Genomic DNA, 57,422 nt, shown 5'->3' with positions numbered 1-57,422 from the left:
GCACGCTGCTCGTCTCGCCAATTTGTGAACTCCGGCGGAATGAACGCGGCGGTGAGCCCGGTACGCGCCCGGTAATGGGGCGCAAGTGTGTCGTTGTAAAAATACTCGACGAGATTGGTTTTCTCGTCGACCAAATCTTGTAGTGATCGCGCGCCGTTTGCCTTTACCATTGCTCGAACATCCTCCTCTTATGTTCCGCTCTGCTGAGCGATTTGACTGTACGTCGACCAGTGGCCTATTGAATCGACTGTTCTTGGTGGTGGCGAGAACCGCGCGCGGGATGGTGCAGCGCCGTTGGTCCCCAATTCGGCCGCAAAATCCTCTCGTCCATAAAGCCTCCTCCAAGACACCTTATTTAGTACGGTAGCCTGACCATATTTTGTGAGGGCGGCACATGTCAACCAATTTAAGTCGAGGGGCTGGAAAAATACTTGCCGCAGGCGTACTCGTGTAAATTGATAGCTTCCGAGGTGGTACAAAATGATTTTGAAAAATGCATGGCGCAGGAGCAACATTGGCCGCCGGATGAACGAGGCGGTCAGGATATTCGAGAACAGGATCATCGAAAATCTGAAAGCCAAAGGGCATTCCGAACTTACCGCCGCACATATTAATCTAACCCGAAACCTCGACGAAGACGGGACAAGACTCACGGAACTGGCGAGACGCGCCTCTCTCACAAAGCAATCGATGAGTGAACTGGTCGATCAGGTAGAACGGACCGGCCTCATTGAAAAACGCCAAGATCCCGCCGACGGCAGGGCAAAGCTCGTATGCTTCACAGACCGCGGCTTCATTTGGCTGGAGGCCTTTCATCAAAGTCTGGAGGTGGCAGAAAATGAAATGCGTGACCAGCTCGGGCCGGCAATGGTTGATCTAATGGTAGAAGCTCTCGGGAAATATGTAGAGTGTCAAATCAACAAAGAGGGTGATCAAGCGGATTGACATTGGTCCGGTTTCCTTACTATTTTTGCGCCAGCAGATTTGGGAGGTTTTACCGTGACTCACGAAGTTTACGATGTCGCCATCGCGGGTGGTGGCCCGTTCGGACTGATGCTGGCCAACGAACTTGGCCGCCGGGGCGTTTCAACCATTCTCTTTGACGAGAAATCTTCGACGGCTTTCAATCCCCAGGCCAATGCCACTCAGGCAAGAACCATGGAGCATTTTCGGCGCCTGGGATTTGCTGATGAGATCCGTGCACTCGGCATGCCTGAAGAATTTCCAACCGATATCGCTTATTTCACGCGATATGCTCGCCATGAATTGGCTCGCTTTCGCCTTCCCTCAGCCAAAGAGGCGCGCGAGAAGATCCTGACAATGACAGGATCCTGGAGCGCTGCCGAATTGCCCCACCGTGTCTCCCAGAAGTTTGTCGAGCGCGTTCTACGCAAGCATGCCGAAGCCCTGTCTACAGTTTCGGTGAACTATGGGTGGCGGATATCCCGGTTCGAAGACGTTTGTGACGCCGTGACCATGACCGCAAGTCAGGTCGGCTCCGAGAGCACCCGCTCCGTAACAGCCAAGTATCTCGTTGGAGGAGATGGCGCGAAAAGTTTCATACGCAGGACACTCGGCATTCGCTATCAGGGCGATGGCGGAGCGGTGAGAGACTTCTTCGGCGGGAAAATGTTTGCCCTCTATCTTCGCTGCCCGCAGTTCTATGACGTTGTTCCCTTTGCACCCGCATGGATGAACGTCGCGTTCAATCCTGAGCGCCGGGCGTTCATGGCCGCCGTCGATGGCAAAGGCGAGTTTGCTTTCCACACTCAGTTGAAGGAAGGCGAAAAGGAAGAAGATATATCAGACGCGCAAGCCCTTGAGATGTTTCAGTCGGTCGTGGGGTATCCCCTTGATGCGGAAATCCTTTCTCGCGGCACCTGGACAGCCGGCTATGCGCTTGTCGCCGAAAAGTTTCAGGCGGGACGGATATTCCTGGGCGGCGACGCAGGTCATCTTTTTACCCCAGCGGGTGGCCTGGGGTATAACACAGCGGTGGATGACGCGGTCAATCTCGGCTGGAAACTCGCCTCGGTTGCCAAAGGAATTGCAACACCATTCCTTCTCGATACTTATGAACTGGAGCGGCGTCCCGTCGCTGTCAGGAATACCGGCTTTGCCAAGACGTTCGCTGAATCCATCGGAAACTACCTTCCGAAAACCCACCTCGAAGCGGATACGGATCTCGGATCGGAGTTGCGACGGGAAGCTGGCGTCTATCTCGAGGCACATGGGCGATCTGAGTTCAATATACCCGGCGTGACCTTCGGCGCCCGCTATGACCATTCGCCGGTCATCCTGTCCGAAGAAAAGGAGCAGGGTCCGGACCTCCCGGATGTCTATGTCCCCAATGCAGCGCCCGGCGGAAGGGCGCCCCACGTCTGGCTGAGTCCCCAGACATCGCTGTTCGACCGATTCGGATTTGAATGGACGCTCCTCAGGCTTCGCCCCCCGTCATCGACTGGGGACGAGCTTGTTGCTGCGGCAAGGAAGGCCGGGATGGATCTGACCGTCGTTGACATAGAACAGGATCAACTCCTTGCACTCTATCGCGAGCCGCTCGTCCTCATTCGACCTGATCAGGTCATCGCCTGGCGTGGGAACGACGGTGATGACGCTTCACAGATCATTGCGACGGTCTTGGGCCATGTCGCATCATCCTTGCGACCAATGTGCCCTGCCAAGGCATCCGACCAATAGCGGATGTCGAACAGATGGATGCCGTCCCGCCGAACCTGGCGCTGTTCGCTTGGCGGGAAGCTCACCCGAAACGCATCCATGCCGAAGGGAATGTCGCCCGACATCTCCGCGGCCAAAGCCTCCCATTTGGCAACGGGCGTACAGCCGAGGCTCGAGTGAATGCTGTTGTTGTAGCGACAAACCTCCAGGGCGAACCAGCTATCGAACTCACTCAGAGTCATCGCAGCCTTGGCTTCGGCCTAATAGCTGCCTTTGGCGGCAACGGACGATTGCGTGGTTCCAGGCAACAGGTGGACCGCTCCCATCATCGTGCCAATTAGCCGCTCGATGTGCCCGCCGAAGTGTGGGCTCCCTCGAGGCCTGTACGCAAGGTCAATTCCCCATTCCGCGCAGGCCGCCTGAAACGCCTTGGACCGGAAATCACGGCCGGTGTCTACGTGGATGCTGCGCGGTTTGCCCTGCGCGGGCCAAGGTGCATTGCAGTCGATCTCGGAGAGTAATTCTGCTTTCGACGCCACCGCCCGCGTAAGGCAAAGCGCCACCGAAAGGCGCGAGGGCGAATTCCGCCAAGTTATGACGGACCTTACAATCATCTTTAGTAGCTCAAATGACGGTCTTGAGTGCCTTAATCCAGCACGACACCGCAACCGCGCCACCATCTGGAGAACCGACGGCACGCTCACCAAGGTAGCTTGCCCGGCCCAGACGGGGCCGCATTGTCTTGGTTTCCTCGGCACCGGTTTCGGCGGCCACGACGGCTTCGCTCCATGACTGTGTCGCCGATTTGCCGTCTGCGAGGGCCTTTGTGAAGGCATCTGCCGCGGGCTGGAGGGCGTCGATCATCGTTCTGTCTCCGAGTTTCGCCCCGCCAAGATCGGAGATCGCTTGAACCGCGGATGAAAAGGCTTCAGCCCACTCCTCCGGCGACGGCAACGGGTTATCCGCAAGGTGGCGAGACGCACGCAAAAATCCGGTCGCATAAAATGGCCCCGAACTCCCAGCGATCGCACGCCTCAGTGCGTTGCCAATTGCGGCGAGACTCCCTGCGGGCGAAGTGAATTCATCGGCGGGCAAAGCGCGGATCGCTTCCCCGCCTCTCTTCATGCTGGAACCGAGATCGCCATCGCCGGCAACACTGTCCAGTTCCGTCAGTGCTTCTTCAGCCGCGATTAGAGCATCGGCCGCAGCAAGTGCGCCGACGCGGATACGAGCGCTCGCTGCACTTGATGTAACGCGATGGCCGGAGGTTGACGTTTGTTCGACCGAACTCTTGTCGGCTGCCTTTGCCGCGAACCGGTTGTTATTGACTAGGCCGCGGCCTGGCCAGGCGAGCGCTGTTGTAGGCGCGTCCAGCAAGGAGAGAAGTTCGTCATTGATATGCATGAGCGACAGCGAGAACCCGGGCATGTCAAGTGCGGAGAGGAATGTTCCCGTCCAAGCTCTCTCGACGGATATGCCCTGTGCCTCCAGCCAGGATAGTGCGGCGCGTGTGATAATGGAAAGCTCCAACGGGGGAGTGGATCCAAGACCGTTAACAAGGAGTACGACACGATCACCTTCTCCAAACGCCCTGTCAGCGGCCATCGTTTCCAGAATGAGGTTGGACAGATTGTCGGCTGAAGTCAGCGCCATGCGGCGAACGCCCTGTTCTCCATGAATCCCGAGCCCCACTTCGATCTCGTCAGCACCCAAGACGAAACCTGGCTTGCCGACGGCTGGAAGCGTACAAGACCCGAGTGATACGCCCATCGAGCCAAGGTTGTCGGCAGCAACGCGGGCAAGTCCTGCGACGTCTTCCAGAGGAAGTCCGGCTTCCGCGGCTGCACCTGCGAGCTTGTGTACGAGGACCGTACCGGCGATCCCGCGCCGACGCTCTTTTGGGACGGTGTCCCGCAACGCCACATCATCCGCTACAACGACGATCTCAACTGGGATTCCTTCCGCCCGGACGAGTTCTGCGGCGAGACCAAAATTGAGCCGATCGCCCGTGTAGTTTTTCACAATCAACAATGCGCCCGCAGGTCCGCTGACTGTCCGTATCGCAGATAGAATGGCGTCAGTACTCGGCGAAGTAAACACATCCCCGGCAACAGCGGCCGTAAGCATCCCCGTTCCGACATAACCAGCGTGGGCAGGCTCATGTCCGCTCCCGCCGCCGGACAGCACCGCAACCTTGCGATCAGGCGCGGCCAATAGATCGGAGCGGATCACAACGTTTTCGTCGGCGATCAGCGCTGTGTTCGGACTAAGAGCAACGGTGCCCTCCAGCATCTCGCGGACGACGGCCTTGGGATCGTTGATGAGTTTCTTCATAACTGCTTTCCAGATCATTTAAACGACGGGTGCGAGAACCGACCGGTCGGTTTGTGGGTCAAACGCATGCGCGCTATTGGGACGATGCGTCAGCGTGATCGCATCACCGACCGCTATGTCCGGACCGCGCTCAAATTGGGCTGTTACTAGCTCCTCACCAACGGCTACTTGGATCATCACCTGCGAGCCGAGCGGCTCAATGAGATCGATCCGGCCGCGGAACGATCCAAGGCCGTTTGCAACTCCGTCTTGGACAGGATGAAGGTATTCGGGGCGGACGCCAGCAACGATTGTTCCGGTTCGCTGACGGAGTGCGTCCTTAACTGCGCCGCCGGGACGAATTTCAAAGCCGGGGCCAGTGAGCAATCCCGACTCCTCTATGGTGGCATTCAGAAAATTCATAGGTGGGCTGCCGATGAAGCCAGCGACAAACCGGTTCACCGGTGTGTCGTAGATATTCTGTGGGGTATCGATCTGCTGGGCTAACCCGCCGCGCATGACGACGATACGGTGTCCCATGGTCAGCGCTTCAAGCTGGTCGTGCGTTACATAAAACGTCGTGATTTTCAATCGACGGCAAAGCTTGACAATCTCGGCGCGCATCTCGATGCGCAGCTTGGCGTCCAGATTGGAGAGTGGCTCGTCCATCAGGAAAACGCGCGGTTCGCGAACAATCGCACGCCCCAGCGCGACACGCTGGCGCTGTCCGCCGGAAAGGGCCGCAGGTTTGCGGTCGAGTAGACCTTCAATATCGAGCGCTCTGGCAGTCCGGCGAACCTGCTCGTCAATCCGTTCCTTCGTCCAACGTCTGACTTTGAGGCAGAACGCCATGTTCTCGTACACGGTCAAATGGGGATAGAGAGCATAGTTCTGGAACACCATTGCGACATCGCGTTCGGACGGACCCTGACCAGTAACGTCCTCGTCGTCGATGCGGATGAAACCCGAGGTCGACTCTTCCAGACCAGCGATCATCCGCATCGTGGTTGTCTTCCCGCAACCAGATGGACCGACCAGAACGATAAACTCGCCGTCTTCGGTCACAAGGTTCAAATTCTCGACCGCGGAGAATGTTCCGAACGTTTTGTTTAAATCCTGCAGCGCTATAACGGACACTTATCGCCTCCCATGGCACATGTTTTTCAGTTTGATAGCCGCTCGCGGCCGGGCCGATCGAGCGCTTGGAGTTGTTTACAAAAATCTTGATAATGCTCTTGGTAAAACGTTGCCCAATTCGCATCTGGGTCGATTGTTTCGATAGTGATCCCTTGCGAGAAGTCGATCAGCTCATCGGCGGCCCCGGCGGCTAGCAGAGCAGCGCCAATCACCGCGGGTTCCTGCTCGCTGAGCACTCGGATTGGCTTCCCATAAATACTTGCCCTCAGCTCGAGCAGGCTTCGCGATCGGCTCCACCCGCCAGTGGCATAGATTGGACCGTCCTCTACGCCGACCGCATTCATATTGTCGAACATCTGTCTTGCCGTGAGGCTTTCTCCCTCGAGGACAGATCGCAGGTTACGTGTGAGTTCTGTTGTTTTTAAAAGCGGCTTGGCCAGGCTCGGCTTTCCAGGCATTCTCGGCAGATTTAAGAATGCTCTCACATCGACGCCATCGGCTTGCAGCGCCTGGACAGCTGAAGAAAACTCGAACACACCGAGGCACGCGATGATACCGTCCGTTGCACGCACGGGAACCATAAAAGATAGAAACGGATCGAAATGATCGAGCGGGAAAGAACGCGTCTCGGCGTAGACGACATTGGCTGTACCGATTGAATCGATCCGCGCCATTGGGTCAATGCGCTGAATCGCGGAAGCCGCAATCGGATGATCATGGCCGCCAGCAGCGACTATAGTGTGTATTGTTGCTGCGCCGCTTTCAATCAAAGATCCAAAACTTACCGTACCGACAATTTCTCCGGCTCGCAGGATTTCGGGAAGCGGCGGCGCGCCGCAGGTCTCGAGAAGCCGTGGAAGCCACGTCCTTGCCCCTACATCGTAGCAGCCCGTGCGGGAGGCGAGCGTCTCGCTCATGAAAGGACGACGTGTCCAGATCACCGACGGGTGGTCCGTCAAGGCCACCCAGCACCGTGCCGCCAAAACAACTTCCGGATGCTCCTGCCGCATCCAGAGCCACTTCGCTCCGGTCCGCGTGTGGTCCATAGCGATTCCTGCGCGTGGCGTCGCGGCCGCCGTGCTCCGTATAAACGCCGCTTGCTCAGTTGCGCGCCGGTCAAACCACGGAATTGCCGGTCCCAAGGGTTTAAGATTACCGTCAACATATATGCCGTCTTCACCGACACCAGTGGTCGCAATGGCAGTTAAGGGCTTGCCCTTGCCAACAGCCTGCCAACCTTCAATGATCATATCCTCAATCAGTGCAAAGAGAGCCTGGGGATCGGTTGCTCCTCCTATGGCATCCGATCCACGCGGTGTAGGGACTGCGCGCGTCCAAATCGCACGCCCCGACCTGTCCACGATGGAAACCTTAAGGTTCGTCGTTCCTATGTCGATGCCGCAGACCTGCACTATCGCCTCCAAAATTCAGTCAGTCAGTTTTACCAACGGCGCGAATATTTTTCGCGGGTGATACGTGCCATTTCCGCGATCACCTGGCTTGCCTCTTCCGGCGGCCGCTGCCAGACCTTACGACCCACAACCACACCTTGCGCTCCTGCCGATATCGCATCCTCGACATCCCGCAGCGTCGAAGCCATGTCGCCGCTGAGAGGTCCGCCCGCGACTACAACTGGAATATCGAGCTCGTCGCAAAGCTTGGCTGTCGCGTCTGGCCCAGGGAATGTAATCTTGATGATATCGGCACCAAGATCGTAGCCAATGCGGGCAACTTCGAGTTCTTTCTCGATAATTTCCGGCGAGCGGGGCATGTTAAGGAATACGGGCTCGACCATGACCGGAATGTGCCACTTGGAAGCTTCCGAAACCACCTCACCGATCCGCTTGCAGTACTGGACTTTTTCCACGTCATTGACATTCCAGGGAAGCAGGAGCTTGACGCAATCGACGCCCATTCGCACTGCGTCTTCGACGCTGGTGACGATCGCCCCAGTGCCAGTTTCAGACGCACTGGTCGGCCAGAAAGCGTCGATCGCCAGGACGCGCGACATTGCGGGCGCCCGAGCGAGGTCGACCTCCGAAGCCTTGACGATACCGGTGCTGACCATGAAGCCGGTGATGTCTTCCGATAGAAATCGGCGCATTACATTGACCGGTGCTTCAAGCGAAGGCACCCTTCCCCAAACCAGACCATGGTCGATCGGTACAATAAGCGCTGCTCGATCGTCGCGAAAGACGCGGTTCATCCGGTAGCTGGTAGAATAACGGTTGGTTGTCATGATGCTCTCCTTTAGATTGATAGAATTGGACGTCGCTGCTCTGGGTCTCACGAGAACCGAAGTTGGGTCTTGACCGACTTGGCGGCCTCCATGCTTTGGACGGCTTCTGCAAAGCTCCACACTGGAAAGCTCTCTCCAATGAGAAGACTTGCCTTGTCGTGGATGTCCGCCATCAGATCGACGGCGGCCGCAAATTTGTCGGCACAGGAATTGGAGCCGATGAACCTGAATTCCTGCTCGTAGAGCTTGAAGGGGTTGAAGCTCGCAATGGCATCAGCATCGTGGACCCCAACCTGAACGAGGGCACCGGTCTTCTCGATTGACTGCAAAGCCTGTCTGAGCGCGGCAGGTACGCCGGCTGCTTCGAATACGACGTCGAATAGCTCACCATTGAGGGATTCAGGTCCGCGCGCATCTTCAATCCCGGCTTGCCGGGCAATATTCTGTTTCGCGGTAGCCGGGTCCGACAAGGTCACGCTACCCGCTCCAAACGCCTTGGAAGTGAGCGCAATCAGAAGGCCCATCGTCCCGCTGCCCAGGACCAGCACGCGGCGGTCTTTGATCCCTTGGGACGATTCAACGGCGTGCAAGGCGCAAGCAAGCGGCTCGATAAGCGCCGCGATGCCATGTCCGATGGCCTCGTTGACTTTGAAGGCATTCTGACTTGGAGTGGCAACGTATTCGGCTGCCGCCCCTGGCCTTCCCACTCCGATCGGCGACAGGTGGATGCAAAGATTGGGGCGCCCCGAGCGGCACCAACGGCAGGTGCCGCATACAACGTTGGGATCCACCGCAACAAAGTCGCCTTCCTTGACGTTGCGGACTTCCGAACCGACAGCGACGACGTGTCCTGCAAATTCGTGGCCGGGCGTCACTGGATAATTCGTTCCGACGAAACCATGCCTTAGAATATGAAGATCAGTGCCGCAGATACCGCAGCAGACCGGCTTCACCAGCACTTCGCCAGCCGAAATTTTAGGAATGGTCGTTTCGATCACACTGATTTTGTGGTCTTGAGTGATACGAACCGCATTCATTTTGCCTTCGGGCGCACTGTCAAAAAGTTTATCAAGGCTCATCTTACTGCTCCGAATGTTAGACCGCGCGTCAGGCTCTTCTGCGCGAACCAGCCTGCCGCCACGACGGGAATGTTGATCAACGTTGCGACAGCCGCCACCTGCGCGGTGTAGAGCTGGCCGAAACTCAGGAACTTTTGAAGGAAAACAGGCAGTGTACTGACGGTCGTCGTCAGGTTGACGGCAAGAAAGAACTCGTTCCAGGCGAAGATCGCACAAAGCAGCGCCGTAGAGGCCAGGCCGGGCCTGATCAAGGGGACGATGATCTGCGTCATCTCGCGAAAACGACCTGCGCCATCGACACGGACAGCATCGAAAACTTCACGTGGGATCTCCACCATGAAAGAGCGGATCATCCATATGGCGAGAGGCAGGTTCATGGAGGTGTAGACGATAATCAGCACTGTTGAGGTATTGAGGAGATTGAAAGTTCGCGCGACGAGATAGATCGGAACGATACCCGCCGCTATCGGCATCATCTTTGTCGAGATGAAGAAAAAGAGGATATCACGCCACTTGGGGACCGGTCTGACGGTCAAGGCGAAAGCGGCGGGAACAGCGAGGACGATCACGATCGCGGTTGATACGAGAGTAACCGTTATGGATGTAGTCGCGAAGGCGACGAAGTCGTTCTCGAAAATTCGCCTGTAGTGATCAAGGGTCGGTGTGAAGAAAAGCTTCGGCGGATAGCTGACCGCGTCCTGCTCCGTCTTGAAGCTGGTGAGTACCATCCACGCGATTGGTGCAAACATCAAGAACGTGCCGAACCACGTCAAGATCGTTAGTACCCAGTCAGTCAGGGTACTCCGGCGCCGCATACTCATGCTCGACCGCCTTCCTTGAAAATGCCGGAGACAATCCTCAGCATCGGCACAATCAATGCCATCGCGATGGCCAACGAGATCATCCCGAAGGCAGACGCGCGTCCGAGATCGAAGGCACTGAAGGCCTCCAGGTACACGTAATAGGAGAGATTGGTGGTTGCGTAGGCCGGTCCACCATTGGTCAGGAGGGCAATCGCGGCGAAGTTCTCCAACACGTACATGGCTGTCAGGAGTGCGGTGAGTTCAATAAAGGGTCGAAGGTGTGGCAGCATAAGGCGGCGGAATGTGTAGAAGCGTCCGGCTCCGTCGATAGCGGCGGCCTCCCCCACCTCCGTCGGGAATGATTGCATTCCAGCCAGCAGGATCAGCAGCGCGAATGCCGACCACTGCCACGTCGTCAAGATAATGATAGTCAACTTCGGATATTGGCTGATCCAGTTGATCCGGCCAAGACCGACCTCGTCGGTCATCCACCCAAGAATGCCGAATGTCGGATCGTAGAGCCCGGTTTTCCAGAACAGGGCAGCTGCAACCGGCATAATGAAGAACGGCGTTATCGCAAGTGTTCGGGCGATCGTGCGACCCCGAAACTCCCGGTTCAACCCCGCCGCGAGCAATCCGCCGATCACGAGGGAAGCTGCAACAATGGATCCGGTCATGATTGCGGTATTAAGGATAGCCTGCACGAACACCTTGTCGCTGGCAGCGCCGACGAAATTGCGAAACCACACGAAACGCGGCGCAGTGGTCGAAACCAGGTTCCAGCGTTGCAGGCTATAGTACAGCGTTATAACGAACGGAAGCTGCGTAACGAGAAGAACGACAATCAGCGCGGGTAAGAGGGGAAGCCGATCCCACCAACCTTGAAGGAAGGCATTGCGCTTTAGGCCCGTCCGAGTTCCGCTCTGCGGTGTCGACGGCGAATGCATGGTATTTGTCCACAAATATAAGATAAGGGTTGGTTCGGCGGGCCGCAGGGAGGACAGCGGCCCGCCAGGGCTTACTTGATGTAGCCCGCGTCCTGCATGATCTCTTTGATCTTCTCTTCGCTTGTCGCGATGGCCTCATCAGCGGACATTTGCCCACTGATAGCGCCGGCAAGCTGTTGAGACGTGAAATCACCGATCTGCTCGAATTCCGGAATGGTGACGTACTGGACACCCGTGTAGGGCACCGGATCGACCGTAGGTTTCAGAGGATCGGCAGCACTGATGGATTTCAGCGTCAGATCAGCATAGTCGCTCGTCGCCTTTATATATGCCGGCAATTTGTAGGTCGATTCTCGCGAGCCCGGAGGTACTGTGCCCCAGCCGGCCTTTTCACCGGCAAGTTTGATATATTCCTCGCTCGTCAGCCACGAGATCAACTTCCAGGCCGCGTCCGGGTGACGGCTGGTCTTGGGAATGGAAAGACCCCAAGCCCAAAGCCAACCTGAGCCCGGCTTTACCTTCACGGGAGCGAGCGCGAAGCCGACATTTCCCTTCACCTCTGCCGAAGCCTGGTCGATGACAGGTCCAGCAAAGACCGTATCGTCGTACCACATCGCGGTCTTGCCCTGGGTGAAGAGCTGCAGACACTCCTGCCATCCATCCTTCGCCGCATCCGGCTGTCCATGTGACTTCAGCAGGTCAACATAGAAGTTGATAGCGGTCTTGGTCTTTTCCGCGCTTAACTGGGGCTGCCAGTTTTCGTCAAACCAGCGGCCGCCGAACGTGTTGATGACAGTCGTCAATGGCGCGAGACTCTGCCCCCAGCCGGGGATACCGCGAAGGCAAATGCCGGACAAATTCTTCGATTTATCATCGAGCTTTGCCGCGAAATCTGCGACCTGATCCCAGGTCGGCTGTTCCGGCATCTTCAGACCTGCCTTTTCAAACAGGTCCTTTCGATAGAACATAAAGGACGACGAGCCATAGAACGGCGTCGCGTAAAGATCACCCTTGTAGGAGACGAGATCGCGGATCGGCTTGATCAGATCGTCGACCTTCCAAGCGGCGTCCTTGGAAACATAATCGGTGCTTAGATTGGCGATCCAACCCTTCTGCGCCCAGAGAGGCACTTCGTAGGCTCCGATCATCACAACATCGAACTGGCCGGAGTTGGTAGCTACATCCTTGAGCACAGTGGGGCGAAGCTGATTTTCAGGCAGAGACTGAAACTTCACCTTGATGTCGGGATATTTTTCGTAGAATGCACCGATAAGCTTGGCAGCCGTTTCCATCTGAGGATTGGCCGCCAGTGCAACGGTCAGCGTAACCTCTTCCGAACGTGCCGATTGCGCGCTGAGCAGCCCGAGGGCCAAGGAGAGCGCAAGGGTACTTACACGCGAACCGGCATAGGCCGGGCGCCACATAGCAACAGACATTTTGACTTCCTCCCAAAAATTCCGGCTCCATCGCCGGAAGCAGACACAGACGCAGCTTCAACCCGGAAATACCGGTCAACTGCCCAGCAACGCTCCCTCCTGTCCAGAACGTTCCTACTGTATGTCTTGTACGTACAAAATTTTGCGCGCGTCGTCAATCAAATTTTTTGAGCCGAACTCATTGTAAAAAATGCGGCATATCGACAGATCGTTGGAAGCATTGTACGGTATGTTCGTACACACGTGAATCGATGAAGAGTCTCATGCAAGTAATAAACCGCACATCTGCTGAGCCCTATTATCTGCAACTCGCTCGAATAATCGAAAGTCAAATCAAGAACGGTACATACAAGGCTGGCGATCGGGTTCCCGGGGAAACCGAGCTTTGTCGGTCATTCGACCTGGCGCGGTCAACGGTTCGCGAGACGCTTCGCGCGCTTGAGCAACAGCGTTTGATCCGCATGGTACCTCGGCGTGGCGCTTTCGTGAACGACGTGAACGATAATCGCTGGATGCTTCAAGTCACTCAAGGGTTTCTTGAGACCGAGGCTCATGCGCCGGATCGCGCGATCAGTACCACGGTAATCCGCTCTGGCTTCGAAGCTTTGCCCGCGTTCGCGGCGCAGGCTCTGGGTTTGGCTACCGATGAAACGGGCTTTGTGCTCGAACGCGTCAGGCATATCGACGGAAAGGCCGCAATGCATTCATCCAACTACCTCCCAGCCGATGTTGGACACGTGCTGCTCGATAAGCCCGTCTTAACAGGCAAGGCGTCTCTGAACCAGACGCTCCGAGCTGCTGGGTTTTCTATTTATGCGGCGCACCGCGAGGTGGCTGCTGTGGCCGCTTCCCCGTCGACCGCAAAGAAGCTGGATCTCGCGAAGGGTGCACCTGTCTTGCTTATTCAATCGACATCGCGCACGGAGAGCGGCCGAGCCTTCGATTTTTATCGCTCATTCGTTCGGAGCGACGTTGTTACCATCTCGGTCGACGCGGAAGCCAGGAACGAAGGGCCGACAGACGGCCAGTGAACCGTGTACGGCAAGGTGAACCTGCCGCTCTCACTGACAACCTTCGATGCCATTGAAAGCTTCGCAAGCGGACATTTTGTTCGCATTGATTCCGATGGACAAATGTTCCTTTGAAAATGCCGATAATAGGCTATTTTCGGGCATTTTTAATTGTAGCCCAAATGTCTTCTGTGGACGCCCCGTAAAATGCAAGACAATTTTTGGAATGACGTGCGTGTAGTCGAGCGTGACTTCTGTTCGGCCTCTGATACGGCCATTCAGTTGCCGTCGGCCCATATGGGAGTTCGTAGATCGGATCCAAAATCTACAATTCGCGTTCGAGACGCATAGACATTTGCTGGTTTACCGACCCCGTCTCATCGACTGTTGCGCCATATCAATCCTTCAGCTGCCCTACACTTTCAACGACCTCTGGCCGTGAACGGCTATACCCTCCCGGCCGGAGCTTTATAAACCTCACCCTTTGCCATCAGTGCCCAGACAATGCGGGCCATCTTGTTGGCAAGAGAGACAACCACCAGCATACGCGGTTTGCTGGCGATCATGCGTGCCAGCCACGATCCTTTTGGAGCACCCCTGCCGGCCGAAGCTTGCTTAACGACCGCGCAAGCGCCGATGATAAGCAAGCGCCTTAATGTTCGCTCGCCCATTTTGGATGTTCTCCCGATCTTCTGTTTTCCGCCGGTGGAATGTTGCAACGGCGTCAGCCCGACCCAGGCCGCGAAATCACGTCCCTTTTGAAAAGTCGCCGGATCGGGAGCAAGTGCAGCCAAGGCCGTTGCTGTTATCGGCCCAATGCCCGGAACGGTCATAAGCCTGCGCACGACCTCGTCGACTTTGGCTCGACGCCCAATTTCGGCATCGAGTTTTTTGATACGCTCATCAAGCGATTGCACGGCCTCGGCAAGGATGGCGAACACCTCACGCGCCGCTTGCGGCAAATCACTCGCAGGGTCCTTCACCACCTCGATAAGGCTGGCGACATGGGAGGGGCCTTGGGCAACGATCCATCCATATTCCGCAAGTTGACCGCGAAGCGCATTGATCAGTTGAGTGCGCTGACGAACCAGCAAATCCCTGGCACGAAATACCGCCGCATTGGCCTGTTGGTCTTCGCTCTTCACCGCAACGAAGCGCATTGTCGGGCGCTGTGCAGCCTCGCAGATAGCCTGCGCATCTGCGGCATCATTCTTCTGCCGTTTGACTAATCATCAGGTGACCATAATGCGAAGGAACCCACGTGGGTCGGTCAGTTGTCGGCCTTTTCGCGCAAAATTCCTTCGCATTATTTCAGAGCGTGTCCAGCCAGGCGAGCAGGCTCGTATCGCGTTTCCATGATGAAGAATGCGCCGTCGCCACCGGCATGGCGACCTGTTCCAACGCCTTTCGCTTTGTTTCCAGATTGGCCTTCGCGTAGTGATTGGTGGTGTCGAGGCTCACGTGTCCAAGCCAACTGCGGATGACCGTGACGTCTACGCCCGCCGATACAAGGTGGACGGCGGTGGCGTGGCGGAAGCTGTGCGGTGTTACGTGTTTCGTTTGCAGCGACGGCATGGTTTCAGCCGCCGCGTTCACATAGGCGGCAAGCTTGAACCGGACGCCCGAGGCGCTGAGCGGCTCTCCGTAGCGGTTGACGAACAGCCGCTAGTCTGATGGTCGCGCATGCCTTCGAGGGTTGACCGGTCTGGCTGGGCAAGGATCGCTGCCACTTCCTGCGGATCCAGATAGCAAGGCTCAGATACCGGCGCCCGTTTGATCGGGATATTGAGGATTTCGACGCACTGCGCGATCGATGCGGGATCCTTGGTGGCCACGAAGTTGAAGAAGCTGCGGATTGCGGCAAGCCGGCAGTTACGGGTGCCGACCGTGCCGCCACGGTCGTGTTCAGCGTGCCTCAGGAACGCAGCGACTTGCGCGGCGGTTAGATCGGCCAACGAGATTATGGCAACTTTCTTTTTCGCGCGGTCAGCGACGAACCGGAGGAACAATCGCCAGGTGTCGCGGTAGGAGCGGACCGTGTTGGCGGACGCATTTCGCTGCTCGACAAGCCATTCGTAAAAGAACGCGCGCATCAGTTCCGGGAACGGATTGGCTCTGCTCATGACCGCACCTCCCGTTCGAGATTGAGACATGGCGCGCCCACTGCCCTAAACCGTTCGTTTGCGAGATGCAGCAGATCCTGCGTGACGGTGATGTAGACCAGAGTGGAGTTGATATCCCGATGGCCGAGGAATGTCGCGAGGAACGGCAGTCGATCCTGCGGGTTGATCCCCAGACGGTACCATTCAAGGATACGGTTCACGACCATCGAGTGCCGAAGATCATGAACGCGAGGCCCGAATTGCCCTTGCGGTGGCTTCAACCCGGCACGACGTACCACGTCTGTGAGCAACCAGGTGATCATTTCGGGCGTATAGCTGGATCTGCGCTGGACGTGCCAGAACAGGGCGGAGTGCGGATCCTGCGACGCGCCGACCTCACGCCGTGCAGCGATGTAGGCCCGGAGTTCGATCATTACACTGTCAGGAAGCGGCAGAATTCGGGTCTTGAAGAACTTGGTCTGCCGAACCGTGATGGTGCCGTGACCGGGATTAACGTCACCGAGATCGAGCCTGGCCAACTCTCCCCGCCGCAGACCCGCGCAGTAGGCTAGCAACAGCATGGTGTAGATGCTCAACGGACGAAGTGTTGCCCTCGGCGAGGGATACGAACGGGCAATGTCGAGCATTCGCCGCACGTCGACAGGTGAGTAAATATGAGGCTTTCGCCACTGCTTGCGGACCTCCTTTTGGGGTCTCGGATCCGGTCGACGCCGAGGAACTGACGGATTGCGCCTTTGCTGGATTTTTGCGAAGAGGCGCTCAAGGTTTTCGCGCTCGTATGCATGGTTGCGCGCGCCTTTCGTCGCTGCCCATTGATCGATCATGACGCTCAGCGGCTCGGTTTCCAACTGCGGGTTCAGTTGCAGGAATCTGTCGAACTGCAGGAGCCGCGCTGGTTGCGAAGTATATTTGTATCCCCTGCGGCGCATCATGGCGACGTGCTCAGCCATAACTTCGCCCAGCACGCTGCCGAACGGTTTGGGCTGACGCAGTCTGGCAAGAGCCTGTTCTGGATTACACGATATCAACGCGCGCCAGATCGGCATGCTCTGCTTTAAATGACATGCCTCACGCAGAGCTTCGACAGGGTTGTGATCGATCGCACCGGCTGCCAGGAGGTGGTCGAGGAACCGGTCGATGATGCGGGTGCGATGCAGGAGCGTGGATGTCGCCCAGCGAGACGCTAATTCTCGCAGCCAAGCCTGCAGCGCTTGTTGATCGAGCCTCCCGTGCTGTTCAACAATGTCCTGGAAACTATGCAAGACCTGTTGATAGCAGGTTCGGCTTTTGAGATTGCGCAGATCAAGTTTCGCGACATAGCTGCCAATGCGCATGCGATCGGGATCGGGCCAACGGGAGATCATGCCAGCACCTCCGTTCCCGGCACATCAAGAGCGATGGCCCTCAGATCCTCGGTAGCAAACTTGAGATAGGGGTCTGTCGACCCGGTCGAGCGGTGTCCCAACAGATCGCCAATCACCTTCTTCGGAACAGCCGCGCGCAGCAACTCGGTCGCACGAGTGTGACGGAAGATGTGAGGGCCGCACCTGCCCAAGGGGTTGACGCCGGCATCCCGGAGCCTCCGCCGAACCAAGCTGTATAGCTTGTTGAGCTTGCGATAAGGCGCACGCGTCCGGATGAAGATTTCTCTGGCATCGGTTGCGGGCCGTCCGGTCCGCAGGTAAGCAAGGATCGCTTCGCCAACCGGATCCATCAAGGGAAGGAGCGTGCAGGCTTGCGTTTTGCTGTGACGGACACGAACGACTTCAGCCCGCCAGTCTATGTCTTCGATCCGCATGTTACGGACTTCGCCCGCACGTAGCCCGTAGGTGGCGAGGAGTTGTAATATCGCATGGTCCCGCAAACCGGCGGCTGTCATGTCCATGCTCGTGCTTGCCAGAACCGCGGTGATCTGGTCGCGCTCCAGGATCGACGGCACCCCTTCATAAGCATAGAGCCGCGGCGAGATGATATGTGGCGACAGATCTGCCGCAACGCGGGCAGTCCTGTGGAGATAGCACAACAACGAACGAAGCCGCTCCGCTGTGCATTTCAGCGAACTGCGCGTCAACTTCGCGCCACGCAGGTCCATATAGCTGTCGATGTCGCCGACGGTTACTCCCTTGAGACACTCAACCCCGCTCTGGTCGAATTGCCAGGCAAGGTAGCAGCGGGCTTCCCACAAGAACGCGTCGATGCTGGCCTGGGCAAGGCCACGCTCCTCGCGAAGCCAGGTTTCGTATTCGTTGCAGATAACAAACCGTAGTGCATCTGCGGCGCAGGCTACTTTGGGTGCAGGCGGCCACTGACCCTGCCCAAGCCGTAGCAGCGCGTGGATCCCGGACTGCGGGACTTCGTGCCATCGCTTACTCGGCCGTCGTCCGCGACGCTTCCGAAAGAGTACGGCCGCATGGCGTAAATATTCCGCCACTTCGATTTCGGTCACATCACCGACCGGAATCCCTCGGTGCATGAGATAATCCAGAAACTCGCGGGCGTAGCTGCAGTAATTTCTGATCACTACGGGGCTGTATCGGCGGCCGTTCAATACGGCTTCGAGCTCAACAATCAGTTCTCGTTCGGATTTCGACATCAATAACTCCTCTGCTCGTCAAATGACTGCAGAGGTTCGCCGGAAAATAATGTGCAGCAAAGTCGGCGAAAAACAGCGCCACCGGGCGGGTTCCATGCGGTTGACCCGTGTTCCTTCGCATTATGGTCACCTGATGATTAGTAAAGTAATGCTCACCTGACCATTATTTGACGAATGGCTTTACATATTTAGGTGGGATCAGGCGAACTGTGTGACCTTGTTTTCCGATTTCGCGCGCCCAGTAATGCGCTCCACCACAGGCTTCCATGGCGATCGTACAGGGTGACTGTCGGGCGAAGAACTCGAGCACCTTGTTTCGGCGAAGCTGCTTGCTGAAAAGGACCGCGCCAGATGCATCCGCCCCATGCGTGTGAAAAACATTCTTCGCCAAGTCCAGACCTATTATGTTAATTTCCATTTCGGACGCCTCCTCTTCGCGTGGCGGTTGCAATCACCCCCACTATGGCACGTCGATGCCACCGAGGGGCGTCCACCCCATCTACAATCCCACTTAAGAGCCTGTTTCGTCTCGCCTATTCACTAGTACGTCTCGGAACAGAGTGTGCACTGCAGACCCGCCAGTTATCCCCTCTTGTTCCGAATGAATAACTGATTTAGCAAAAACAGGAATGAAAACGGCCAAACGAACGACGACTGCTGCGCGCCCGCGAATCGGGCATTGAGGCTCCGAGATGGAGCCCGCGAAAGCAGACACTCTCGAATTTGTCGAGGTGCCGGAGGAGCCAAGTCGCAGCAAAAAACCTGCCCTCCGCCGAAAAACATCGCTTCGCCCTCGATTTGACCTCCGGCGTTGCTAAGCAGCGACCAGTTCGGCGATTTTGGCGGCGACTTCCGCCATCGACTCTTCGGCAGTATTCAGCCCGGCTCTTGAGGCTAGCAGGATGCTGACCTGCTCAAGCGCTTCATAAGTCGTTCCGTGAACAACCGGAACGAGCCGCTCTCGCCGAAGCAGCGCCGAGAGCTCTTTGTCTGCGATGCCTTCTGCCGGGAGGCGTCGCAACATAGCCGGGGTCACCAAAACGATACCGACGCGCGAATTCACCAAGCCTCTGTCGATCGCTCGCATCATCGGAACACCGAGGCCAAGATCCTTCTCGCTGAACCACACGCGAACACCCCGCGCTTCGAGGAGATCATGCAGTTCCTTAGCCGAGCCTTGCCTGTCATCCCATGCGTGACACAGAAAGACGTCTCGAAGGTCAGGCTGTGACGCCGCTAGGTTCTCGACGTTCTCGCGAACCGGCGTGAGCGCCTGCACTTGTTCAGGCGTGTACCACACAGCCGAACCGGCTCCCGACCAACGCGCCTTTGAGGTGCGGCGCCCCGACCCGCCGCTGCTCCTTGATGAGGAGTATGAAGGGGACGAGTATGATCCGGAGCTGCTATAGCCGCTGCCGTACCCGCCGTAATTGCTATAGCGGCCATAGCGACTCCCGCATGCAGGACAGTCGGCTGCGGCGGCCGATGAACGATGGCCCCTTACTGGTGCAGTGCATCTAGCCATGTTTTTTCTTCTCCATTGCCAATCCGCAGCTCGTTGAGCCAACCCATTCAGAGCCAGTATGCTAATATCCCGATCGCCGGGCCGCCCTGCCCTCCTGTGCGATTCTCCGCCACCAGAACATGCTCGGAGTGAGCAGCTTCCGTGTCAAGGTACTTCTCCCTTCTCAGATGATTGGAGCAGTTACAAAGCCGGTGAGCTCTGGTGATATTGCGTGAAGGTTCGGGACTTCGCCTGATCTCGTTGACTATGGCCTAAAGCGCCTTGGTCTCTGACGGTATCATGTGGGGGAAGAAGGTCACACTGGCGCGTGAGGCGTCCAACCTTATCGGCCCCAACATCATGTCCGCTATCTCTAAGACCTGAGCTGGAAACCGACCTACAACTTTCGGCTCCCAAGGCGGCGGTGGGAGCAATTTCCAATGGCGTCCTCGAGCAAATAGCAGTTTGCAGGTGTAACTCTACTGAAGAGAACACCCGGGTTATTGGTTAACTTGTGGTATGCACGTAGTGTTGGCTGATTCTAGACACAATGCGATTCAAAGGGCTTGGACAGGAGGGCGCGGCATTGACAAAGTTGCTTTTGATCTTCTCCGATGGGACCGGCCAGGTCGGCGGACTTCGTCCCGACCAGCGACTGTCGAATGTCTACAAAATGTATCGCGCAATGCGGCCCGGCCCCGACTCGCCAATCAGCCCGCGCCAGCAAGTCGCCTTTTATGATCCTGGTTTGGGTGCTGGCGAGACGGATGGAATCAGCTTCCGTAGATTAAGGAATACGCTCTCTGCCGCAGTCGGTACGGGCATCGATCAAAACGTTATAGACTGCTACGCCGCGATCATGGCCAACTATCAGCCGGGCGACAAAATCTGCCTCTTCGGCTTCAGCCGAGGAGCCTACACCGTCCGCTCGCTAGCGAATGTCCTGAACCTCTGCGGGGTGCCGACCAAAGGAGCTGACGGGGCACCGGTGTCGCGGTATGGGCCGAAACTGCGCAACATCGCTTCGGACGCTGTCCGGTACGTGTATAATCACGGAGCCGGGTCTAAGCGAGCGCTCTACGAAGAAGAGCGCGAGGAGAAGGCTAGGCGTTTCCGTGCAAAATACGCCTCTGAGGACGTTGGCGCGGACGGGGAGCCGCAAGGCAATGTGCAGCCAACCTTCATCGGAGTCTTCGACACGGTTGCGGCACTTGGTAGCCGACAAGCAACGCTCCTAGCGGTCGGCGGGTTCTTTCTGCTTCTTCTGCTGACCTGGTGGATTTCAACGGTGGCACCATGGTGGATTACAGCGTTGTTTGCGCTGGTTCCGCTCTCTGCCGCCTACTGGACGATCGTAGTTATGAGTGGGCAGGTGAAGTATTTCTTCAAGGATCCAGACCGGAGGGTGCGCCTCTGGAATCCGTTCGACTGGTTCGCAGTCGCGCGTCACGGACATGTCGCGTGGTGGTCGGGTAAGAATTACGACCGCTATGTCGACCGAGAGGTACTCTTCCTGCGCCATGCGGTCGCTATCGACGAGGCACGCCTGAAGTTCCCCCGTGTGTCTTGGGGCCGGAACATAGATGTCGATTGGAACAACCAGCGGGGCAACCACGATTGGATGAAGCAGGTGTGGTTCGCTGGCAATCACTCCGATATTGGCGGAAGCTATCCTGAGGAGGAGTCGCGGCTTTCCGACATTGCGCTGCAATGGATGCTAGACGAGTTGAAGGCGGCGATCCCAGAAATTCAAGTACGGCCGGAATTGCTCGTCACCTCGCCCGATCCGCTTGGACTCCAGCATGACGAACTCGAGGGCGTGTTGAATGGCCAGCCTGCGCTGCTTCATTGGCTGACTCGCGACCGCCTAACTTGGACTACGCAGGTGAGGAACATTGAGGACGAGGTGACGCTACATCCTTCGGTTATCGCGCGTTTTGAGGCAGACGCCGTTCCGCAGATGGGTGAGGTTAGAGCCTACCGCCCCCCAATCTGCACAACCATTCCCGAGTTGCGAAGTTCTACAGTTAAGAAATAAAGGCTCGCGAGCGTAGCCAATCAAGAGGGCCCGCACCGCTCCGAAGAGATCGGTGTACGCCGGTACTGGGTCTGTACCCGAGCTTAGACCTGTGATTCCGCCAAAACTGGACCGGCAGCAAGCGGCCCCATCTCGGTCATTCAAGTTGTCTTGTTCATGATTACTCTAGAGACCACTTTAACTCCTCTTCGCCTTGAAGGGGCTGGGGCTCAAACTCAGAGGCGTGGTCACGGCCACGAACCGATTTAACACTACATTAATTTACGCCCCTTGCCCTCCGAAGGCAGAGGTCACAGGTTCGAATCCTGTCGGGTGCGCCAAAAATCCCAATAAAATCAACGATAAATAAATGCGACTTGGAACTGACTTGCAGTTCGCGCAACTTAAAGTGCGAACAGGGCGGGAACATGCTGGGTCTTCCCGTACAAAGCCAGTACATGCTTTTCGATGGACAATAGCCGTACCGATTTCCGACCCACCTATTCCCGAAAGCAAAACTGCCGCGCGGTCGGGCACCCGACACGGCAGCAAAGATAGTAAGTCAACACTTGCTTCTTATCTAAATACAAACCTTCTGGCAAGGCAAAGCCACGGCGGAGGTGCTACATGAGCACGTCTCCGATCCAACAAAGTTTGCCGATATCACCTCAATCATTCAGAGATGAAGCCAACGCTGAGATCGCATTCCGGGCTTTTATCGATCCCTGCGATCTCGCGCGAAAACTCGTATCCCGCTGCCGAACCTTCGAGGATATCCAAAAAGAGACTGCAAAGCTGTCCGGGCATTATACCGGAACACCTGAAGAGGATGCCTTCTTCGAAGCCTTTTATACGGCCGCACAGTCGCGGCGCGTCGAGTTGCGGTCGCGAGCGGAATGTCGGGCAGTCAAGCAGCATACAGCCCGAGTTCGTACCATGGCGAGGTATCCGGCTCCGCTGCCAAGCATCCGGTTGACGCTACTGGAAAAACGTGAAGCAGCAAGACGTCGGCGCGAGCTGGCGGACTTTCTTGTTCACCAAATACCGGCCGCATTCATCGCACGCCTTCCGGAGTGTGGGGCGGCCCCGCGCAGTGCTGGCCGTGATCTGCCGGTTGTCCGCCCGCGACCGCAACCGCTGCGATGCAGCTATCAACACAATAGCGGAATTAGCTGGTGTATCCCGGTCGTCAGTCAATCAAGCGCTCCGTCTTTTGGTAGCCCTACGCCTGATTAGTATCGACTCCGGCCGAATGAGGGGCACAGTCTCGGTGATCAGGATTCTTGCGTCCCCGCTGGAAAGGCTGGTCGCCTATTGCCGGGCACGATTGCGCGGGTGGAAGCGACATCGCACCGACAGCCGCGACAAACAGCTCTCTTTTTTGAGAGGGGTGTGCAAAAATACGACCAGAAAGAAGATTCATATAATTCATATCACTCTGGAACGGCTGTGAAGCGCGAGCCGCCGCATGGGCTTTCAAAAGGGAGCAACGGCCTCCCCCTCGGCGAAAGCTTTCGAATGGGGCATGGGACATTTGTGGCCGCCTTCTAGTAACGCGTAGGCTCAAATTCGGGCATTTCCTACTGAAAAAGTGCTTTAGACCTGAAAGCGCTGCGATCTGTCTTGCCCATCGCTGCTCGTCAGAAATTGGACGACGGAAAAAGCCGGAGTGAAAGATTGAACTTTCCTCTTGCATATTTCATCAATGCTAGTGCATAAATCACCCTCATAATGAATAACAACAATAAATATTCGATTCGGTGGTCCCATGGAGCATTTTGCCGTCATTCAAACGCTATGTCGCATCGGGCTTGAAGGTTCCGATCCGCGCTTTCGCAAACAAGTGGAGCGGCTGCGTGACCGGTTGCGCAGCGCTAGTGATCAGAAGGCTGTGGCTGCCCTAGATCGGCTCTTGGTGGGCGCAACAAGCGAACACGGGCTTGCGCCGAGTGTCGTGGAGGTTTCTCGGACCCTCGTTACCGGGGACGAATTAACCAGCAACGTGCATCCACCGTCAGATCGTGAGACAAGCGTTCCGCTGGCTGAGGTGATCCTTGAGCCAGGTGCGGGAAAGCCAGCCCCCATTTTTACGGAGACTCTCCAGTTAGCACTCGATGCGATGCTGGACGAGTGGAAGCGTGTCGAGACACTACGTGCGATGGGCGTCGAGCCTTCGCGCTCCTGCTTGATTTATGGCCCACCCGGCACTGGCAAAACACTGACGGCCTTCTGGTTAGCAGAGCAGCTTCACTTGCCGATCGTGAACGCCAGGATCGATGGTCTGGTCAGTTCGTTCTTAGGCACGACGGCACGGAACATCGCGAACCTCTTCGCCTTTGCAAATCGATACCGTTGCGTGCTCGTACTCGATGAGTTCGATGCTTTAGCCAAAATGCGCGACGACCCTCACGAGGTTGGCGAAATCAAACGTGTCGTAAATACGCTGCTTCAAAACCTCGACTCGCGAGCTGGTACGGGCCTGACTATTGCCATTACCAACCACGATTCACTTCTCGATTCAGCCGTGTGGCGAAGGTTCGAAAACCATATTCGTATTGACCTGCCGGATCAGCGAACGCGCGTCGCTATGCTGGAAAACTTCCTACGACCGCTTTCGATTGATGAAGATGTCATAAAAACTTTGGCTTTTATCGTCGGTCATCGATCGGGATCATATCTCAAAAACTTTGCAGACTCGCTGAAACGCGTCCTCGTCCTCGGCAATGTCGAGGTGTCCGCGGCGGGTATAATTCGTGCGGCACGGACATTGGTTCCACGCATGTCCCTCGAAAACGGAATATCGTCACCGGCACGGCTTTTCGTGCATGATGAGTCTTCATTCGTTGGTGCGCTCTTAGAGTCTGGCATTGGCATTCGTCAGGCCAGCCTTGCCGAAATGCTAGAGGTAAGTCAGAGCACAATCTCCCGATATTCACGCGAGTTCACGACCCGGACCGCAAACGAAGAGGTTGCCGTCCATGCCGAATAATCCGGTTCAGATTGTCCTCAATGACGAAGCGTTTCTTCGGGCACCTGACCCGAGACGAGGAGGCAACGACAAGGACTTCTTCGAGGGAAGGGATGCGGCCTTCGTTCAACATAGGGATAGCTTACTGGCACAGCTCGATCGGATCGAGAGAGAAATCAAGAGTTGGCCGTTTGGCCCACTTGGCTATTTGCGGGTTCAAATGAGGATAGAAGCGATTGCGAAGTCCTACCGTCCAAATCGAGGCATTTTCCTCTCCGACCAATTTCCTTGTGTCGGCGCCGGCGCACCCGGCGAATTGTTTTTCCGCGCGCCCCTCATACATTTTTCCCGCTTGCGGCGGCGCATTGCTTCGGCAGAAGACCATGGCCAGACTCGAATATCGCGGGAAACTGGCCGCCCGTATCATTTCGTGTCCCGCGAGCGCTGCGAAGTCGGAGCTATTGAAACCATTGAGTTAACTCCATCGAATCTGAAACGAGGTTTTGCTGCTGACGCAGCGGTTGCTGCTATGTCCGATCCACGTGCGGCCAGTGGCTATATCGTGGAACTCTTCGAAACTGAGCCTTTAATCAGTGCCAGCGATCACGATGCACTTGGCTTCCATCGGTCTGTATCCACCTTGCAGGCGATCTTTTACGAAGGCGGAGCAGGGTTGCTGGCAACCCTGCTACCAAGTCCCGGTGGCGTTCCGGCCATAGAAGTGATGCTGACCAAGTCGGGTGAGCAGCCACGCATCGAAGATCGGAGAGTGGTGCAAGTAGGAACAAGCGATATTGTCGCACCTGTTCAACTTGATCGCGACGTGCAACGGCACGACACGTTGCTGCGGCGTCTCGCCGAACACCCTCTGGTTCGCCAAATCCGGTTCCCGATTCTGATCGAGACTACAGAGACACAGGCAGCAGCGAACACACCCATGCCATTTCCTTCGGTGCAGCGGGTTGCTAACGGTCGCTATCCAAAAGTTGGTGTCATTGACACCGGAGTAGCCGGACCACTTACTACGTGGGTTCTCAACCGGCACGACTTTGTCGACGAAACCGACTGTGATCCCGGACACGGCACAATGGTGGCTGGCGTCTTAATTGGAGCGAGGGTGGCAAATAATCCACAGCTTGGCCGTGAAGAGGACGGATGTGATATTGTCGACATTCCCTTGATGCCGCGCGTCCCCTTTCTGAGCGTGTACGGACAACGTGGTTTCGAAGCATTTCTAGAAGAGCTGGAAGCTGCCATCGAGGAGGCACGCGATCAGCACGGGGTTCGCGTTTTTAATATGTCGCTCAACGTGGTGGCACCGGTAGATCCCGATACCTACAGCATCTATGCGGCACGCCTTGATGATATTCAGGATCGGCTCGGTGTTGTGATTGTCAATTCAGCCGGGAACCTTGCCGGTAATGAGTGGCGAGCGCCTTGGGCTGCGAAGCCGACGCAAGTACTTGCTAAACTGGCAGCGCGCACGAATGTCGACACGATCTATATGCCATGCGAAAGCGTCCGCACTATTGCAGTTGGGGCACTTAATCCACCCGGCTCGACACACATTGAAACCGCACCAACAACTTATACGCGGCGAGGACCGGGGCTTAAGGTCGGTGTGAAGCCCGATCTCGCTCACTTCGGCGGAACAGGCGACTTGGCGAATGCGCAGGCGACACATCTTGTGTCGTGCGATGCTGTAGGCAACGCGGTCCACACACGAGGCACGAGTTTCGCCGCTCCGCTCGTCGCGAAAACGATGGCAGCTCTCGATATTGCCACAGGGGAACGTCTCGAACCGCGCACTCTACGGGCCTTCTTGATCCACAACGCTTCAGTACCACAACCACTGACATCGCCCCGTCTACGCGACGTTGCTCGACAATTTGTCGGTTTCGGCCAGCCGTCGTCTGCCGCTGAAATGCTGGAAACGGGCGAACATGCAATCACTATGGTTTTTGAAAGCCGCCTTACAGCGGGAGAGCGGAAACCTGCAATACTTCGGTTCGATTTTCAGTGGCCAGCGCCGTTAGTTGACGCCGCGACGCGCTCTTGCCGTGGCCGTGTCCGGATCACGCTCGTCTACGATGCCCCCATAGATCAGGCGTTTGGCACAGAATTTTTGCGCGTGAACCTCAGCGCGCATTTACGTCAGCGCCAGCCTATCGATAGGAAAGACGGGATGCCAAGCTTTCGTGATGAGATTTCTCAGGTATTCCTACCACGCACAGGAAAGCTAACAATTCCAGAACGAGCGTTGATTGATCACGGCCTTAAATGGTGGCCGACAAAGCGTTATGGGGCCGATTTCGGCGCCGGTGTTGGCAGTTCCGCAGAATGGCGCCTGGAGGTCGAGAGTGTCGTGCGAGCGGAAGCTACGTTTCCGGCGGAAGGGATTCCTTTCTCCGTAATCTTGACCATTGAGGACGACGAAGGGGCGGCTCCAATCTTCCAGAGCTTCCGTCAAGCACTTGTCGCGAGACGTGTCGATATGCAGGACATCAGAACAGCGGTGCGGTTGCGGGCACAAAGTCGACGATAGCGCCCCTACAATTATAGGTGGAAATACTGATGGTAAGTCCACCACAAGTTTCACCCATAAATTAAATCTGAAACCCTTTCTGCATCGTTTCGTCTCGACGTGCGTTGCTGATAGCAGCTTTGCCTACGGTCCGCAGGAATGCATCCTTTGATGAAGTTGCTTCTTCCAGCAGGCTGCGCGTCGATAACGATACGTACAGTGCAACGGAATACGCTTGGCAGTTGATCGAGCGCTCAGGGTTGAATTCGATGTCGGTGAATGCCGAGTACTCCCGAAGCTGCTCTGTAAGACTATACTGCTTCTTCAACGCGTTGATGTAGAGCCAGTCATAGAACGCCGTCTGCGGCTCCAGTTCCCAATCAATACCGAAAAAGCGGAACCCGATAAGGCGCCCCGAAGACCGCAGGCGCTCATCCTTCTTAGCTTCGCGCGAGGTCATGTCGAGGAGGTCGACATAAGGGCCTCCACGCTCGAAAACCTTGCTACCCTGAAACGCACACTCCACGCTGTAGGTGCGTTTGTGCTTGATGGTAGTGAACGTGAGATTAAATGCGCTAAGTGCCACGCCGAGTTCTTGACGAGATTTGCTCGAGACCTCCAGAACGCTGCTGATGCCAAACTGCTCCCGTGCAGCGGCATGTAGCGAGTCAATAGACTTTTGCTTCTGAGATACCGCCATGCCCGGGAACCACTGAAACTCAGCGAACTTCGTCTTGACTAACGCAGGCCCTTCTATAGCCGGAATGAAAACGGGTCTTTCTGCCATCTCTTGACCTTAACGCACGTACGAGCGCGCGGCAAAATAGCCTTTGCCCACTCGATTGATTAGAATTTTCCGGTTACCAAGGACGTCTTGGTATGCATCCCGTGTCGCAGCATTCTCGAAAACCGCCCCAGCAATCAGGTGTGGCTCGATTACGTCAAACACCAAAACTTCGGCCTGTCCGTCTGTAGGATCAAATGGCTTCAGGCGCTGTTCCACTCGGGTCTGCAAGCCCTCGATCTCCTCGAACAAACCTGCAAATGCCTCGGTTGTCTTCAACTGCTCAAGTGGCTGACAGCTCATCCGTGCATCTGCCGCGTTATGGCGGCAGAACGCACAATCCTTCAGCCAGAGCACAGAAGGATTAACAGCAAGCACAGCCCATTCGACACCCTCGTTATCTTGGCGACACTTCCAGAACATCCGGTAGTTCGGGAAGGCGATGGACAACGAAACCCCGTCGAGATGCCCATCAAGTCGCAGCTCATCGTTGATCTCAGGAGTAATTTCGATCTCAGCAACTCGGCTCATTGGATAAAGGCCGTGTTGCATGATTGCAGGTAGATTAGACGCTCTCGTAAAATGCAAAAGATAAGGAACTTTTATCATTTGCGCATGTGCCTGAATTGCTTGCTTTGACATGATACCCCCCAGCGGCGACTTTTATCGCCTCGCTCACAATATATTGCGAGTATTGTTTCCGCCAGCTCACCGCCTTCCCGATATCACTGGCTTTTGGCAATCGCTTGCATAGCAGCATCATGAGTATATAAGTCAGCGGCCGAGCTACGCAGCGAGCGGCTGTCAGGCATTCGCCTCACCGTCGCTGAGCGCCATTACATCGAACTTCTGGCCGAAAGCGCCGGATCGCCCGCCTCGGCATTACGGTCGAAGAGTTCGCCCGGCGCTTTAATACTCTGCGATGAAGGTCGTTTTCATCGACATTTAGAGCACATGCCACGGTGCTCATCCGGGTCAACGACTTTGCCGTCCTCCGCTGCGCTGCGGCCCTGCGGGTGACTCCGGCCTGTGCGCCGTAGCCTTCTGGAAGTGTCGGGAGGGGCGATACGACGTAGCCGCGCATCAAGGTGTGCTATACGTGCGACAGGAACGACAGACAATCGAGCGGGAGACTCAATGAAGTATCAGAAGTTTTTCATGCCAGCCGGCGAGGCAGAGGTCAGATTAGAAGTCGTTGTAGCTAAGCCTCAACATGAAGGTCCATATCCGACGATCATTTTCAACCATGGCTCTACCGGGCGAGGCCAAAACAAGTCCCTCTATTCAAGGACGGTATGTCCGGCTGTGGTCGGAAACTATTTCGTTGAGCGGGGCTGGATGGCTCTCTTTCCACAACGCCGGGGGAGAGGGAAGTCAGGCGGAAATTATGGAGAAGGGCTTGCTCCAGATGGCTCCGGCTATTCCTGCAATGTCGAAATTGCGATTGCGGGCTTCGAACGGGCCGTTGAGGATATGGATGCTGTAGTGCGCCATCTGCGCGAGCGGACAGATGTAGATCAGGAGCAACTTGTCATCGGGGGTGTTTCGCGCGGCGGCATCTTGTCGATAGCATATGCGGGTATGCGGCCGAATACGTTCCGAGGCGCGATTAATTTCAACGGCGGCTGGCTTGGTAGAGGTTGCCTCAGCCATGAAGTCGTCAACCCAAGCATCTTCGAACGTGGCGCACCTAGCGGAATATCGACACTTTGGCTGCACGGAAGTTATGACCAATACTATCGAATAGGACACTGTAGAGGGAATTTCGAAAGGTTTCTGTCAGCCGGAGGACAGGGGAAGTTCGTTGCTGCCCCCATGGGGCATGCATTGATGTTCAAGCCAGCGCTATGGAAGAGCCATCTCGATCAGTATATGGACGGAATTGCTATATCGCAGAAATCCTAATACCTGCTACGTCGCAGATTTTTGGATTTGCGCGAAGTCCATATCTAAAGGTTTTCGAGAGCGGACAGTAGATTTTCTTGCTCGATCAATCCTTGACGTCCTTCGACGGTGCCTATTCCGAGCCTCGCGAAGACGATCACGCGACCTTGGCGCTCAGCCCAGCCGACAAACCATCCCTCCGGTCTGCTGCGCTGGATTTTTCCACGTGTGTCGCGCGTCCAGCCACTCCCGGTCTTCCCATGGACCCGCCAACCCGATTCCGTGTTGAAGGTCGGTACAATCGCCATTGTTTTGTTAATCGCAGCGGGCGAGACGGGCAGTTCGTGGGCCAACATGCGGCGGATGAAGTCCGTCTGTTCGCGGGGCGAGATCGTCAACGACGTGATCCACGCATGAGATAGCCCGTTGCTTTTGCCCGGTTCGCCGGAGACATCCATATTGCCGTAGTTAAATTTTCCGACATAGGACGAGAAGCGTTGAGCACCTACGTGACGGGCAAGTTCGCGAGAATACCAGAGCACAGAGTCGGCTTGCCAGATGATCGGATCGACCGGCTTCTTGTCCCGTGTCGGCGCTCGTATTCCTTCCTGCCAATTCCATAGCGGAGTGTGAGCGTCTGTCAAAACTCCTGCGTCATAACCCATTAGGGCGAGTGCGACCTTGAACGTCGAGGCAGCCGTATATCGATCGTCACATGCCCCCTTTTCCTCCACGGTTGCTCCAGTTTGTGCATCGACGACAAACGTGCATTCCTCCGCGTAAGCAGCACTGGAAATGCTGACCAGGATTGAGAGGATCAGTGCGGGGAAGCCGAATGCCTTGTTGATCACGTGGATGCTCATTACGTCTCTAAATTGAACTGTTTCCTTGGTGGTAGAGACTTCTCGTTAGTAAATCATTCACGAGTTCGCTTTTGTCGGATGCTGTTGAAAAACTCGTTGTTGCAGGCGCTTGGGACGCATGATTCAATCCTCTGAGTGATTTGGCAGGGGATCAGGCGATGATGGGATTTCAGGCGGCTCCGGCGCAGCTCTTCTACGATTTCAGCCTCGATGAGCACGTGCCGGCCGATCATCTTCTGCGCCGGATCGACAACCACCTGGACCTCGATAGCGTCCGCACGCAGTTGAATCCCTACTACAGCAACACGGGTCGGCCCTCGATTGATCCAGAATTGATGATGCGGATGCTGATCATCGGCTACAGCATGGGTATCCGGTCGGAGCGCCGGCTGTGCGAGGAGGTTCATCTCAATCTCGCCTACCGTTTGTTCTGCCGGCTGGGACTGGACGGCAAGGTACCGGACCATTCCAGCTTCTCGAAGAACCGCCACGGGCGTTTCCGGCAAAGCGATATCCTTCGGCATCTGTTCGAGACGGTGGTCGAACGCTGCCTGGCACAGGGGCTCGTTGGTGCTGAGGGCTTTGCCGTCGATGCCAGCTTGATTGCTGCCGATGCCAACAAACAGCGTTCGGTGCCCGGCTCGGAATGGAGTGTCCAAGAGGCGAAGGATAATGCAAGTCGCTCGGTTCAGGAATATATTGCGGTCCTTGATGACGCCGCTTTTGGTGCGGCCTCGCCCGTGACGCCGAAGTTCATTTCCCCGTCTGATCCGGCAGCACAGTGGACCGGTGCCCATAAAGGTCATGCCTTCTTTGCCTACGCCACTAACTATCTGATCGATACCGATCACGGCGTCATTCTTGATGTGGAGGCAACGCGTGCCATCCGGCAGGCCGAGGTCGGAGCATCACGCACGATGATCGATCGAACCGAGAACCGCTTCGGCTTGAAGCCAGGCTATCTGGCCGCCGATAGCGCTTATGGTTCTGCCGATAATCTGGCTTGGCTGGTCAAGGAAAAGGACATCGCGCCGCACATTCCGGTGTTCGACAAATCCAACCGAACGGACGGGACCTTCTCGCGTTCGGACTTCACCTGGGATGGCGAGAATGATCGGTACATCTGCGTGGCAGGCAAGGAGCTGAAGCAGTTCCACCGAACCTATGCAACGCCCAGATCGGGGATCACGAGTGAAGGAACGCGGCTCTACCGCGCACAAAAGAGGGATTGCGATGCCTGTGACCTCAAGCAACGTTGCTGCCCAAATGCGCCTGCTCGCAAGGTGCCGCGTGATCTCAACGAAGATGCTCGCGATGTCGCCAGAGCTATCGCCGCTACACCCGATTACGAGCATTCCCGGCATCGCCGCAAGAAGGTCGAGATGCTCTTCGCTCACCTCAAACGTATTCTCCGGATGGCGCGTTTGAGGCTGCGAGGTCCATGTGGTGCGCGAGACGAATTCCTGCTTGCCGCAACCGCCCAGAACCTAAGGCGACTGGCGAAACTCAGACCACCAAGGTCACCACACGCCGTCATCACCGCATAAAAGCGGCCAGGCGCATAAGTGCGGGGCAGATAACCGATCATCCTCACCGCAAAGGTGCTGAAAAAGCCCGATCTACAGTTAATCGGCCGAGTTTTTCAACGATATCGTCGCAAAACCCCTAAAGCCTGTTACGTCAACCGCACGTGTCATCGCAGCGCGAGGTATCTATGAGGTTGAAGTTCCATGATCAGTAAAATCCTAAACCTGCAACAGATCGGGCGTCCGCCCCGGAAAGCCATGATTTGTAGAGGGGATCAGCACTCCAAACAGACAACTGTTCAATTGAGACGAGCTGACTTGCCAGCGATGTTAAAGAAGGACCTAAAACGGGTAATCTATGGTGCCGCCGATACAATGTGCTTCAAGAGATCGAAAAAAGCGCTCGTTCTGATCCCCTTCGGATTCTGTTTCAGATCTACGGTTTGAACCACGACCATCCGTTTTGACGGGAGGTACGCAATGATCTGACCGCCGTAACCGGCAGCATAGGCGGCATTCGGACCCCAGACGTCAGACGGAAGGGACCACCACATATAACCGTAACCCTGTCGTCCCCGCTTGGTCCAAGAATAGGCAGTCGTCGACTCCTCGACCCATGACGCAGGCAGGATTTGGCTGTTACCCCACCGTCCGCCGTTCAGGAAAAGCTGGCCGAAACGGGCCGCATCGCGAGCGCTGAGACTGAAGGGATAGGCTGGATGCCGGGAGAATTTCTCGGTTATGTAACGGCCGTCTCTGGCCGAGAAATCATCCATGTCGAGTGGCCGGGCGATCCTCTTCTCGAAACTTTGAAAGATGTCCTCCCCTGTCTGCTGCCGGTAGATGGTTCCCAGCGCGTTGAAATCCCAATTGTTATAGAACCAGTGCGACCCGGGCGCATGGCTGCCACGCGCAGGTCGCTTGCGCTTGATGTCGCCAGTCTCATAGGCGGCAGGATGGTAGATGCCAGAGCGCGCCATCAGAAGATCGCGTACAGTCGCCGTCTTCTCGGTTGCTGTCAGGCTGGGCTCCTTGTCGTCTATATCGAGGTCGGCGAGGCTGCTGGAAAGGTCTATACGTCGCTCGGAGACGGCGATTCCGTAGAGAGCACTCAGAAGGCTTTTGCGAACGGACGCAACGTTCACCTTGTGAGATACCTCGCCCCAGCTTGCAATGACTTTGCCGTCCTGCACAATCATGATAGCTGTTGGCTTAAGGCTTATCGAATAGCGCTTGGCGGTTTCAAGTTTTTCGACGGACCACCCGGCGTCGGACGGATTGGCCTCTTGCCACGATTGTGCGTTCACTTGTCCTGCAATTAGAAGCACGACGACAAAAAGGAGCAGTGCTCCTGGAATTATCCTCACAGCAAACACGCGCAGACTCCTTTTCCAAACAGCGTCACAAAGGCAACGCACAACGGCACTTTTCAGGCTTACTTTGCAAATCTTGCCCGCGCACCACTAAGTACGGTGGCATCCGGCGCACTCTAGAACGCAGATGCGTTCATTTGAAAGCACACGAACGAACGCACAAGATTTCGAAAGCTTTGTTGCCGCTTCCGGTTGCTCAGTCGTACGTTTGGGGATCGTTCAACGGACAGTCAAGCATCAGGTCGCTGGTCCTTGATGTAGCCTTGATCACTAGCTGAGGTTGCTGTGAGGCAGAATTGCCCCACAGTCCATTAGCCGACGCTCAGAATATATTGCGACCGTCGCTCCTCGGGTCACTATCCACCCGGTGAGGTTCGTAAACGTCGGATCGGGCGGTTCGTCTCCAAGGCCGCGCAGGGTTTCCTGGATCAGTCTTGATGTTCGCGACAGCGATTGAGGGCGTACCATCCCTCGGGCACTGCGCTGTCCATCGACCGTCCGGTGCGGCAATTCCGGAAGGCACTGTCAGGCTTTGTGGCGCGTGGGCGGAATAGCTGACCCAGTATGTATTGCTTGCAGCGTGTCCCAACACCTCTGCTGCGAAAGCTGGCGCGACGGAAGGCGTCTCGCCTGTGGTCGAGAACAGGATGCAGTCCGCCTCAAGCTGTTCATACTCGGTGAATATTTCTGGATAGTGCGCCTCCATGCCAAGTGCGCAGCCGAAACGGACACCATCAACGTCAAATGTCACTGGAGTTTTTCCCGGCGAATACATGAAGGAGATTTTTGTGTTCGATAGCATCCGCTCATCGTAGCGTGTCACCAATTCCCCACGATCAGAGACGACATACAGGCTATTGTGCGGGCGATGTGGCGGGGTAAGTTGATGGACCGAGCCGAACACCGCCCATAGCTTAAGCTCCTTCGCGAGCTTGCTAGTAGCGCTCAGTTCCTCACGCAGAACCGCCCATTCGAACCTGGTCCAATCAGAAGGGCCGATTTCTCTGGGTCCGTTCTCGGACATAACCCGCTTGTTGGGAGAGCACATTGCTCCCTCCGGAAAATGTATAAGCCTCGCGTCGGCCTTATGGGCATCACGCATCAAGCTACGCATTTCCATTCCGCTGGCACGGAGCCCAGAAATATCGCGAGGATCGTTGAAGAGCGACGTTTGCGCGACAGCCACCCGCACCGATTTGGTGTCGGGATGATCCAGCGATGCCCGCCGAATATGTCTGAGAGCTGCGGTGTAAGACTCGCCTGTTTTTGCTGCGCGAGCACGAACGCGGCGTTTGAGATTTCCGTTTTGCGTCATTGTCAAGCCTTTCACGTCCCGGACGCAAGTTCCCCAGCAACTCGCCCGAAACGATAGGACCAAGACAGCGACCCGAGACGGAAGTCCCTTTGCCTCCGATTAAGACCATGCTGGGGAAGGTCTTGAGAGGTTAGGCGCTGGCCACGCCATATTCAGAATGTCGGACCAATGCCGATTCGTCAATCTGTCGCGAATGACCCGCAGGCCTGTCAAAAGTCTTGCGATCGCTGATTTTGGCGAAGCCCAAGTTTTGAAATCAACTTGGAAACGGATTGATCCACGTCCTGCTCCGCAGTGTCGATAACTATGGGACTTTGTCCCCACTCGTCATAATGTCGTGCGGTAATTTCTTCCCAAGTTGGCTTTCTCAGCCCCTGAACATCGGTTGCCCGCGTTTCCACCCGTCGGCGATGCTCATTTTTGTCGGAACAGATAATCTCTATTTCAACTGCTGGCACCGCGGATCGCCGTGCAACCGATAGCCAAGCGTCTCGGGTCACTTTTAAGCAATTTACTGAATCCGCAATGACTGTGTTGCCGAGAGTCAGATTGTCTTCAGCGATCCCATACCCGACCATGTATCCTGCTGGACCAACGCCCGATTTTAACATAGCCGAAGCCCGTATATTTTGCTCGACGGTATCAACGCGTACATGGACAGCCGCTAGCCGTTTCGCCAAGGCACGAGCGATTGTCGTTTTCCCCGTGCCCGGCAAGCCGCTAAAAATAATGAGCATAAATACTGACCTTCCATTTATTTATGAACCGTTCCAGCCGAAGGAGGATTCGTGATCTTAGAATGTCATAATATGAGTGGCCGTCTACGAAACCATATTACACTGCGACGACAACACATCGATTGCTAGCGACAATCTGCAACTGAGTTTTGGAACAACATTCGAACGTCCCCACCTGGGTGTTTCCCATATCCGCAACGGGATCATTCATCTCCAAGATCGCAGAAGGGTGGTGGCCGCCTAGTTCGTAGCCCCCGCGAACGCAATCAGATTCCCATCTGGGTCTTGCACGATGAAGGTTCGTGCTCCCCATGGCTCAGTTCTCAAAGCTCGATGGAACGGCACGCCCGCTTTCTCAAACTCTAGGAACAGCGGCTTGGCATCGTCAATCGTAAGCGTGGCAGATAGAGCGTTATGTTCCCTGGCCCGAAAACTGCTGTCGAACACTGGGCCAGCCACCTTTCGCAGGTTCAATCGACCGCCATCGCGAAACACCTGAGTGTAGAACGTCGGCTCACCGTAAGAGAATGCAATTTTGAAGCCGAGCTTCTGGACATAAAACCCATAAGCCACCTCCATGTCGGAAACAAAGAGCTGCGGTTCTGCAGTCTTTATGGCTGACATTCGAGCGATCGATGATGATGTCATGGTTTCGACTCCTTTGATTAACGCCGTCCAGTTCTCGAAACCGTGTTTTCTGGCGACGAGCTCCTGCGCATCGCTGAGCTTAAAGTTCGCCTCAAGCACCTCTCTGTCGGGCAAGTCTCGGAAGCGTGACAGAACCGAGCTGATCTGCGCTGCGACGGGGTAGTACCGTTCACGGTGCCAGCGCAGGAATTGCTTGGCTTGCTTTCTGAGGTTTTCGATATTCGGCATGGCGCGCACTACGTTGACATTGATGTAGGCGGGCAATGCCCCTCCGGCTCACGAACCGACGCGCCCTACAGCAGCACAACGCACGCTATGCCAACAAAACACTTGCGTCAATAAATGAGGCGGTTTGGAATATCGCCCTAGGTCGCATACCGGCCGCAAGGGGTTCGTTCAACGGACGGTCGCACAACTAACGCCCACCCTGGAATGCACCGTGAGCCGTGTCTCATATAGATGGTGCGATGAGAATCGCATTTGAGTGGCCTTCATCGAACGCAAGGAACCGAGACATGACTGATCGATGACAGTATGCCTTGAGGCGATTATCCAGTTTTTCGACGATTGAATCTGGCCCATTCGAAATCGCGTCCGTCGCCCGGTCCGCTTCCAGGCAAAATTTGAAATTAGGCCGTTTTGAAATTTCACAGTCAAGCATTTCGCGGACGGCTATGCATTGTTTTTATTTAATATTTATTTCTATACCGTATCTAAACCCCGACTCACTTCACCTCGTCTGACTATAAAATGAAAAATTCCCAGCCTGCCATGGATGGCTCCCTCTGCAGGCTCGCAACGGAGTGGCTATGCGTGCCTGCGATCGTCCAAACACCAGTTTCCCTTGTATTTCGGGGGCTTGGACGGCTATAGCGCCACGCATTTTCCTGTTATCGGCATTTTCAAACGATCGTTTATCCATAACTTCCGATATTGTACAAACCTCACTTTCGTTGCTAGAATCGACACATGAAAGCCCCCCAAAAGCCGCGCCTTGTCGGGTACGCCCGCGTCTCCACGGAAGACCAGCTGAATGACGCGCAGCTGATCGAACTGAGGGCCGCAGGCTGTCATGAGATATTTGAGGAACACGGCTCTGGTGTATCCCGCGCCCGTCCAATCCTCGCAAGGCTCTTGCACGAGATCAAACCCGGCGACATCCTGGTGGTCGTGCGGCTCGATCGTCTGGCGAGGTCGGTCAGCCACCTGCTTCTCGTCATCGAACAACTGGAGGACAAGGGCGCACATTTCCGCTCGCTCCAGGATCCGATCGACACCTCGACGCCGCAGGGCATGTTTTCTTTGCAGGTTCTGGGCGCTGTCGCGCAATTGGAGCGTTCACTGATTTCCGAACGCACGAAGGCTGGGATCAAGGCGGCGAAAGCCCGCGGTAAACTGCCTGGCAATCCCGGCTTCCGTGAACTGCGGCCGGATGCGCTTGCCAAGGCGTCGCGGGCACGAGAACGCAGCCATCTCGCGGATCTGACCGCAACCATGTCAGCATGGTTGCCAATCGTGCAGCGCATGCGGCCGGACCATCCCTGGGAAGACGTGGCGCGGAGCCTCAACCGGGTGACAAGACAGAAATGGTCGGTTGATCGCCTACGTCGTTCGGTCAAACGGCTGGTGCGTGAGGGGCTGGCTGATCCAGGATTGATTGTCCCCTCGCCTCGCCGCACACCGCAAGACCGATTGATGTCGCTGATCACCGGGATTGCCAACGCCAACCCGGATCTAACGTTCCGTGATATTGCAAGTCAACTTGAGGCGATGCATGAGCGCACACCGCGCGGATCATCGACATGGGCGGCTTCGTCGGTAAAACACCTGCTTGACCGAGCCAGAAAGCTCGGCCTTGTTGCGCAGGCTAAGAATTGACGTTATTCACCTGCTCATTCTATTAGATGAGAAATCCATGGCTGTTGATTGGGTCGCCACGCTACAGGAACATGCGGATTTGGTGATAGATGTAGCGAAGGACGTAGCCAAAACGCTGGACGCATCCGATCTGACTGTTGAACAGGCATCCCGGCTCTACAGAATGGTGGAATTAGGAGCCCAAGACTTCGATCGGATTGTCGAGCTGATGAACGAGCACGACCTGGATGAGAGTTTCATTGACGCGGCCGAAATCATCGAAGACACTTGGACCAATCTCTCGGTTGCAACGGCGAACAGGCTAAGAGTGATGCGTGGCCTGAATCCCATCGACATAGCGCCTGATGATCGAAATGAGGCATGAGCTCAACGCAGCAATGGGCATAGCTCGCGGCCATGCATGTTTGAGCCGCTACGATCTCCAGAGATTTTCGTCATCATATCGTGATGACACGTTTTCTGGGTATCCTCGTTCCGGATGAAACAATTGGGGCGGGAACAGAGTTTGAGAGCCATGGACAACATCGTTTGGCAAAAAACCAGCATTGGAGCACAAGAGTGGTCGCACGAGTTCACAGCGATTGCACCGAATGGGATTGATGTCGGCCGGATCTATCGCATCGATGGCGGTCCGCTCAAAGGACGCTGGCGCTGGATTTTTCTGCTTGGCCATTCGCAATTCCGCCAAGGCATAATGAGCGGTGACCGGGCATCGAAGCAACGGGCCGCAATCCAGGTACGAAAGATATACGAGCGCTATCTCGAAACACCGGGCTGCGCCGGCGGGGGTCGAAGCCGGATACCGCTTAGAAAGCAACCAAACCAAATCCGGGCGGTTTGACATACTGGCGCTCTTTGCTCCACAGAAGATGTACCGTTACCGAGTGAAGGGTGGAACGATGCGCGTCCAATTGTGCCCAAACGATGGGAACAGATGAGACAACATTACCTCTTTTTCCTTGCGCTGGTCATGGGATTTGCGCTGCTGGCTGCACTCGCTTTTTGTTCGACTGAAGATGCGCCACCCAGCCTGACGCCCACCACTCCGCTGCAACAGCCAGGAACCGGCGGATAACCAGCCCACTGGGCCCACCATCACGTCCCGGTCACCAACTGCGGATGCACGCCGTTTGCCTTCAACGCCGCCATCAGTATCGGCCCGACGGAAAACCCCTGCCCTTGCCTTTTCGGTCAAAGCCCGCAGGTAACCGCCGGTGGAATTGATGTTCTGGGTTCGCTGCAGCTCCTCTGCGCGTGCCAGCAGCGGCGCCAGGGAGAAGCCGAAAGCGTCGGTGATCGCCCCTCCCCTGCCCTTGCGTGAATAGCGTTTGCTGTGCCGGGATTGCCAACGCGAACCCGGACCTAACGTTCCCTGATATTGCCAGCCAGCTTGAGGCGATGCATGAGCACACACCGCGAGGATCATCGACATGGGCAGCTTCGTCGGTAAAACACCTGCACGATCGGGCCAGAAAGCTCGGCCTTGTTGTGCAATAACAGTTGCGCGCCGCTGGATTAAGAACAGGAACATCGCGGAGACAAGAGGGCAATCGGTGGTTCGGTGAATGCCTCGGTTGAGCCGGACTTGAACAAGGATGGAACCCGGCGCAAAAGGTGGCCGCCGTGCCGCCGGCACGCGTTCTCAAACACAGAGCAGAGTACCCTCCTGCGGAACTGAAAACACGGTCGATAATGTGTATCTCTGCGAACAATCTTTATAAGCGACAAAAGCTTAATCGCGCAGGAAATTGTCCGCTGACAAAAACAACAAATTGTGTTGCTAATTCAATTGCATGGAAAAAGACCAACGTGATTCTTTTGTCCTGGGCGCGTTAACCTTTTGTTAACTTAAAACTCCTTGCCGTAATAAAAGAATCGGGCATAATCACGCTTGTCGGCTATATTCGGCCTGAAAATCGTTTTTTGAAAGCCCCCGTCGAATGAACGCGAATGCACTCCCGTTGACGAAACCCCCGTTTTTGTTCGAAAAGCAGATTCTCGAACAAGGCGATCAGATTTCGAAGAAGCTGCATCTTTTGAGCCTGCAGCGCTTTCCCCCTCACGCTAGAAAAGATTTGCGGTCATTTTCGTTGAGCGAGGTTGCCGCCTACTTGGGCGTTTCACAAAGCCATCTTAAGAAGTTGCACCTTGAGGGTAAAGGCCCCATTCCTGAAACATCTCCGACTGGCAGGCGGACGTATACCGCCGAACAAATGCTCGAGCTGCGGCAATATCTGGATCAACACGGTCGATCTGAAGCAAAAATGTACGTCCCGCATAGAAAACAGGGTGAAAAGCTTCAGATTCTAGCTGTCGTGAACTTCAAAGGCGGCTCGGGCAAGACGACAACGGCTGCTCACCTTGCTCAGTATCTTGCGCTCACTGGACATCGGGTGCTTGCTGTCGATCTCGATCCACAGGCGTCACTTTCCTCGCTGCATGGCTTTCAACCTGAACTGGACCAGACACCTTCGCTGTATGATGCCATCCGCTATGACGGGGAAAGAAAGCCGCTGTCGGAGATCATCCAGCCCACCAATTTCCCCGGATTGGACATCGTTCCTGCGAACCTTGAGCTGCAGGAATTCGAGTACGACACTCCCTTGGCAATGACGGACAAGAGCTCAAACGCAGGCCGAGCATTCTTCACACGAATCTCCGGTGCTTTGGCGGAGGTTGATAATCGATATGACGTCGTCGTCATCGATTGCCCTCCTCAGCTCGGTTATCTCACAATCACGGCTTTGACAGCTGCCACAAGCGTTCTAATTACGATCCATCCACAAATGCTCGACGTCATGTCGATGGGACAGTTTTTGCTGATGCTCGGTGGCATCTTGGAACCTATCCGGAGTGCGGGAGCTGAAGTCAATCTGGAGTGGTATCGATATTTAGTGACACGATACGAACCGACAGACATGCCGCAAGCCCAGATGGTAGCGTTTTTGCAGACGCTCTTCGGGCAATTCATTCTCAAGAATCAGATGCTCAAGTCCACAGCTGTATCTGATGCGGGAATAACAAAACAAACCCTGTACGAAGTTGAGAAGAATGCAATGACACGGTCAACTTACGAGCGCGCGATCGGTTCGCTTGACGCAGTTAATGCCGAAATAGCAGACTTGATTCACGAGGCTTGGGGACGTTGATTGTTGTCGGCTGACAAAATCGACGTTTTATCGAGAATATTCAATTCTTTGAGCGAAGTTGGAGCGAACACATGGCTAGAAAAAATCTATTGGCAGGCCTCGCGGACGATACATCTGATCAGTCGCACTCCACGGCTTCTTATCCGATACGTGGCGCTTCCAAATCCATGATCCGGTCCATCGATGAGCTGGCAAAGCAAGCTGATAGATTTCTTGAAGGTGAAACGGTTATAGAGATAGATCCGGCAACCATCGACGGGTCATTCGTTTCCGACCGTATGGAAGATGATACCGATCAGTTCAAGGACTTGCTCGAAGCAATCAAGGAACGTGGCCAAAACTCCCCGGTGTTGGTTCGGCCTCATCCCGAAATCGATGGCCGATTTCAGATTGTCTTCGGGCATCGACGAGTACGAGTCGCCCGCGAACTGGGAAGGAAGGTGCGGGCAGTTGTTAAGGCTTTAGACGACAAGACGCATGTAATTGCCCAGGGCCAGGAGAATTCGGCACGCGCAAATCTAACCTTTATAGAGCGGGCGGTATTTGCGAAGCGTCTGGAAGACCTTGGATACGACCGAGAAGTCATCTCGTCGGCACTGGCGGCCAACGCTGCGGCGGTCTCAAAAATGATTTCAGTCGTCAGCCGCGTTCCCGCAAGTTTAATAGAAAAGATTGGGTCTGCGCCGTCGGTCGGCCGCGAACGTTGGGTAGAGTTTTCGCTCCTTGTAGGAAGGTTTGGGCACGCCAGCAAGTTAGACGCGGTTGTTTCGGATGCAGCTTTTCACGAACTGGATAGCAGCGAACGTTTCGACAGACTCTTCAACGCGCTGAACAAATCGGCAAAGCCTGTGAAAAAGACAATCGAAAAGAAGGCCGTTCACAGCTCGTGGGCGCCTGGCGACAAATCAGTGACCGTGGTCTCGAAAGCAGTTGGCAAGAGCTATACGCTGGCGCTTCGAGACAAGAATGCCGCCATATTCGGTGGATGGATTTCGGAGAATCTTGAAGGGCTCTATCGAGCTTTCATGGAATCGGGAAAAGTTAGGAAAACAGGAGACTGAACCGCAAAAGAAAAAGGCCCCCAAACGACGTAATCGTGGAAGCCCTTCTCAACGTGTGACAACCTGAGAATCGCATTTCCCCGAATCATAGTCAAGAGTCTTTGACGTCATTTTGGCGAGCGGGTTTCTTTTGCCTTTAGAAAGGTGAACGGAGATGCTTGGAAATCTCATAACGACGCCCTTTGGGCGGCGATCGATGTCGCTTGGCCAGTTGAAAACACAGGCTCAAGCCCAGTGCATCGAAGCGGGTACGACCGCCGACAAGTGGCAGGTGTATCGCTGGCTGTGCGAAGGCAAGGAAATCATTGGCGTTGGCGACCGCTCGCTGGCGGTGCTCAACGCTTTGTTGTCATTCCTGCCCGATAACGAACTGTCAGCCGACAACGGCCTGGTGGTGTTTCCCTCCAATGTTCAGCTGTCGATGCGCGCCCACGGCATGGCCAATGCCACCTTGCGCCGGCATTTGGCCGCCCTGCTGGAATGCGGTCTGATCTCGCGCAAGGATAGCCCCAACGGCAAACGCTATTCCAGGAAGGGCAGGGGAGGGGGAGATCACCGACGCGTTCGGCTTTTCCCTGGCGCCCTTGCTGGCCCGTGCAGAAGAGCTGCAGCAGGCCGCTGAGAGCGTGCGGGCCGCCTCCCGGGCCTTGAAGCTGGTGCGCGAGCGGATCACGCTGCAGCGGCGGGATATCGCCAAACTTATCGAGGTGGCCGTGGCCGAAGACGTTTGCGGCGACTGGGGAGCGCTCTGGACACGGTTTCGGGCTATTGTCGAGGCAATCCCGCGCCGGGCAGCGCTTGATGCCCTGGAGCCCATTCTGAATGATTTGGCGGCGTTGCACGACGAAGTAGCTATGCTGTTGGAAAAGCATGTAAATGTCGCGAATCAGAGCGCCAATGAGTCTCAAAATGAACCGCAACACCAGATTACAGAATCTAATACTAAATTTGATCTTGAACCTCGCTTCAGAAACAGCCAAGCGCCAAAATCCGAGTTCGTGAAGGCCAAGGCTGAGGATGCAACAAAAGCCTATCCGCTTGGACTGGTGATGAAGGCCTGTCCGGAAATCGCCGACTATGCGGCCAGTGGGATCAGCAACTGGCGCGATCTGATGACCACGGCGGCGCAGGTAAGGGGCTATCTCGGCATTTCCCCCTCGGCCTATGAGGATGCGCTCGATGTCTTTGGCCAGGAGAACACCGCCATCGTTATCGCCTGCATCTTGCAGCGGTCCCAGCACATCAACTCCGCCGGCGGCTATCTGCGCGCTTTGACCGAGAAGGCGAGGGCAGGGGAGTTTTCCGTCGGGCCGATGCTGATGGCGGCGTTGAAGGCTAATGGTGTGCATCCGCAACTGGTGGCGACATGATAGGATCGCCTGATGCCTTGCGGCTGATTGTTCGGGGGCATTTCCGGCGATTCAGAGACACCAACAAATCTGCCCCGCTTACATGATAATTATCATAATTAATGACGAATCATTGGGGGAAAAATATGGACATAATGGGAACGCTTGCCACTGCAAGCCAAGCGATCAAGATCGCAAAAGACCTTCGCGATATCGCAAGGGATGTGAATTCCGCGAGCTATAAGGCGAAGATGGACGAACTCTATGGCGGCCTCGCTGATATAAAGATCGCGCTAAGTGATGCGCGGGAGGAACTGCACGAGAAAGATACGCTGATTAAAAAACTGCAAGGCGAAATCGTTGCGTTGAAGTCAGGCGAGACATGTCCGCTGTGCCGAAGCGGTCGGTTTAAAGTCACTGCTGTAAGGGATCACCCTACCTTTGGTGTCTTTGGTATAAGGAACATACGCTTACGTGCCAGAATACAGACTGCGGACATTCGGAACGGCGTAAAGTGGTTCCGGCTTAGGAAGGAAGTCATGAAATATTCTGTATAAAACTTGAACCAAGTTTATTCCTTATCGGAAAGCGGTGGCGGAGACGTCTATTAGAGGGGACAAATTTTTACTTTTTTGCCGAGAACAAGAAGGAAGCGGAGATGCAGTGTTTGTTCAATCTCTGCGGTTGAGCGCGCTGGATTGCGCAGCCTCAACGACGGTCAGAAGATCAGTGACGAGCTCGTGCAGGACAAGAAGTCGGGCAAGACATGGGCTGAGAAGTTGGGTGCGCTTTGAAGCGGCAAGCTCCCAGCCTGTGACCTGTCTCGCTTAGCATCAATAAAGTTAATCAGACGTGCGGATCCCTCTGGGCCGTCGCCCGGGACAGAGTCTCAGTTTACGATGTTGAGGCATGGATTGTTGACGGCTTGAAGCACTCCGTCCGGAATGCGACCGCGGTTCAACCGAAACTTGGCCTGTTCCATCATGGCTCTTACGTCGGTGATATCGATACCGTCACGCATCATCACCAAACGAATTATCGGCTCGCTCAGAAGCTCGTCCAGGGTGGGCTCTACGTTATTTGTCATATAAGGCCACCTTTTTGAATCTTGACGACATCCTAGCAGTTCCTGATGACGGCGGTGAGTCAGCAATGTGACAATAGTGCATCGACGGATGCAAATTGCTTGCTCAAAGCAGTTATGTGAATGGTGCGCATAAAGAGCTTGAGGAATTTCGCCGGTAGGGAGATCGATGTCGCACCTCGGGGCATCGAACCCGTGACGGAGATTTTTGTTCTCGCCACGACGCAACGCGATAGCCCGGAAAGGGACCTGGTGCCAGGCCGAATTATCCTGGCAACGGCACTTTGCAAACGTAAATTCGTCATTTTAACTTAAACGTTACTCGGTGTCGAAGGATCTCAACTTGTCGAGAAGCTCCTTCGAGATCTCGAATTTTCGTGCCGTTCCGCGCCCCATGGAGTTCTTGACCATGGTCTCGTTGAGTAATCCTCGTCTGACGAGGAGATCGACCGTCTCCTTCGCCCCGCTCCGTGTGAGTTTCAAAAGTTCCGATATATTTGTGAGGGTTAGCGGTTGATGCGCCTGGCTCATCGCATAGAGCACCGTCATCATGCCGATCTCTTTCAGCCGCGCCTGAGGGGTCTCGTCATCGAGAGGGCGATCGAGAATCTCCTGCAGGACGAGGCCGGAGAATGCGACATTTTGTAAGTGGGACCTGAGGACTCTTGTCATGTTTTTTTACTGTGGTATATACGAAAGTCTAAAAGCGTGATCGGGCTGATTACTCCCGTCTGCGATTGCATTCCGTCGTCTCGGTAGGGCCCGTACATGAAAAACCTTCTGCTCAATCCGCTGTTCCCCGTTTGCTGCATATTACCACTCTATCTCATTTCCGTTAGCCATGCGCGAGCGGATGTTTGGGGATGCCAGGTGCTTCTTTGCTTGTCCAATCCCGGCGGTCCGACGGAATTCGCAGAATGCCGGCCGCCGGTCGAGAAGCTATGGCGGCACCTTGCCAAGGGACATTCGTTCCCGACCTGCAGCGGTGTCGGGTTTCACAGCTCGCGGCCCGGCTATGAGCCATACTACTGCGACGACGGCTACAAACTGGTCGGCAGCTACGGCCCGCACGGGCAGGAAGCGACCTGTGTTTCGCAGTCGCTGCAGGAAGTGAGCGGCGCGCTGTGCAGTTTCGATCGAGACCGCGGCGACAGAGGCTCCGGCGTGGCTGCGTCCCCGCGTTGGCAGCGCGTAAACGGTCGTTTCCAATGCATGGCCTATCCGATAACCCGGCCCAATGTCCGGTCGCAACCCCACTATGTCGACGTCACCATCGACGGCTCCGGCACCCACAGGGTCTGGTACTGAGCATGGACGTCGCATTCGTTGATCTCGCCGGGACCTGCGCACCGGCCGTGCAGGTGGAAGCGCTCGCTGCTGTCGTCAGCCTCGAGAGCCGGTTTCAGCCGTTCAATATCCGCATCAACGGCGGGACGCCACTTGCCAGCCAGCCCGCGTCAAAGGCGGAGGCAATTGAAGCCGCCACATCCCTCATGGCCGAGAACCAGGATATTCAACTGGGGCTCGGCGGTGTTGGTACAAAGGAACTCCAGAAGCTGAAGCTCTCCATTTCCGACGCCTTCGATCCTTGCCTCAACCTCAAGGCCACGGCGAGCCTTCTTGACGGATATTACAGGCTTGCCTCGCGCGAAGGGGCGGACGCCGCCCAGGCCGAACAAGTGATGCTCTGGTCCTATTACGGCCGCAACGATCCTACCGTCGGCGCGATGGTCAAGTATGACGAGCAAGTGCGCCAGGAGGTGAAGCGGCTTGCGCCGCGGCTTGCCTCGCTGACCATAGCAGGACCGCAGGAACATGCGGATGTTGTCGCTCAGCCCGATGATGCGGCCGAACGTCAACTTCCCACCCAATCCTCCCGAACCGCCGAAGCATTGCCCTGGGACGTGTTCAGCTCCCGACGGCGATCCTCAGTTCTCATCTTTCAGAATGACCGACCGGAGCCCACCGAATGATCTCGAAACACCGTATCCGCCCCTTTGCTGCCTCCGCCCTGATGGCCACTGCCATCATTACCCTCCTGGTTGAGCCAGCCTTCGCGCAATCGGCCGGTATCGAAACCGTGCTGCAGAACATCGTCGACATGCTTACCGGCAATATCGCCAAACTGCTGGCCGTGATCGCCGTGATCATCATCTGCATCGCCTGGATGTTCGGCTATATGGATCTTAGGCGCGCCGGCTTCTGGATCATTGGTATTGGCGGCATCTTCGGAGCCACGGAACTCGTCAATACCATCGTCGGAAGTTGACCGATGGCAAGCGCCTCCACACTCGAAGAAGAGACTCTGTTTCTCGCCTGCACGCGCCCCGCGATGATCGCCGGCGTAACCATGGAGGCAATGGGCGTCAACATCATGCTGACGACTATCCTCTACATCACCGCGGGATCGATCGCCTATGGGCTGGTCGGCGTCGTCTTCCACTTCGTCTTCCGGGCACTCGTCAAACACGATCACAACATGTTCCGCATCCTGGTGGCGTGGCTGGAAACCCGCGGCCGCTCGCGCAATGCCTCGTATTGGGGTGGTTCCACGCTCTCTCCCCTGAAACTCGTCAAACGCTACGATGAAAGGGACTTCAGCCTTGCCTAACCTTACAACGCTTCGGCATCGTGAACTCGGGCCGGAAACCTTTATTCCCTATGTCCGTCACGTGGACGAGACCACCATTGCGCTCGGTTCACGGGCGATGATGGTGATGCTCGCCATCGAGGGGGTTTCCTTCGAGACCGCGGACATTCGCGATCTCAACGGGTTGCACCGCGATCTGAACACCCTCTACCGCAACATTGCCGACGAGCGGCTGGCGCTCTGGACGCATGTCATCCGCCGGCGCGACAATACTTATCCCGAAGGCGAATTCGAAAACTCGTTCTCCGCAGGCCTCAATACAAAATACCGCGAGCGGATGGTCCGGGAGGACCTGTTCCGCAACGACCTCTACGTCAGCTTGGTCTGGCGTCCCGATCGCGATCCCGCGCAGAAGGCGGCAAGTGTTCTCAAGCGGCTGCGCAAGGCGCGCCGTTCCGGCGTCGAGGTGGACGAGACCGCTCTCAAACATCTGCGCGACAAGGTGACAGACCTGAAAGCCGGCCTCAAGCGCTTCGAGCCGCGTCTCCTTTCCCTCTATGAGCTGGACGGCATTCTCTTTTCTCAACCGAGCGAAGTCCTGCACCAGCTTGCCGGCGGACGACGCGAGCCGGTCCCGTTGACCGAGGGACAAATATCCTCGGCGATCTATTCGGACCGCGTGATCTTTGGCCGCGAAACCATCGAGATCCGCCACGAAGCCGAAAGCCGCTATGCCGGGATGTTCGGCTTCAAGGAATATCCGGCTACCACCCGCTCCGGAATGCTCGACGGAATTCTCACAGCACCGTTCGAGCTCATCTTGACGCAATCCTTCGCCTTTGCCTCAAAGGCCGACGCGCGCACCATCATGGGCCGCAAGCAAAACCAGATGGTCAGCGCCGGCGACAAGGCGGCCTCGCAAATCGGCGAACTCAGCGATGCGATGGACGACTTGGAATCGAACCGGTTTGTTCTCGGCGAACATCATCTGACACTTTCGGTTTTCGCTCCCTCGGTCGGGGAACTGACTGACAATCTCGCCAAGGCACGCGCCTACCTCACCAATGGCGGTGCTGTGGTCGCCCGTGAGGATCTCGGTCTGGAAGCCGCCTGGTGGGCGCAACTGCCAGGAAATACCCGCTATCGCGCCCGGTCGGGCGCCATCACCTCGCGGAACTTTGCCGCCTTGTCACCTTATCACTCCTATCCGACCGGCCAGAAGGACGGCAACGAATGGGGACAGGCGGTCGCGATGCTCAAGACCGCTTCGGGCTCGCCGTTCTATTTCAATTTCCACCATGGCGATCTCGGCAATACCTTCGTCTGCGGTCCATCGGGTGCCGGCAAAACGGTGCTTTTGAACTTCATGCTCTCGCAGCTCGAGAAACATGATCCGCATATGGTGTTCTTCGACAAGGATCGCGGCGCCGATCTCTTCGTTCGCGCCGCCGGCGGCAATTACCTGCCGCTCAGGAACGGTGTTGCCACGGGCTGCGCGCCCTTGAAGGCGCTCGAATTTACCGCGGCGAACAAGGTGTTCCTGGCTCAGTGGGTCGGCAAGCTGGTCGGGTCCACAACCCGGGAGCTGACGGTCACGGAGCTGCGCGATATAGCCTCTGCGATCGACGGCGTGGCAGACCTTCCCGTCGAACGCCGTTCGATCGGCGCCTTGCGCGCCTTTCTCAACAACACCGATCCTGAAGGTATCGCATCCCGGCTGCGGCGTTGGGAGAGGGGAGGGCCCCTCGGCTGGGTGTTCGACAATGAGGCCGACGACATCGGCATCGGCGCCAAGTTCATCGGCTACGACATGACCGATTTCCTCGACAACGAGGAAATCCGTAACCCCTTGATGGCCTATCTTTTCTACCGCGTCGAGAAACTGATCGACGGGCGCCGGATCATCATCGTCATTGACGAGTTCTGGAAAGCGCTGCAGGATGAGGGCTTTCGCGATCTGGCGCAGAACAAACTCAAAACCATCCGCAAACAGAATGGGCTGATGCTGTTTGCGACCCAGAGCCCGCGCGATGCGATCGCCTCGCCGATCGCACACACGATCATCGAACAGTGCCCGACGCAGCTCTTCCTTCCCAATCCGCGCGGCGATCACGCCGACTATGTCGGTGGCTTCAAGCTGACCGAGCGGGAATTTGAGCTTGTCGCACGCGAGCTCTCCGTCGAGAGCCGGCGCTTCATCGTCAAGCAGGGGCACAACAGCGTCGTCGCGGAACTGAACCTCAATGGCTTCGATGATGACCTCGCTATTCTGTCGGGCCGGACCGCCAATGTCGAGCTTGCCGACGCGATTCGGGCGGAAGTTGGCGACCGGCGCCAAGACTGGCTTCCGGCGTTCCGGACAAGAAGGAGAGCAGGCTGATGCGAACTTATCGAGCCCCAACGATCTTCGCCATTCTGGCCCTCCTGCTCTCGGCCGAGCATGCCGCGACTCAAGGCATCCCCGTCATCGATCAGACGGCGATCGCCAAGCAGATCGAGAGCATCGCCCAGCTCAAATCCCAGCTCGACGCCCTCAATCAGCAGCTTGAGCAAGCCCAGCAGCTCTATGGATCGCTAAACAAGATCACCGACATGGCGGATGTCGCAAGCGTGCTCAACGATCCGTCGGTCCGCAAGGCATTGCCGCAGGACTTCACTGCGATCGAGAGCCTCTTCAACGGACAGGGAACCGATGTCTTCGGCAACTCCGCCACGAAATTTCTGGAGAAGAATTCCACCTATCGCACGGAGGCGGGTGATTTCTACGCACAGGAATTGTCGCGCATCCAGAACCAGAATGCGGGGCAGATGAGCCTGGGGCAGCAGATCTACGATGCGGCGACCAAGCGCATCGACGGCATAGACCAGCTTCGACAGAAGATCTCCAGTGCGGCCGACGCCAAGGACACCGCCGATCTCCAGGCGCGTCTGCAGGCGGAGACGGCATTTCTGCAAACCGACGTTCTGAGAATGCAAGGGCTGCAGATGATCCAGCAGGCGCAGGTTCAGGTCGATGACCAGCGCAAGTCCGAGGATTGGCGAAAGCGCATGGATGCGATGGGAGCGGCTCTCCAATGAAGCAAGCTTTCCTTGCCATGATCCTGCTTGCGCTTGCAGGCTGCTCCGGACAATCGGAGACGTCCTACACCGTCGATGAACTGGTCGGCGATGCGGCCATGCTTGCGAAAATCATCACCGAATGCCGCAACAATCCCGGCGAACTGCGGGACACGCCCAACTGCTCAAATGCGGAGGCCGCCGATGGCAAGCTGCGCCTGGAGCGGATGCGCAGGTCGCTGGGGAGTTGACGGATGTACCAGGTCTTCAAATTCGTCGACGCGCAGTTCAAGGCGCCGCTCGAGAACTTCATTTCCTCAGGCACCTCGAATATCGCCAACTGGATCAGCGGCCCGCTGACGGCCGCGCTCACCCTCTATATCGTGCTCTACGGCTATCTCGTGTTGCGCGGCTCGGTCCAGGAGCCCATTCTCGAGTTCGCCTTCCGGGCAATGAAGCTTGCCATCATCGTCATGCTGGTCAGGAACGCCAGCGACTACCAGACCTACGTCACCAGCATCTTCTTCGACACGCTGCCAAGGGAGATCTCGCAGGCGCTGAACAGTGGCACTACGCCAAGTGCGTCCACGTTCGACAGTCTGCTCGATAAGGGACAGAAATGCGCCTATGAGATCTGGTCGCGCGCGTCCTGGCCGGTCGATATCGTCACCGGCATCGGCGGCATGATGGTGATCGGCGCGAGCTTCATCGTCGCCGCGATCGGCTACATCGTCTCGCTCTATGCACGCTTGGCGCTTGCCATCGTCCTTGCGATCGGTCCGATCTTCGTGGCGCTTGCCATGTTCCAGGCGACGCGGCGTTTTACCGAATCCTGGATCGGCCAGCTCGTCAATTTCGTCATTCTGCAGGTGCTGGTCGTCGCGATCGGCTCGCTGCTGATCACCTGCATCGATACGACGTTTACGGCCATCGAAGGCTACAGCGACGTGTTGATGCGGCCGATCGCCCTTTGCGCGATTTGTCTGGCCGCGCTCTATGTTTTCTATCAGTTGCCCGGCATTGCCTCGGCGCTTGCGGCCGGAGGAGCGTCGCTCACCTACGGCTATGGTGCGGCGCGCGACGCCCACGAAAGCACTCTTGCCTGGGCCGCTTCCCACACGGCCAGCGCAGTCGGCCGAGGCGCGCGTTCAGCGGCGCGCCGTTTGACGCCGTGAGGGGTCGAATGATGTCACATTATTGCAAATGCACAGGTTGTTTCCGCATGATCCGCATGACTTTGTCGCTCTTTCTTCTCGCCGGTTTGACCGGTTGCGCCTCAATCTCTTACCCGCTTCCCAAATGTGACGGCTATTCCCGCCGGCCGCTGAACCGCGCGATGTGGCAGTGGGAGGACAAGAGCACCACGAAGCAGCCGGCGTCTGAAGCGGACCCTACGACGTCGACGAACCGCGAAACGCCTTATGTCGAAGAGCAAGAAACGGTCACACCAGCCGCTTTCGAACAGTTCGATGCCGCCGGCTCCTTCCGTCACTGCGGGAGGAGAGTGAGATGGTGACCACGGATAGTCTCAAGAGCTATTTCGAGAGGGCGCGCCGTTTCGATCAGGACCGTCTCATCCAGGTGGAACGCTCTGCGCGGATCGCGTGGTCGGTTGCGATCGCCGCCAGTGTTCTCGCCGCAGTTTCCATCGTCGCAATCGTCGGCCTGACACCACTGAAGTCCGTCGAGCCGTTCGTCGTGCGCGTCGACAATTCGACAGGCATCGTCGATGTCGTCTCGGCGCTCACATCGACCGCCGGCACCTACGATGAAGCTGTGACGAAATACTTCGCGGCAAAATATGTGCGTGCCCGGGAAGGCTACGTCTGGAGTGAAGCGGAGGAGAATTTTCGAACCGTCGCGCTTCTCTCGACCCAGCCGGAACAGACCCGCTTTGCGGGCCACTATCGCGGCAGCAATCCGGACTCGCCGCAAAATATTTATGGCCGCGCGGTAACCGCCCGCATCAACATCGTGTCGATTTCGCTGATCAACACGAAGGTCGCCTCGGTCCGCTATATGCGAACGGTCACCCGAGGCGACGAGGTGAAAACCACGCATTGGGTGGCAACGCTCACCTTCTCCTATGCCAACGCGCCGATGTCGTCCACCGACCGGCTGATCAATCCCCTGGGCTTCGTCGTCGGCGACTATCGCGCCGATCCGGAGGCCATCAATTGAGACAGAAATTCCTTATTGCCTCTGTTCTGAGCCTCGGGCTTTCCTCGACAGCACTTGCACTGGAAATTCCCCGCGGCGCATCGCAGGATAGCCGTGTCCGCTTCGTGGAATACCAGCCATACAACATCACGAGAATCGTCGGCACCTTGCGATCCTCGGTTCAGGTCGAATTTGCCGCCGACGAGGAGATCGCCCATGTCGCGCTCGGCAACTCTGTTGCCTGGGAAGTGGCGCCCGCCGGTAATATTCTCTTCCTGAAGCCCCGCGAAAACCAGCCCGTGACCAACATTTCGGTCGTCACCACCCAGCGGGACGGTTCGACACGCAGTTATCAAATGGAGCTGACAGTGCGCGACGGCCCAGTCGGCGCCGGTCAGAACACATACTTCTACGTCAAGTACCGCTATCCGGCCGATGAAGCCAAACGGCGGCGGCTGGAGGCGGCGGCCCGGGCCCAGGCCGCGCAAGCCTCCGCAGCGGATCGGGTGCTTGGCCTCCACGAGGCCTATGGCCCGCGCAACTGGCGCTATTCGGCGCAAGGATCCCAGGCGCTGGAACCGCAGGCGGTCTACGACAATGGCAAGGTCACGACCTTCGCGTTTGTCGGCAACCAGGAAATGCCGGCGATCTATATGGAAAATTCCGACGGCACGGAAAGCCTGGTACCGAAATCCATCGACGGCAATCTCGTGCTCGTCCATGCGATCAGCCGCAAGTTCATCCTGCGCAGGGGAGGCGACGTGCTGTGCGTCTTCAACGAGGCCTATGACCGCGTCGGTATCAATCCCGAGACCAACACAACGTCGCCGTCCGTCGAGCGCGTCCTCAAGACGCCGACAGGGCAATAGGGAGATCACATGGCCGAGGAAGAAGTGAACCAGATCCCGGGCGAGCGAGCTGAAACGACCGTCGGTCGCAGGCTCGACAACAATCCCGTGTTGAAGCGCGGCGCCGTGGCGCTTGCGATCGTCGCCTTTGTGACCTTTGCGCTCTGGTCGATGCGGGGACAAAACAAGCCGACAGACGGCGCACAACCCGAGCGCGTCGTCATCCGACAGACATCAGATTTTGAGCCGGCGAAGGAGAAGGTGGAACCTGCCTCAATCCCGACGGAGGTCAAACTGCCGACGCCGGTCGTGACCGAAAAGGCACCCTTGGAGGACGACAAATTGCTGGACGCAGCGCGCCGCGCTCCTGTCATCGCCTATGGTGGCGAAAAATCGCCGTCGACAGAGCGGCGCACCGACGAGAAGAGCACGGACGCGACGTCGAACTACGTGCCACTTGGCGTCAACCCCTCCAATATCAGCACGCAGGGAGAAAACGAGGATCAGCGCTTCAACCGTCTGATGACGCCGACGCAATTGCAGGGATCGCGCGCCGGTACACTTGGCAATCGTGACTTTATTGTCGCCATGGGAACGTCCATTCCTTGCGTTCTGGAAACCGCGCTCGCTTCCGATCAGCCGGGCTTCACCAGCTGCGTCATCAATCGGGATGTCCTGTCTGATAACGGCCGCGTCGTGTTGATGGAGAAGGGGACGCAGGTGGTCGGCGAATATCGCGGCGGCCTACACCGCGGCCAGAAACGCCTGTTTGTCCTCTGGAACCGGGCGAAAACGCCAAAAGGCGTGATTGTGACCCTGGCATCGCCAGCCACCGATGCCCTCGGCCGCGCCGGTATGGATGGTTACGTTGATACGCACTGGTGGGAGCGCTTCGGCAGCGCCATTCTTTTGTCCATCGTTGGCGATGCCACCTCCTATGCCAACAGCCAGCTTCAGGATAGCGATGTGAATGCGCAAAGCACCACGAGCGCCGGCCAACAGGCAGCCGCTATTGCCGTCGAACAGTCGATCAACATTCCGCCGACGCTGATAAAACATCAGGGAGAGCCGGTTTCGATTTTCGTGGCGCGCGATCTCGATTTCTCTGGTGTCTATGGGCTTCGGGTCACGGAGCCACACAACCGCATCTATGATCGTGCCGTGCTTGGGGATTTCCGTCCGGATTCAAAGCTGATCACGAAGTAGGGTGGATGATGGGGGAGGGTACTGACGCCGGTGTCGTTCGGGAGCTGCTTTTGCCGCTCTCACGCTTCCTGCGAGACCAGACGCTTTATGAGATCATCATCAATCGACCGGGCGAAGGTCTCACCGAAGGGACATCCGGATGGCAAACCCACGACATGCCGGAACTCTCGTTCGACAAGCTGATGCGCCTCGCACGGGCCGTTGCGAGCTTCTCCAGCCAGTCGATCGACGAAACCCGGCCGATCCTGTCGGCGACCTTGCCCGACGAGGAGCGGATTCAAATCGTAATCCCGCCCGCCACGACCAAAGCAACCGTCAGCATCACCATCCGAAAGCCATCCTCTGTTTCACTGAGCCTCGACGATCTCGATCATGGGGGACTGTTTGCCAATGTCGTGCAGATTGATAGCGATGCGGCATCACCGTCCAACCGCTTGCTGGAGCTCCACAGAGCCGGGGCTTACAAGGCATTTCTTCAGGAGGCAGTGCTCGCCCGAAAGAACATCATCATCTCCGGAGCGACGGGCTCGGGCAAGACGACGCTTTCGAAAGCGCTGATCCGCCATATTCCGGACAGCGAACGGATCATTTCGATAGAAGACACGCCCGAGCTCGTCATCCCGCAACCCAACCACGTTCGCCTCTTTTATTCAAAGGGGGGCCAGGGCATCGCCAGAATTGCCGCCAAGGAACTGCTGGAGTCCTGCCTTCGTATGCGTCCCGATCGTATTCTCCTTCAGGAGCTGCGAGACGGCACGGCGTTTTACTATATTCGCAATGTCAACTCGGGTCACCCCGGTTCGATTACAACCGTCCACGCGGATTCTGCCCGGCTCGCCTTCGAACAGCTGACGCTGCTCGTCAAGGAATCCGAAGGGGGGAGGGACCTGGAGAGGCAAGATATACGCGAGATGCTCAAGATTGCGATCGACGTTGTCGTGCAATGCAAGCGCGTCGACGGGCGGTTTCGGGTGACCGAGATCTACTATCGGGCAGCGGCTTGAGTGACGAGAGGGACCTCCGGCTTTTGCATCCGACTTTTGCGACAGAAATTCCTTATGTTTTTCAGGGGTCGGCGATCTGTCGCGAATCTTAGAAAATTACGCGACAACAGGACTGCTTTGTCCTTCAGGCAGGAACGGACTGCGTGCGGCCCTGCTGTCGCCGCGCCGGGTCGGTCTGGTGAAGATAGACAGCAAAGGTGTCCCAAGGCGGAGTGACGGTAAGCTGCCAGAGTATTCGGCCAACCTCGCCCCGGTGATAGCCTCCGTGCAGAGCAACATGGGTCAGCATTTCCTCTCTGGTCATATAGCCCTTGTCTCCATCTGCGAAAGTGAACGGGATGGCCGCGGCTAGATTTTCGGGCGAGACGCCGAGAAGGTAATAAAGATACCATTGATCGGAAGATATTACGGCGGCGCGTAGCTCGCCCAACGTTGGCGACTCGTCCGTGTTGTCGGAGGTATAGCCTTGCTGCACACCGGTTAGACGCCCGGCGAAAATCCGAGCCACAACATAATAGTGGTTGATCAGCCGCAAGGCGGTGTGCAGCTCAGTCTTATGCTGCTCCTGATCCAGCGTTCCCAATTTGTCGAATAGGTCGTTATTTACCCAGGCATGATAGCCATAGAGCTTCTGAAGCAAAGCGCTCATGAGACGGTCCTTCCAAGTTCCACAGAATGCGAGTAATTTACTCACATTCTGTACAAGGGGGTTGCGTTGTCTACTCGCATTGCAAAAGAGCAGTCGGTAATGCGCAAGGAGCCGCGCCAGGCCCCTTCCCGTGCGACGGTTGAAACGTCCTTCAAGCTGGTGCTCGCATTTTGAGCGCTGAAGGATGGGCCGGCTTCACGACCAACAGGGTTGCAGACTTGGCCGGAGTGAGCATCGGCTCGCTGTATCAGTATTTTCCGGACAAGCTCTCCCTGGTCGATGCTATTCGTCGCCGGCATCTGGACGACTGTCTTGCCGTCATGCGCAAATCCAAAGCCAAAGACCTATCGCCGGTGCAGTTTGTGGCGAACCTCGTTCATGCCATGGTCGCCGCCCACAGCGTCTATCCAGGACTGCACAGGGTATTACTCGATGAAGCTCCAAGTTCTGATGACTATCGGAATCCCAACAGCGAATTCGAGGTCGAATATCTCGCCTACTATGCAGAAGCCGTAGCCACCTACCGGAACCGCCAGCCCAATAGAGCCGACCACACCGCCGCGCTGATCATTTCTGATGCGATTGACGGGGTGATTCACAATGCCGCCCGCCGTGGCATGTTGGCGGACCCGACAATGCAAAACGAGCTGGTCCGACTGGTCAGCCTATACCTTGCCGACGCGGGTGACGGAGCGGCAGCTCAGGCGCTTAAATGGTCTGATTTCGCGAATATCCCAAAGCCTGCGACACCCTTTGCGACAGAAACCTGTGACGTAACAGGTCTTAGGATTTCTGCGATAGAGGGCGGCGTTGGCCGAAGATAAACGGCCACCCGAGATTCACGCCGAGTCCGGCGAGCAGGATCAGCGCCAAGCCAACAGCCTG

General features: G+C 56.5%; 52 protein-coding genes and 8 pseudogenes (2 of these 60 cut by a window edge). 31 read left to right on the top strand and 29 right to left on the bottom strand.

Translation table 11 applies throughout. The features are described 5' to 3' along the window. Positions 1-170, bottom strand: the beginning of a protein-coding gene (locus tag N8E88_RS03160) for an aminomethyl transferase family protein (RefSeq protein WP_262290634.1). It extends 1,246 nt beyond the left edge of the window; only the first 170 of its 1,416 coding nucleotides appear in the window; its start codon is at positions 168-170; its stop codon lies beyond the left edge, outside the window. A gap of 355 nt (positions 171-525) precedes the next feature. On the opposite strand from N8E88_RS03160, the gene N8E88_RS03155 reads away from it, so the two are divergent. Next, entirely contained in the window at positions 526-945 is a 420-nt protein-coding gene (locus N8E88_RS03155) for a MarR family winged helix-turn-helix transcriptional regulator (RefSeq protein ID WP_262290633.1), read from the top strand. A 108-nt stretch (positions 946-1,053) separates the two neighbouring features. Beyond that, positions 1,054-2,700 carry an FAD-dependent oxidoreductase gene (locus tag N8E88_RS03150; protein WP_262291073.1) on the top strand — a complete coding sequence of 549 codons (1,647 nt, stop codon included), beginning with the start codon at positions 1,054-1,056 and terminating at the stop codon, positions 2,698-2,700. A gap of 5 nt (positions 2,701-2,705) precedes the next feature. Here the strand turns inward: N8E88_RS03150 and N8E88_RS03145 are convergent. The 9 genes and pseudogenes from N8E88_RS03145 to N8E88_RS03105 form a co-directional block, all read right to left on the bottom strand. Beyond that, a pseudogene (locus tag N8E88_RS03145) lies at positions 2,706-2,780 on the bottom strand (hypothetical protein); the annotation flags it as partial. 523 nt (positions 2,781-3,303) lie between these two features. Continuing rightward, a complete protein-coding gene (locus N8E88_RS03140) occupies positions 3,304-5,013 on the bottom strand; it encodes a dihydroxyacetone kinase family protein (protein ID WP_262291058.1) in 1,710 nt (569 codons plus the stop codon). Positions 5,014-5,031: 18 nt separating this feature from the next. Further along, entirely contained in the window at positions 5,032-6,129 is a 1,098-nt protein-coding gene (locus N8E88_RS03135; RefSeq protein WP_262291057.1) for an ABC transporter ATP-binding protein, read from the bottom strand. A gap of 26 nt (positions 6,130-6,155) precedes the next feature. Next, entirely contained in the window at positions 6,156-7,490 is a 1,335-nt protein-coding gene (locus N8E88_RS03130; RefSeq protein WP_262291072.1) for an FGGY-family carbohydrate kinase, read from the bottom strand. 80 nt (positions 7,491-7,570) lie between these two features. Next, a complete protein-coding gene (locus tag N8E88_RS03125; protein ID WP_262291056.1) occupies positions 7,571-8,368 on the bottom strand; it encodes a class I fructose-bisphosphate aldolase in 798 nt (265 codons plus the stop codon). 47 nt (positions 8,369-8,415) lie between these two features. Beyond that, on the bottom strand, positions 8,416-9,447 hold the full coding sequence (locus N8E88_RS03120; protein WP_262291055.1) for an alcohol dehydrogenase catalytic domain-containing protein: 1,032 nt from the start codon (positions 9,445-9,447) through the stop codon (positions 8,416-8,418). Beyond that, positions 9,444-10,268: a carbohydrate ABC transporter permease gene (locus N8E88_RS03115; protein WP_262291054.1), complete on the bottom strand. Its 825-nt coding sequence runs from the start codon at positions 10,266-10,268 to the stop codon at positions 9,444-9,446. The genes N8E88_RS03120 and N8E88_RS03115 overlap by 4 nt, the downstream gene beginning before the upstream one ends. Beyond that, positions 10,265-11,197, bottom strand: a complete 933-nt coding sequence (locus N8E88_RS03110; RefSeq protein WP_262291053.1) for a carbohydrate ABC transporter permease — start codon at positions 11,195-11,197, stop codon at positions 10,265-10,267. Before N8E88_RS03110 ends, N8E88_RS03115 begins: the two co-directional genes overlap by 4 nt. A 71-nt stretch (positions 11,198-11,268) precedes the next feature. Continuing rightward, positions 11,269-12,633, bottom strand: coding sequence for an ABC transporter substrate-binding protein (locus tag N8E88_RS03105; protein ID WP_262291052.1), 1,365 nt, complete (start codon positions 12,631-12,633; stop codon positions 11,269-11,271). Between the two features lie 263 nt (positions 12,634-12,896). Between N8E88_RS03105 and N8E88_RS03100 the strand changes: the two genes are divergently transcribed. After that, positions 12,897-13,664, top strand: coding sequence for a GntR family transcriptional regulator (locus N8E88_RS03100; protein WP_262291051.1), 768 nt, complete (start codon positions 12,897-12,899; stop codon positions 13,662-13,664). Positions 13,665-14,089: 425 nt separating this feature from the next. Here the strand turns inward: N8E88_RS03100 and N8E88_RS03095 are convergent. From N8E88_RS03095 to N8E88_RS03070, 6 genes and pseudogenes are all read right to left on the bottom strand, one after another. Beyond that, positions 14,090-14,869, bottom strand: a pseudogene (locus N8E88_RS03095) (IS110 family transposase); the annotation flags it as partial. An 85-nt stretch (positions 14,870-14,954) separates the two neighbouring features. Continuing rightward, positions 14,955-15,766, bottom strand: a pseudogene (locus tag N8E88_RS03090) (tyrosine-type recombinase/integrase). Beyond that, the gene (locus N8E88_RS03085; RefSeq protein WP_262291071.1) at positions 15,763-17,127 is read right to left on the bottom strand and encodes a tyrosine-type recombinase/integrase; all 1,365 of its coding nucleotides are present in this window, start codon (positions 17,125-17,127) and stop codon (positions 15,763-15,765) included. Before N8E88_RS03085 ends, N8E88_RS03090 begins: the two are co-directional and overlap by 4 nt. Then, a complete protein-coding gene (locus N8E88_RS03080; protein WP_262291050.1) occupies positions 17,127-18,359 on the bottom strand; it encodes a site-specific integrase in 1,233 nt (410 codons plus the stop codon). Before N8E88_RS03080 ends, N8E88_RS03085 begins: the two co-directional genes overlap by 1 nt. Before the next feature lie 166 nt (positions 18,360-18,525). Then, a pseudogene (locus N8E88_RS03075) lies at positions 18,526-18,777 on the bottom strand (IS110 family transposase); the annotation flags it as partial. Positions 18,778-19,173: 396 nt separating this feature from the next. Continuing rightward, entirely contained in the window at positions 19,174-19,884 is a 711-nt protein-coding gene (locus N8E88_RS03070; RefSeq protein ID WP_262291049.1) for a toll/interleukin-1 receptor domain-containing protein, read from the bottom strand. A 565-nt stretch (positions 19,885-20,449) separates the two neighbouring features. On the opposite strand from N8E88_RS03070, the gene N8E88_RS03065 reads away from it, so the two are divergent. From N8E88_RS03065 to N8E88_RS03055, 3 genes are all read left to right on the top strand, one after another. Next, positions 20,450-21,901: a phospholipase effector Tle1 domain-containing protein gene (locus N8E88_RS03065; protein WP_262291048.1), complete on the top strand. Its 1,452-nt coding sequence runs from the start codon at positions 20,450-20,452 to the stop codon at positions 21,899-21,901. 1,747 nt (positions 21,902-23,648) lie between these two features. Beyond that, positions 23,649-24,869, top strand: coding sequence for an AAA family ATPase (locus tag N8E88_RS03060; RefSeq protein WP_262291047.1), 1,221 nt, complete (start codon positions 23,649-23,651; stop codon positions 24,867-24,869). A gap of 409 nt (positions 24,870-25,278) precedes the next feature. Beyond that, positions 25,279-27,393 carry a S8 family peptidase gene (locus N8E88_RS03055; RefSeq protein ID WP_262291046.1) on the top strand — a complete coding sequence of 705 codons (2,115 nt, stop codon included), beginning with the start codon at positions 25,279-25,281 and terminating at the stop codon, positions 27,391-27,393. Between the two features lie 61 nt (positions 27,394-27,454). On the opposite strand, the gene N8E88_RS03050 is transcribed toward N8E88_RS03055, so the two are convergent. Both N8E88_RS03050 and N8E88_RS03045 read right to left on the bottom strand, forming a co-directional pair. Next, positions 27,455-28,159, bottom strand: a complete 705-nt coding sequence (locus N8E88_RS03050; protein WP_262291045.1) for a DarT1-associated NADAR antitoxin family protein — start codon at positions 28,157-28,159, stop codon at positions 27,455-27,457. A 9-nt stretch (positions 28,160-28,168) separates the two neighbouring features. Then, a complete protein-coding gene (locus tag N8E88_RS03045; protein ID WP_262291044.1) occupies positions 28,169-28,798 on the bottom strand; it encodes a DarT ssDNA thymidine ADP-ribosyltransferase family protein in 630 nt (209 codons plus the stop codon). 495 nt (positions 28,799-29,293) lie between these two features. Here N8E88_RS03045 and N8E88_RS03040 point away from each other — a divergent pair, with 495 nt between their 5' ends. Further along, on the top strand, positions 29,294-30,061 hold the full coding sequence (locus N8E88_RS03040) for an alpha/beta hydrolase family protein (protein WP_315975198.1): 768 nt from the start codon (positions 29,294-29,296) through the stop codon (positions 30,059-30,061). A 44-nt stretch (positions 30,062-30,105) separates the two neighbouring features. Here the strand turns inward: N8E88_RS03040 and blaOXA are convergent, their stop codons facing one another. Further along, positions 30,106-30,903 carry a class D beta-lactamase gene (gene blaOXA, locus N8E88_RS03035; RefSeq protein ID WP_262291043.1) on the bottom strand — a complete coding sequence of 266 codons (798 nt, stop codon included), beginning with the start codon at positions 30,901-30,903 and terminating at the stop codon, positions 30,106-30,108. Between the two features lie 158 nt (positions 30,904-31,061). On the opposite strand from blaOXA, the gene N8E88_RS03030 reads away from it, so the two are divergent. After that, a complete protein-coding gene (locus N8E88_RS03030; RefSeq protein ID WP_262291042.1) occupies positions 31,062-32,450 on the top strand; it encodes a transposase in 1,389 nt (462 codons plus the stop codon). Positions 32,451-32,785: 335 nt separating this feature from the next. Here N8E88_RS03030 and N8E88_RS03025 read toward each other — a convergent pair whose 3' ends face one another. From N8E88_RS03025 to N8E88_RS03010, 4 genes are all read right to left on the bottom strand, one after another. Continuing rightward, complete coding sequence (locus N8E88_RS03025) at positions 32,786-33,805, bottom strand: serine hydrolase domain-containing protein (protein WP_262291041.1); 1,020 nt, start codon at positions 33,803-33,805, stop codon at positions 32,786-32,788. Positions 33,806-34,124: 319 nt separating this feature from the next. After that, on the bottom strand, positions 34,125-35,117 hold the full coding sequence (locus tag N8E88_RS03020; RefSeq protein WP_262291040.1) for a carbon-nitrogen hydrolase family protein: 993 nt from the start codon (positions 35,115-35,117) through the stop codon (positions 34,125-34,127). 209 nt (positions 35,118-35,326) lie between these two features. Continuing rightward, complete coding sequence (locus N8E88_RS03015) at positions 35,327-35,854, bottom strand: P-loop nucleotide/nucleoside kinase family protein (protein WP_262291039.1); 528 nt, start codon at positions 35,852-35,854, stop codon at positions 35,327-35,329. Between the two features lie 240 nt (positions 35,855-36,094). Continuing rightward, the gene (locus tag N8E88_RS03010) at positions 36,095-36,730 is read right to left on the bottom strand and encodes a bleomycin resistance protein (protein ID WP_262291069.1); all 636 of its coding nucleotides are present in this window, start codon (positions 36,728-36,730) and stop codon (positions 36,095-36,097) included. A gap of 741 nt (positions 36,731-37,471) precedes the next feature. Between N8E88_RS03010 and N8E88_RS03005 the strand changes: the two genes are divergently transcribed. The 4 genes from N8E88_RS03005 to N8E88_RS31665 all read left to right on the top strand — a co-directional run bounded on the left by N8E88_RS03005 (position 37,472) and on the right by N8E88_RS31665 (position 39,455). Continuing rightward, positions 37,472-38,380, top strand: a complete 909-nt coding sequence (locus tag N8E88_RS03005) for a recombinase family protein (RefSeq protein WP_262291038.1) — start codon at positions 37,472-37,474, stop codon at positions 38,378-38,380. After that, on the top strand, positions 38,334-38,744 hold the full coding sequence (locus N8E88_RS03000; protein WP_262291096.1) for a hypothetical protein: 411 nt from the start codon (positions 38,334-38,336) through the stop codon (positions 38,742-38,744). Before N8E88_RS03005 ends, N8E88_RS03000 begins: the two co-directional genes overlap by 47 nt. Positions 38,745-38,894: 150 nt before the next feature. Beyond that, positions 38,895-39,221 (top strand): hypothetical protein, encoded by a 327-nt coding sequence (locus N8E88_RS02995; protein ID WP_262291037.1) that lies wholly within the window; start codon positions 38,895-38,897, stop codon positions 39,219-39,221. 93 nt (positions 39,222-39,314) lie between these two features. Next, positions 39,315-39,455, top strand: coding sequence for a hypothetical protein (locus tag N8E88_RS31665; protein ID WP_410010523.1), 141 nt, complete (start codon positions 39,315-39,317; stop codon positions 39,453-39,455). 20 nt (positions 39,456-39,475) lie between these two features. Here N8E88_RS31665 and repC (N8E88_RS31660) read toward each other — a convergent pair. Further along, a pseudogene (gene repC, locus N8E88_RS31660) lies at positions 39,476-39,623 on the bottom strand (replication initiation protein RepC); the annotation flags it as partial. A gap of 36 nt (positions 39,624-39,659) precedes the next feature. After that, a pseudogene (locus N8E88_RS31655) lies at positions 39,660-39,806 on the bottom strand (hypothetical protein); the annotation flags it as partial. A gap of 514 nt (positions 39,807-40,320) precedes the next feature. Here N8E88_RS31655 and repA point away from each other — a divergent pair. The 5 genes and pseudogenes from repA to N8E88_RS02960 all read left to right on the top strand — a co-directional run bounded on the left by repA (position 40,321) and on the right by N8E88_RS02960 (position 44,733). Further along, a complete protein-coding gene (repA, locus tag N8E88_RS02980; RefSeq protein ID WP_262291036.1) occupies positions 40,321-41,529 on the top strand; it encodes a plasmid partitioning protein RepA in 1,209 nt (402 codons plus the stop codon). Between the two features lie 71 nt (positions 41,530-41,600). After that, positions 41,601-42,590, top strand: a complete 990-nt coding sequence (gene repB, locus N8E88_RS02975) for a plasmid partitioning protein RepB (protein WP_262291035.1) — start codon at positions 41,601-41,603, stop codon at positions 42,588-42,590. Between the two features lie 154 nt (positions 42,591-42,744). After that, a pseudogene (repC, locus tag N8E88_RS02970) lies at positions 42,745-43,960 on the top strand (plasmid replication protein RepC). Positions 43,961-44,094: 134 nt separating this feature from the next. Beyond that, a complete protein-coding gene (locus tag N8E88_RS02965; RefSeq protein ID WP_262291034.1) occupies positions 44,095-44,496 on the top strand; it encodes a hypothetical protein in 402 nt (133 codons plus the stop codon). Between the two features lie 34 nt (positions 44,497-44,530). Continuing rightward, a pseudogene (locus N8E88_RS02960) lies at positions 44,531-44,733 on the top strand (cold-shock protein). 95 nt (positions 44,734-44,828) lie between these two features. On the opposite strand, the gene N8E88_RS02955 reads toward N8E88_RS02960, so the two are convergent. Further along, on the bottom strand, positions 44,829-45,026 hold the full coding sequence (locus tag N8E88_RS02955; protein ID WP_262291033.1) for a hypothetical protein: 198 nt from the start codon (positions 45,024-45,026) through the stop codon (positions 44,829-44,831). Between the two features lie 315 nt (positions 45,027-45,341). Continuing rightward, complete coding sequence (locus tag N8E88_RS02950; RefSeq protein WP_262291032.1) at positions 45,342-45,695, bottom strand: helix-turn-helix domain-containing protein; 354 nt, start codon at positions 45,693-45,695, stop codon at positions 45,342-45,344. A 96-nt stretch (positions 45,696-45,791) separates the two neighbouring features. Between N8E88_RS02950 and N8E88_RS02945 the strand changes: the two genes are divergently transcribed. Genes N8E88_RS02945 through virB11 form a run of 13 tightly spaced genes read left to right on the top strand, consistent with a single transcriptional unit; the run spans position 45,792 to position 55,888 of the window. Further along, positions 45,792-46,331, top strand: a complete 540-nt coding sequence (locus N8E88_RS02945; RefSeq protein WP_262291031.1) for a hypothetical protein — start codon at positions 45,792-45,794, stop codon at positions 46,329-46,331. 2 nt (positions 46,332-46,333) lie between these two features. Beyond that, on the top strand, positions 46,334-46,996 hold the full coding sequence (locus N8E88_RS02940; protein WP_262291030.1) for a lysozyme family protein: 663 nt from the start codon (positions 46,334-46,336) through the stop codon (positions 46,994-46,996). Beyond that, positions 46,993-47,292, top strand: a complete 300-nt coding sequence (locus tag N8E88_RS02935) for a TrbC/VirB2 family protein (protein ID WP_262291029.1) — start codon at positions 46,993-46,995, stop codon at positions 47,290-47,292. Before N8E88_RS02940 ends, N8E88_RS02935 begins: the two co-directional genes overlap by 4 nt. Positions 47,293-47,295: 3 nt before the next feature. Further along, the gene (locus N8E88_RS02930) at positions 47,296-47,634 is read left to right on the top strand and encodes a VirB3 family type IV secretion system protein (RefSeq protein WP_262291028.1); all 339 of its coding nucleotides are present in this window, start codon (positions 47,296-47,298) and stop codon (positions 47,632-47,634) included. Beyond that, entirely contained in the window at positions 47,627-49,993 is a 2,367-nt protein-coding gene (locus N8E88_RS02925; protein WP_262291027.1) for a VirB4 family type IV secretion/conjugal transfer ATPase, read from the top strand. Before N8E88_RS02930 ends, N8E88_RS02925 begins: the two co-directional genes overlap by 8 nt. After that, entirely contained in the window at positions 49,993-50,691 is a 699-nt protein-coding gene (gene virB5, locus N8E88_RS02920) for a P-type DNA transfer protein VirB5 (protein ID WP_262291026.1), read from the top strand. The genes N8E88_RS02925 and virB5 overlap by 1 nt, the downstream gene beginning before the upstream one ends. Then, entirely contained in the window at positions 50,688-50,921 is a 234-nt protein-coding gene (locus tag N8E88_RS02915; RefSeq protein WP_262291025.1) for an EexN family lipoprotein, read from the top strand. The genes virB5 and N8E88_RS02915 overlap by 4 nt, the downstream gene beginning before the upstream one ends. A 3-nt stretch (positions 50,922-50,924) precedes the next feature. After that, positions 50,925-51,845 (top strand): TrbL/VirB6 family protein, encoded by a 921-nt coding sequence (locus N8E88_RS02910; protein ID WP_262291024.1) that lies wholly within the window; start codon positions 50,925-50,927, stop codon positions 51,843-51,845. A 47-nt stretch (positions 51,846-51,892) separates the two neighbouring features. After that, a complete protein-coding gene (locus tag N8E88_RS02905; RefSeq protein WP_262291023.1) occupies positions 51,893-52,186 on the top strand; it encodes a hypothetical protein in 294 nt (97 codons plus the stop codon). Then, complete coding sequence (locus N8E88_RS02900; RefSeq protein WP_262291022.1) at positions 52,180-52,851, top strand: VirB8 family type IV secretion system protein; 672 nt, start codon at positions 52,180-52,182, stop codon at positions 52,849-52,851. The genes N8E88_RS02905 and N8E88_RS02900 overlap by 7 nt, the downstream gene beginning before the upstream one ends. After that, on the top strand, positions 52,848-53,699 hold the full coding sequence (virB9, locus tag N8E88_RS02895) for a P-type conjugative transfer protein VirB9 (RefSeq protein ID WP_262291021.1): 852 nt from the start codon (positions 52,848-52,850) through the stop codon (positions 53,697-53,699). The genes N8E88_RS02900 and virB9 overlap by 4 nt, the downstream gene beginning before the upstream one ends. Positions 53,700-53,708: 9 nt before the next feature. Beyond that, positions 53,709-54,884, top strand: a complete 1,176-nt coding sequence (gene virB10 / locus N8E88_RS02890) for a type IV secretion system protein VirB10 (protein ID WP_262291020.1) — start codon at positions 53,709-53,711, stop codon at positions 54,882-54,884. Between the two features lie 8 nt (positions 54,885-54,892). Continuing rightward, positions 54,893-55,888 carry a P-type DNA transfer ATPase VirB11 gene (virB11, locus tag N8E88_RS02885; RefSeq protein WP_262291068.1) on the top strand — a complete coding sequence of 332 codons (996 nt, stop codon included), beginning with the start codon at positions 54,893-54,895 and terminating at the stop codon, positions 55,886-55,888. Between the two features lie 124 nt (positions 55,889-56,012). On the opposite strand, the gene N8E88_RS02880 is transcribed toward virB11, so the two are convergent. Next, entirely contained in the window at positions 56,013-56,537 is a 525-nt protein-coding gene (locus tag N8E88_RS02880) for a DinB family protein (protein WP_262291019.1), read from the bottom strand. Positions 56,538-56,707: 170 nt separating this feature from the next. Here N8E88_RS02880 and N8E88_RS02875 point away from each other — a divergent pair, with 170 nt between their 5' ends. Continuing rightward, positions 56,708-57,361, top strand: coding sequence for a TetR/AcrR family transcriptional regulator (locus N8E88_RS02875; RefSeq protein WP_315975197.1), 654 nt, complete (start codon positions 56,708-56,710; stop codon positions 57,359-57,361). Here N8E88_RS02875 and N8E88_RS02870 read toward each other — a convergent pair. Next, positions 57,321-57,422, bottom strand: partial view of a DMT family transporter gene (locus N8E88_RS02870; protein WP_262291018.1) — the end only. 816 nt of this gene lie beyond the right edge of the window; 102 of the gene's 918 nt are visible here — the last part of the coding sequence; the start codon falls outside the window, past its right edge; it ends in the stop codon at positions 57,321-57,323. The two genes, N8E88_RS02875 and N8E88_RS02870, sit on opposite strands and share 41 nt — an antisense overlap.

It is taken from the genome of Phyllobacterium zundukense (genome assembly GCF_025452195.1).
Taxonomy (GTDB): domain Bacteria; phylum Pseudomonadota; class Alphaproteobacteria; order Rhizobiales; family Rhizobiaceae; genus Phyllobacterium; species Phyllobacterium zundukense_A.
Note: the sequence above shows the minus strand (reverse complement) of the source record. Positions and strands in the feature narration are given on the sequence as shown.

What these genes read in the sequence shown, in the direction of transcription:
- N8E88_RS03010 (WP_262291069.1), bottom strand. Translation starts at nt 36,730, where the DNA reads ATGCCGAATATCGAAAACCTCAGAAAGCAAGCCAAGCAATTCCTGCGC.
- N8E88_RS03110 (WP_262291053.1), bottom strand. Translation starts at nt 11,197, where the DNA reads ATGCATTCGCCGTCGACACCGCAGAGCGGAACTCGGACGGGCCTAAAG.
- N8E88_RS02880 (WP_262291019.1), bottom strand. Translation starts at nt 56,537, where the DNA reads ATGAGCGCTTTGCTTCAGAAGCTCTATGGCTATCATGCCTGGGTAAAT.
- N8E88_RS02935 (WP_262291029.1), top strand. Translation starts at nt 46,993, where the DNA reads ATGATCTCGAAACACCGTATCCGCCCCTTTGCTGCCTCCGCCCTGATG.
- N8E88_RS02910 (WP_262291024.1), top strand. Translation starts at nt 50,925, where the DNA reads ATGTACCAGGTCTTCAAATTCGTCGACGCGCAGTTCAAGGCGCCGCTC.
- N8E88_RS03080 (WP_262291050.1), bottom strand. Translation starts at nt 18,359, where the DNA reads ATGTCGAAATCCGAACGAGAACTGATTGTTGAGCTCGAAGCCGTATTG.
- N8E88_RS02995 (WP_262291037.1), top strand. Translation starts at nt 38,895, where the DNA reads ATGGACAACATCGTTTGGCAAAAAACCAGCATTGGAGCACAAGAGTGG.
- N8E88_RS03120 (WP_262291055.1), bottom strand. Translation starts at nt 9,447, where the DNA reads ATGAGCCTTGATAAACTTTTTGACAGTGCGCCCGAAGGCAAAATGAAT.
- N8E88_RS03030 (WP_262291042.1), top strand. Translation starts at nt 31,062, where the DNA reads ATGATGGGATTTCAGGCGGCTCCGGCGCAGCTCTTCTACGATTTCAGC.
- N8E88_RS02940 (WP_262291030.1), top strand. Translation starts at nt 46,334, where the DNA reads ATGGACGTCGCATTCGTTGATCTCGCCGGGACCTGCGCACCGGCCGTG.
- repB (WP_262291035.1), top strand. Translation starts at nt 41,601, where the DNA reads ATGGCTAGAAAAAATCTATTGGCAGGCCTCGCGGACGATACATCTGAT.
- N8E88_RS02900 (WP_262291022.1), top strand. Translation starts at nt 52,180, where the DNA reads ATGGTGACCACGGATAGTCTCAAGAGCTATTTCGAGAGGGCGCGCCGT.
- N8E88_RS03040 (WP_315975198.1), top strand. Translation starts at nt 29,294, where the DNA reads ATGAAGTATCAGAAGTTTTTCATGCCAGCCGGCGAGGCAGAGGTCAGA.
- N8E88_RS03155 (WP_262290633.1), top strand. Translation starts at nt 526, where the DNA reads ATGAACGAGGCGGTCAGGATATTCGAGAACAGGATCATCGAAAATCTG.
- N8E88_RS03115 (WP_262291054.1), bottom strand. Translation starts at nt 10,268, where the DNA reads ATGAGTATGCGGCGCCGGAGTACCCTGACTGACTGGGTACTAACGATC.
- N8E88_RS02915 (WP_262291025.1), top strand. Translation starts at nt 50,688, where the DNA reads ATGAAGCAAGCTTTCCTTGCCATGATCCTGCTTGCGCTTGCAGGCTGC.
- N8E88_RS02905 (WP_262291023.1), top strand. Translation starts at nt 51,893, where the DNA reads ATGATCCGCATGACTTTGTCGCTCTTTCTTCTCGCCGGTTTGACCGGT.
- virB5 (WP_262291026.1), top strand. Translation starts at nt 49,993, where the DNA reads ATGCGAACTTATCGAGCCCCAACGATCTTCGCCATTCTGGCCCTCCTG.
- N8E88_RS02930 (WP_262291028.1), top strand. Translation starts at nt 47,296, where the DNA reads ATGGCAAGCGCCTCCACACTCGAAGAAGAGACTCTGTTTCTCGCCTGC.
- N8E88_RS02945 (WP_262291031.1), top strand. Translation starts at nt 45,792, where the DNA reads ATGAAAAACCTTCTGCTCAATCCGCTGTTCCCCGTTTGCTGCATATTA.
- blaOXA (WP_262291043.1), bottom strand. Translation starts at nt 30,903, where the DNA reads ATGAGCATCCACGTGATCAACAAGGCATTCGGCTTCCCCGCACTGATC.
- N8E88_RS02965 (WP_262291034.1), top strand. Translation starts at nt 44,095, where the DNA reads ATGGGAACGCTTGCCACTGCAAGCCAAGCGATCAAGATCGCAAAAGAC.
- virB10 (WP_262291020.1), top strand. Translation starts at nt 53,709, where the DNA reads ATGGCCGAGGAAGAAGTGAACCAGATCCCGGGCGAGCGAGCTGAAACG.
- N8E88_RS03015 (WP_262291039.1), bottom strand. Translation starts at nt 35,854, where the DNA reads ATGCTCATTATTTTTAGCGGCTTGCCGGGCACGGGGAAAACGACAATC.
- N8E88_RS03005 (WP_262291038.1), top strand. Translation starts at nt 37,472, where the DNA reads ATGAAAGCCCCCCAAAAGCCGCGCCTTGTCGGGTACGCCCGCGTCTCC.
- N8E88_RS03070 (WP_262291049.1), bottom strand. Translation starts at nt 19,884, where the DNA reads ATGGCTAGATGCACTGCACCAGTAAGGGGCCATCGTTCATCGGCCGCC.
- N8E88_RS03100 (WP_262291051.1), top strand. Translation starts at nt 12,897, where the DNA reads ATGCAAGTAATAAACCGCACATCTGCTGAGCCCTATTATCTGCAACTC.
- N8E88_RS31665 (WP_410010523.1), top strand. Translation starts at nt 39,315, where the DNA reads ATGAGACAACATTACCTCTTTTTCCTTGCGCTGGTCATGGGATTTGCG.
- N8E88_RS03045 (WP_262291044.1), bottom strand. Translation starts at nt 28,798, where the DNA reads ATGTCAAAGCAAGCAATTCAGGCACATGCGCAAATGATAAAAGTTCCT.
- virB11 (WP_262291068.1), top strand. Translation starts at nt 54,893, where the DNA reads ATGGGGGAGGGTACTGACGCCGGTGTCGTTCGGGAGCTGCTTTTGCCG.
- repA (WP_262291036.1), top strand. Translation starts at nt 40,321, where the DNA reads ATGAACGCGAATGCACTCCCGTTGACGAAACCCCCGTTTTTGTTCGAA.
- N8E88_RS02955 (WP_262291033.1), bottom strand. Translation starts at nt 45,026, where the DNA reads ATGACAAATAACGTAGAGCCCACCCTGGACGAGCTTCTGAGCGAGCCG.
- N8E88_RS03140 (WP_262291058.1), bottom strand. Translation starts at nt 5,013, where the DNA reads ATGAAGAAACTCATCAACGATCCCAAGGCCGTCGTCCGCGAGATGCTG.
- N8E88_RS03060 (WP_262291047.1), top strand. Translation starts at nt 23,649, where the DNA reads ATGGAGCATTTTGCCGTCATTCAAACGCTATGTCGCATCGGGCTTGAA.
- N8E88_RS03050 (WP_262291045.1), bottom strand. Translation starts at nt 28,159, where the DNA reads ATGGCAGAAAGACCCGTTTTCATTCCGGCTATAGAAGGGCCTGCGTTA.
- N8E88_RS02950 (WP_262291032.1), bottom strand. Translation starts at nt 45,695, where the DNA reads ATGACAAGAGTCCTCAGGTCCCACTTACAAAATGTCGCATTCTCCGGC.
- N8E88_RS03020 (WP_262291040.1), bottom strand. Translation starts at nt 35,117, where the DNA reads ATGACGCAAAACGGAAATCTCAAACGCCGCGTTCGTGCTCGCGCAGCA.
- N8E88_RS03150 (WP_262291073.1), top strand. Translation starts at nt 1,054, where the DNA reads ATGCTGGCCAACGAACTTGGCCGCCGGGGCGTTTCAACCATTCTCTTT.
- N8E88_RS03105 (WP_262291052.1), bottom strand. Translation starts at nt 12,633, where the DNA reads ATGTCTGTTGCTATGTGGCGCCCGGCCTATGCCGGTTCGCGTGTAAGT.
- N8E88_RS03125 (WP_262291056.1), bottom strand. Translation starts at nt 8,368, where the DNA reads ATGACAACCAACCGTTATTCTACCAGCTACCGGATGAACCGCGTCTTT.